The organism is Campylobacter sp. 2018MI10 (assembly GCF_018501175.1).
Taxonomy (GTDB): Bacteria; Campylobacterota; Campylobacteria; order Campylobacterales; family Campylobacteraceae; genus Campylobacter_E.
The window spans coordinates 1-50,393 of sequence record NZ_JAHCZD010000015.1; the positions used below are offsets into that span (position 1 = coordinate 1).

Consider the following 50,393-nt stretch of genomic DNA (forward strand, 5'->3'; position numbering starts at 1 on the left):
TTATTATCAATGCAAAAGCGTGTGTTATCATATGAAGTGCATCACTAATTAATGCTAAAGAATTAGCTAAATACCCATAAATTAATTCAGCAAACATTACTACAAAAGTTACTATAAAGCTTAATAACAATGCTTTTTTATTCTTAGTAAAATCATAAGAATGAGTATGAGAATGGTTGTGATGTTCGCGGGAATGATTAGAATTATGGTGTGAATGATTATGGTGTGAGTGATTACAAGAATGATTGTTTGAATGTTGTTTTATTGGTTTATGAATTAAGTCTTGATAGGTGCAAGTCATTGTTTTTCCTTTAAATTTAGTTTAAACAAATAAATAACAAATGTAACATTTATTTCTTAATTTAAAATAAACTTAAAAAATATATTTGAATTAAAATTAAAATATTTTATAATTTTAGGAGCTAAAAAGCTCCTATTTTTAGCCGTTGAATTTGGTATTGTAATCAAGATAAACAACATGAGTTGCAAGGTATTCATAAAGTCCGTGCTTACCATCAGCTCCACCTATGCCACTCTTTCTAAATCCTGCGTGAAAGCCTTGCATAGCTTCAAAATTCTCACGATTGATATAAGTTTCGCCAAACTTAATCTCACGGCAAGCTCTCATCGCTGTGTTTAGATTTTCTGTATAAATACTACTTGTAAGCCCGTATTCACAATCATTTGCCATATCAATAGCTTCATCTAGTGTATCAAAACTTGTAACTGGTAAAATTGGTGCAAAGATTTCTTTTTGCATAATATCACTCTTATGGTCTGCATTGCTAAGTAGTGTAGCTGGGTAGAAATATCCACTAGTATCAGTTATCTTGCCACCAACTTCTAATTTTGCACCTTGCTCAAGTGCGCGTTTTAGCATTGCATCAGCATTTTTAACACCTGCTTCATTTACAAGTGGCCCCATATCAAAATTACCTTTTGCAGTATTTCCGAATGTAATTTTGCTAAATTCATCAGCCATTTTATTAATAAACTCATCATATCTTGATTTATGCACATAAACACGCTCAGCACAATTGCAAACTTGTCCGTTATTACAAATTCTACTTGCTTTAATTGCAGGAATTACTAAATCCATATTTGCATCTTTGCATACTATTGCAGGTGCTTTTCCACCAAGTTCAAGATTTACTTTTATAACATTTTTTGCAGCTGCTTGCATAACTCTAACTCCAGCTTCAACGCTACCTGTTACACTTACCATTCCAATTAGTGGGTTTGAGCTTAGCTCATCTCCAACCTCACTTCCTTTTCCGCTAACAAGTGAGAAAACTCCTTTAGGAACTCCAGCTTCGTGAGCTAATTTTGCAAATTCAAATGCGTTGTTTGGAGTTTCGCTACTTGGCTTAATTACTATTGTATTTCCTGTTACAAATGCAGGTGCAAGTTTTCTAACTATTAAGAAAAACGGGAAATTCCAAGGTAAAATTCCTGTCGTAACACCAATTGCAGTTCTAAATAAAAAGATATTTTCATTTGCTCTATCACTTTGAATGATTTCGCCTTCATAAGTTCTTGCAAATCCTGCCATATAATCTAAATAATCAGCCGCAAAATCAATCTCAACTTCAGCTAAACCTCTAACCTTGCCTTGCTCTTCTTGTAAAATATCAGCTAGTTTTACTCTATCTCTACGAATTAATTGTGCGATTTTTTTAAGGTAATTTGCGCGTTCAATAGCTGGAAGTGCTTCCCAATTTTTACCCGCTCTTTTTGCAGCTTCAAGCGCTCTTTTAGCATCATCTCTTGTGCCTAGTGGATACTCACTAACTTGCTCTTTTGTAGCAGGATTATAAACAGGTGCCATTTCCCTTTTTTCAGTAACAAACTCACCATCAATATACATTTGATAACTCTTCATAACTTCTCCTTTTTTAAATGATTTTGAAATATCTTATCAAGGAATATTAATTATTTTTGTATATTCAAAAAAAATTCTAATTTTTTTACGAGAATGTGAAAAAAAGTAACACTTTAGTATTTTTAAAAAAAGAATTTGAAATAAGTATTTCAAATTCTGTAAAAGTTATTTTCTATAACCCATTGTAAATATTTCATTTGAGCTATCATCTAAAAGGTTTAAATACCTTTCGTAATGCTTTAAAATATCTACTATTATTTCTTTTTCATTTAAATATTTTATATCATAACCTAGTCTATCATCGCCAAAAAATGTTATAGGTCTATATTCAAATTCTTTTGATAAATTAGGCAAATTCTCATCATCTAATAAGGTTTTATTTACTTCGTGTTTTTCTATTTTTACCCCGTAAATAAAATCTTTTGATAAGTCTTTTTTAATCACTAAACTAATTTTATTTTTTTCTTCTTTGATTAATGCTTTTAATCCACGCTCGCTTAATTTATCGCAAATCTTTTGCATAGCAGGTTTTACAAGCTCGTTTAAAAACTCTTGCATATCTTTTATTTGAGATTGTTTTAAGATTAAATCAAGCCTTTGTTCCCAAAAATCCCCACTCCAATAAACACTAGCCTTACTAACTCTTGTATTAAAATATCTACTATCAACTATTAAGCCTTTAAGTAGTGATGCACACATAATTACAAGCATTAAAGCAAACGGAAGTGCAACTATCATAGTAACGCTTAAAATAGTATCAAGCCCACCAGAATATGATAAAGATATTGCAATAGCAATTAAACTAATGCCCCATAAAATACTTTGCCATTTATAAGGTTTTTCTTTGCCACCACTTGCTAAAGAATTTAAAACAAATATCCCACTATCAGCAGAAGTGATAAAAAATAAAACTAAAACTACTAGAGCTAAAATAGTACTAATTTGTGAAAATGGTAAAAGATTTAAAAACTCAAATAATAATTTTTCAGAACTTTGAGAAAAATTACTTAAAATTTCATTATATTTTAAAGCAGAATTTCCAAATACACTAAACCATAAAACATTAAAAGAAGTAGGAACAATCAAAACTCCAAATATAAATTCTCTAATAGTTCTACCACGAGAAATCTTTGCTATAAAAAAGCCAACAAAAGGCGCCCAACTAAGCCACCAAGCCCAATAAAAAATAGTCCAAGAATTAAACCAGCTAATATAATCTTTATTATATGTATAGGTTTTAAAACTAAGCTCAACTATATTTGAAAAATATAACCCTAAATTAGAACTAAAATCAGATAATAGCTCAACCAAATCACCACTAACTAATACGAAAATCATTAGTAAAAATGCTAAAAGTAAATTAATCTCGCTTAATATTTTAAGCCCTTTATTAACTCCACTAATAGCTGAAATAGTAGATAAACTAACAACTATTAATATAATAATAGCTTGTTCGCTAAATGAAATATCACTAAGCCAAGCAATATTAACAAGTCCTGCATTTAAAGAACTTGCAGAATAACCAAGTGTTGTGCTAATTCCAAAAACGGTTACAATTAATGCCAAAATATCAATAACATTGCCCCAAAATCCATAAATTTTATCTTTTAAAAAAGGATAAAAAGCACTTCTTAAAGTTAAAGGCATTTTATAACGAAAACCAAAATAAGCCATAGCTAAAGCACAAACCCCATAAATAGCCCAAGGATGAATTCCCCAGTGAAATAGAGTATGAATTAAAGCTTCTTTATCATCTATATTTAATGATTTTTTATGAATTATAGGCTCAGCCACACCAAAATACATAAGCCCAACACCCATTCCAGTAGCAAACAACATAGAAAGCCACGAAAAAAAACTAAAACTAGGCTCATCATCATCTTTACCTAATTTTATATCTCCAAATTTAGATAAAGCTAATAAGACCATAAATCCTACAAAAAAACTAACACTAAGTATAAAAAACCAAGAAAAATTAGTAAAAACTGAAGTTTTAATATTATTCAAAATACTACTTGTAAATTCTGGTAAAAATATACTTAGTAAAACTAAAATTACAATAAATACTATGCTTGGAACAAACACAGCGGGTAAAAAACTCGTTTTTATCTTCATATTTTCTCCTTGCGTTTTCAGTCTAACAAGGCTTAGTTAATGAGATTTGCAAGATTTAGATGATAATTACATAATTTGTCTATATAAAAGAAAAATTAGCCATTAACCTAAAAAATTTTTTATATCAATTTCTTCAAAAAAAATTTATATAGTTTTTAATAAATTTTTTATAAATATATATGTAATAATCATAAAAGATAATAATAAAAAATAAAAATTATAATATGCAAATACACTTAAAAAATCTAAAATTAAAATATTATAAGATTTTAAAAAAGATTGATATATCAGCATATTAAGAATTAAAATAGCTAATATAAATAACTTAATAAGTAAAGATTTTTGACTTGTATTAGTGTTTATATTAGTATTAAGATTTGCAAAAATCATTATAAATAAAAACAACAATAAAAATACAAAATTAAACCCTAAAAATAAAACTTCACTTTTTGATAAATAATAATTTATAAAAGGATAAGATAAAAATAAAATCAATAAAATATTTTTATATACTTTCTTAACCCTATAAACCAAGCTAATGCCTAGAATATAAAGAAAAATAAATACAAAAGAAATATTTAAAATTTGAAAAACATATTCAAATAATATATAAAAAAACAAAAAATATACCTATTAAAGCTAGGAATTTAAAATAAAGTTTTTTAGATAAATCTATATGAAAATTCAATAAAAATATATTTAGCAAAATCTCTTTAATTTCTTTCATTTTTCCTACCTTAATCATATTTTTAAATCATATCTAAAACCTATTAATTATTTCTATTTCGCTTTGTTTAAAGTCTAGAGTTTGGGCTTTATTATTTAAATTAAGCTCTATATAAACAACATCACTTAAGCTAGATAAAATCAATACATCTTTTAATACATAATTTCCATCGCTTAATTTACAGATATTTTTCTCTCCTTTTTTAATATCACAATCATTAATATCTAGCTTTTTATAATTTATAAAATAACTCATATATAAACTATTTTTACTAACCACAATATCAGTTCTAAACCCACCAATATTGGCTAATTTAACAACTTTAATATCAAGACTAAAAAAATACCAAATAGAGCAAATTATCCAAATAATTTTTATAATCAAACTAAATCTTTTAAAAAAATATGCAAAAAAACATAAAGTAATAAATATAGCCATCATAACATTTAAGCAATGATTTATCGTTGGAAAAGTTACATTTTCGTTTTGATATATTTGAACTAAACTTAAAAATACTAATTCAATTATGATAATTACTATAATTACAAATAATAAAAATACTCTTTCATACAAAAAATTAAGAATTTTAAAGCCAAATTTATTTGACTTTTTTCTTTTACAAGCTAAAAGCACAACAAATTCAATCATAACATAAGGAATAATCCCAATAAAAATAGAATAAACAAAACACACATATCCAAATGTAAGTAATAAATTAAAATCAAATCTAGGCAAATACCCAACTTCAAATAAATAATATTTTGTATAAGCTATTACAGAAACAAAAGTTATTAAAACTAAAGAAAATCTCATAGTTTTTACAAATATATTGGCAAGTTTTAATAATTTAAAATAATTAAAATAAAGCCTTTTAAACTCTCTTTTGTAATTTAACATTAATCTTTTAGTATTCCTAGCAAAACAAATTCTAAATTTCTTTAAAAATTTATCAGACATTTTTACTCCTTTTTTTAAATTTAGCAAAAATATCTTTTACTTTTTAAAAAATTCAATAAATTTTTTAATATTTTTATATAATAAAAAAAATTATAAGGACAAAATATGAACTCAAGCTTATTTTTAATGGGAAGAATAAAAGAACTATCAAATGAATTGATTTTAAAAGAACTTAGCAAAAGAGTAGAATTTGATTTATCCTTTTCTCACGCTGATATTTTAAATATATTATTTGATGAAAAAGAATATTGTATGGTTCAAATAGCACAAAAAATACATAGAAGCAAGGCTACAATTAGCTCTTTAATAGACAAATTAGAACAAAATGGATATATCACAAAAAGCCAAAGTAGTAACGATAGTAGAATGTATTTAATAAAAGCAACTCAAAAAACTTTAGATTTAAAACCAATATTTGAAGAAGTATCAAATATAGTTTTTGAAAAATTACTTAAAAACTTTTCAAAAGCAGAAGAGTTGTTTTTAGAAGAATTATTAGAAAAAATGCTAAATAACATAAAAAATTAAAATATATTTAACTTTTTATGCAAAAATAGTTCGTTATCAAACTAAAAAGGAGTCAAAATGAGTAATGGATTTAGTGTAAAAAGTCTAGGAGAATTTAAAAATATTCAAAGAATTGATTTAAAAGAAGCTTTAGGATTTACATCTTGTGAAATAAGTATTAACACAATGGAAGCAAATACTAATGTGCCTTTTGTTCATTATCATAAAGAAAATGAAGAAGTTTATATTATCTTAGATGGTAATGGGGAAATAAAGTTAGATAATGAACTAATTTTAATTAAAACAGGAGATATAATTAGAGTTGCACCTAGTGTAAAAAGACAGATTTTTGCAAAAACTAAACTAAATTATATCTGTATTCAAGCAAAAGAAAATTCTCTAACCCAATACACTTTTAGCGATGGCGTAGTAGAGTAATTTAACTTAGGAGCAATCCTAAGTTAAGCAAATATATTAATCAAATGAGTATTTAAACATTTAAAAACTCTGTTATGAATACTTTCTTCGCCATCATTTCTTCCAATCCACATAAAACTCTCCTTAAATATCTTATACTTTAAATTGTTTTAATTAAATAAACAAGAAATACTTAAAAATTGAGTTTAATATGTGTAATTTGGTAATAAAATTAGGAAATAAATTCCTAATTTTGTAAAGATTTATAAATCACATCTAAAACGCTGCCATCACGATATTCTACAACGCCTACTACCTCATCGCCAAATTTAATACTAGCTGGTTTGCCTGTGATTTTTTCTGCCATTTCTTTTAGTTCTTCAATCGTATATAATTTAATACCTGCTTTTGTGAAATTCTCTATTAAATCAGTTCTTTTAGGATTTACTGCAATTCCGTAATCAGTGCAAACCACATCAACATTTGCTCCTGGGGTGCAAATCGTGCTTACATTATCAACTACAATTGGAATTCTAGCACGAATTAATGGTGCTAAAATCATTGCAATTTTTGCACCTTCAGCAGTATCTTGGTGTCCGCCTATTGCTTGATTAATAACACCTGTTGAAGTAGTAATTACATTTACATTGAAATTCGTATCAATCTCAAGTGCTCCTAACATTACAAAATCTAATTGATTTACCGCTGGAGTAACTAGATTTGGATTTGCATAAAAAGATGCTGATATTTCATAATGTTTTGGATTTTTTGCAAGTGAGCTAACAGCATCTAAATCAAAACTTTGAGTATCAAAAAGCGCATCCATCAAACCATTTTCATGTAAATCAACTAAAGCAGCAGTGATACCACCAACACCTAAACTAGCAGTGATATTATGCTTAATCATCTCTTCTTTTAAAAGCTTAGTTACTGCTAAAGAAGCGCCCGCAGCTCCTGTTTGGAAACTAAAGCCATTTTTAAATAAACCTGATGCTAAGATACATTTTAAAGCATTTTCAGCTATTAAAATATCTCTTGGATTATCATTAAAACGAATTGCACCTGATACTATACCTTTTGGATCGCCAATACTCTCAATCTCACAAACAAAATCCACCATAGTTTGGTCAATACTAGCAGGAAGATTTATTCCATCTACTAAATTATCAGTAATTGCAATAACTTTATTAGCATACATAGCATCAACCTTAGCATAACCTAAACTACCACACGCAGATTTGCCTGTATAACCATTAAGATTACCAAATTTATCACAACTTGGAGCACCAATAAATGCTACATCAATTTTAAGTGAGCCATCTTCAATAGCTCTAGCACGACCACCATGACTTCTAATAATTACAGGAGTTTTTAATCCACCATTACTAATAAAAGAACCCAATGGCTCTCTTAGACCACTTGTTTGAAGACTTGTTACAACACCATTTTTAATATGCTCAATTAAAGGTTTATGGCAAGTTGAAAGAGAACTTGCTGCTACGCAAAGATTTTTAATACCTAGCTTGCTTATTTCTTCTAAAACTAGATTTAAAATATAATCTCCACTTCTAAAATGGTGATGAAAACTTATTGTCATACCATCTTTTAAGCCTGATTTTATAATAGCGTCTTTTATACTTGAGACTAATTTATCTTCTTTTTTGCCAACTCTAATAGCTGCACCGATTTTACGCTCTTTTGGTTGTTTTAATTCTCCACTATATACAACTACATCTTTATAATTAGCAATTTTATTAGGTATTTTTCTATTAACTGCATTTACTTTATACATAATCATTCTCCTTTATAAAGACCACTAGCTTTAGCTAATTCAAGCACTCTTAAAGCTCTAATAATAATTGGACCATCTACCATTTTGCCATCAACTGCAATTACACCTATGCTATTTTTTTCAGCTTCTTTAGCTGCATTTACTACTTTTAAAGCGTCTATTATTTCTTTTTCTTTTGGAGTATAAATATCATGAACTATTTTGATTTGACTTGGATGAACTACTGATTTGCCATCAAAACCTAAGTCTTTTATAAATTGCACTTCTTCAGCAAATGCAACTTTATCTTTTATATTTGAAAAAACGGTGTCAAAACAATATAAATTATTACTTCTTGCTGCGTGAATTATCTGCTCTCTTGCATAATAAAGCTCCATTGCGTGTTTGCTTCTAGTTGTTTTTAAATTCGTTACATAATCTTCAGCTCCAAGAGCAATCCCCATTAATCTATCACTTGCCTTTGCAATCTCACAAGCATTAATAACCCCAGTAGCACTCTCAATTGCTGCTAGAATTAAAGTTTTTTTAGGACGATTTAATTTATGCTCAACTTCGCTTATTAATTCATCTACTTCTTTAACTTCGTTTGCATTATCAGTCTTTGGAAGTCTTATAACATCAACTCCAGCACTAACCATAGCTATTACATCATCTCTTCCGTAAGGAGAATTTAAAGCATTTATTCTTACAACAACTTCAGTTGAACCATAATTAATCTTTTTAAGAGTTTCATAAGTTAGCATTCTAGCCGCATCTTTTGCTGAAATACTTACTGCATCTTCTAAGTCAATCATAATAGAATCACTTCCATAAATATGTGCGTCTATTAATTTTGCAGGTGCATTTCCGGGCAAGAACATCATACTTCTTCTAAGTCTATCTTTATTTAGCATAATTCACTCTCCCAATCATAATCTTTTAAACTAGCTCTAAAAATAGCAGTTTTAAGTCTTGCACGAATTACTAAATCAAGCGCTCCTTTATCTTCTATTTTTATTGTTACATTTTTAATATCATATTCATCTAATACTTCATTAACGCTAGCTAATATTTGTTCTCCAAATTGTTTATAAACACTAGAATTTAATTCAATTTTCCTTCCTACATTAGCAGGACTTACACTAATTAAAACATCGCCTGATTCTAATGAACCAGCACTTGCAATAGTTGTAATCATCAAATCTCCTAATTAATTAAATTTTTTAAGTTTTCTTTTATTATTACAAAGATAACTTAATTTTTAGTTATTAAATTGTTTTTTAAATACTCATAAGTTGAATTAGCACAAAGGGATTTTAACTCCTTATTATTTAAATAATCCTTATCATTTAAAATAATTTTTCTAATCCTACTTGCACTTATTACTTTTTTATTTATTCTAGCTCTACTGATTTCATAGAATTTGATTTTAAATTCTTTTAAAATTTCTTTTGCTTTTTGGTTGTAATCTTTTGTTATTTTATCTTTTGGTTCTGTCCCAAAAAATCTCATATTTATCCCTAAAATAGGTGCTATTTTTGTAGCAAATAATGTAATATCAAGCCTTGAATAAATCTCATTAACATTAGCATTATCCTTTAAAAAATATGTAGGAAAAGTAGCTTTTGAAATAATATAATTTTTACTTTCGTGAATTATTATGTTTTTATAATCTTTTAATTCATTTCTTACAATCTCAAGCCTTGCTTTTGTATTAAACATACTTAAATCTTCGCTTAAAATAAATATATGCAAGATTTCGCAGTGCTTTAAGGCTTTTTGAATTAAATATAAATGCCCTTTACTCATAGGATTTAAATTCATTACAATTGAGCCAATTTTTTTTGCTTTTTTATAATGTTTAACTAGTTCAAATTTATAATTTTCATAATTTAACTTTGTGTTTTCAAATAACGCAACATCTTTTGTAAGACATAATAAATAAAGCCCTAAACTCTCAAATACTTTTACATTACAAGGCTTTGTAAATATAAAATATTCATTTATATTTAATTCTCTTAATTTATCTGCAATTTGAGTTAGTAAAGTAGCACTAAAATTATTACCTTGTAAAGATTTATCAATTGCTATACATTTTACAATATTACCGCTTATACAAGCACTTGCTTTAATCTCTTCATTTTCTTCATAAACTAAAGCATATTCTATATCTTCATCGCATCTTAAATCAAATCTTTTTAAAAATAATTCTAATTTTTCTCTTTCATAAGCTAATAATAAATATCTAAACATTAAAACCTAGCTTCGTGTTCTAATTGATTTTTGCAAATATCTTCTATTGAATACTCTAATTCATATTTTAATAAATTACAAGACTTAATTTTATCGCAATGGTCATTTTTTAAAGCTATTGTTATATCTATTTCTTTTTTGCTTAACTTTTCTACTAATTTGATTAAATTTTCTACACTTATACTTTCTTTGCTAGCTATTGTAGTGCATATATTTTCTTTGGTTGTATAAAGCTCGCTAGCTACTTTTAAATTAATATTAACAATATCATCAATATGTGCGAAATGATAATTCTCATCATAGTTAAAATCACGACCTAATTCAGACTTACCGCAAGCAATTCTTGTGATATTTTTAATAATTGAATAATGTTCAAATTCTCCTAAAAATATCTTAGAATAATACCCTGCAATATTGCAATATCTTAAAATTGCATAAGAAAAATCAGAATTGCTTCTAGCATAATCTTGTATCATATTTTCAGCTAAGATTTTTGTCTTAACATAAGCATCACAGGTATTTTCCAATCCTACATTAGCAAATATACTTGATGGATATATTAAAGTCTTAACTTTAAATTTTTTCATAGCTTTTAATAATTTAAAAAGATTTATGATATTGTTTTCATAAAAAGTTAGATTATCTTTTTTACTAAAATTCTCATTGCTAGTTGCTGCAAAATGAAATACCATATCAATTTTAAATCTTGACATTACATCTTCTAAAGCTTCGCTATTTGAAATATCAACTTCATAAAAATCAACTTCATAATATTTTTTTATATTTTTTATAGCTTTTTTGTTTTTACCGCTTAAATTATCAATTCCAATTACCTTATGCCCAGCTTCTAAAAATCCAGATGCAGTGGCTGAGCCAATATATCCTGCAACACCTGTTATTAAAACTACCACTTTACTTCCTTAACTTAATTTTTGTTTTAAAATCTCATAAGCTTCATTAATCTCATGAAATTTCTCTATCCCTGCTCTTAGCTCGCTTTCACTAAGATTTTTTGTGTTTAACACATCAGGATGATATTTTTTAGCAAGTCTTCTATATGCTGCTTTTACTTCAACTAAACTAGCATTAGGACTTAATTCTAAAACCTCATAAGGGTCTTTTTTAATTTTATTATTATTTTGTTTGTTATTGTTACCAAAATTTATAAATTGTGCAAATTCTTGTGTAACGCCAAAAATCTCTGCAATTTCTTTTAACGCAAAAATCTTTTTTTCACTAAAGCCATCAATACTCGCACAATAAAGCAAACTTTGCATAATATTAAGCTTTTCATTTTTGCTTAAAATAAAATTATTTTTAAGCTCTTGTGCCACTATCCTATAATTTTCTGGATTTTCTTTAGCTTCTTTAAAAACCTTTTTTAATCTCTCACGCTCAACTAAATTATAAGAATTATTATCTAGTATTAATTTTATAAATTCGGCTTCTTTAGGCGAAATTACTCCATCAAGTTTAGCTATTTTTGCAATAAGTGCGACTAGGTATTCAGCATATCCGCCTTTCATTTTAGTAAATTGATTATTTAAAATATTTCCTTTAAAAAATAAAGGTAATAAAATTGCTCCAATAAGCCCTAAAATCGCCGTTAAAATAGTCCCTAATATTATCGCAAAAAACGATATTATGGTTCTAATAATACCCTTACCTGTAATAAATCCTATAATTGCTAAAATTATTATTAATAATAAAAATATATTCAATTTTCTTCCTTTATAACACTTAAAATCTTTTGGAAATTATCGTTTTTCCTTTGTAATAATCAAATTTTTATTTTTTATCATAGCCTTCAATGTAAGCTAAAACTTTTTTGTAATTTTCCTTGCGAATACCATTTGCTATAGCAAATAATTCTATAACATATATAATGGTTAATAAAAATCCCAAAAATAAAAAACAAAGAAAAGCAATAAGTCCGTCACTACGATGGAAAAATAAACTATAAATTTTTTCTACAACTTTAATCTCAGTCATCGCCATTAATAAAATAATTGTAAAAGAAAAAAATAATAAAAACTTTATAAATGCTAAAATAAAATCACCCTTATAAATCCTATCAATACCACAAATTCCTATCGTAGCCGCTAGCATAAAACCTAAATTTGGATCTTTTAAACAAATATTCTTAGACAAATTCTTATCTTTTATAGTTTCTAAATCCTGCGTTCTTAGTCTATCTTGAAGATAAGATATTTGTTCTTCAGTCATTTTTTGCCTTTAAAAATTTACTATTAATCATTATCCTTAAGTGCAATTAATACACCTTCTATCATTTTTTTAATATCGCCATCAAGTATCGCATCAACTTGGCTAAATGCCTCATTACTTCTAGCGTCTTTTACTTGCTGATAAGGAGCTAAAACATACGAGCGAATTTGATGCCCGAAACTATTTTCGCCAACCCCTCCCGTATCTTTTCCATCGTTTAATTTCTCCATTTCAAGTTCATATAATCTTGAACGAAGCATTTTATAAGCTGTGGCTTTGTTTTTATGCTGACTTCTATCGTTTTGGCATTGCACTACAATTCCTGTTGGAATATGAGTAATTCTTACTGCACTTTCTGTCTTATTTACATGCTGACCACCTGCACCACTTGCTCTATAATAATCAATTCTTATATCTTTTTCTTCAATTTCAATTTCTATATCATCATCAATTTCAGGTGCAACAATTACACTACAAAAACTAGTATGGCGTCTAGCATTACTATCAAATGGGCTAATTCTTACAAGTCTATGAACTCCGTGTTCAGCCTTAAAATACCCATAAGCATTAAGCCCACGAGCAACAAAGCTAACATCTTTTATCCCTGCTTCATCGCCTTCTTGATAATCTAGTGTTTCAACTTTAAAGCCTTCTCTTTCACAAAATCTCAAATACATTCTATAAACAATACTCGCCCAATCATTACTCTCCGTTCCACCTGCTCCTGGGTGAATATTAATAATTGCGTTTTTAGTATCATTTTCCCCACTTAAAAGCATTGATATTTCAAGACTTTTAATAGTTTCTTCTAAATTAGGACTATCTATAAATAAAGCTTCTAAAGTCTCATAATCATTTTCTTTCACCGCAAGTTCAAACAACTCGCTAGTGCCTACTAATTCACTATTTGCAATTTCATATTTTGATACTAATTGATTTAATTTAGTTTTTTCTTTACCAAGCTCGGCCGCTCTTTTTGCATCAGCCCATAATGCTGGGTCTTCTTGCTCTTTTTCTATTTCTTTTATTCTTTCTTTTGCCTCGTTTGGTTTGATTATTTTTTCTATATTGTCAAGTTTTATTTGTAATTCTTTTAATAATTCACTAAATTCATAATTATCCAAATTTTGCTCCGTAGTTGTATTTTAAAGGCAAATCTTAGCTAAAATTTATTAAGATAATAGCTTTTTTAAAAGGAATTTAAATGAAATTATTTTTACAAAGTTTAGGCTGTAATAAAAACTTAGTTGATAGTGAAATTATGCTAGGTCGCTTAAAAGAATACGAAATTACTAATGAAGCAAGTGAAGCTGATGTATTGATAGTAAATACTTGTGGCTTTATAAAAAGTGCAAAAATTGAAAGTATTAATGCTATTTTAGAACTACACGAAATTAGAAAAAAAGGCTCAATTTTAGTAGTAACTGGCTGCTTAATGCAAAGATACAAAGATGAATTGGTTAAAGAATTGCCCGAAGTTGATTTATTTGCAGGAGTTAGCGAGTATGCAAAAATTGATGAATTAATAGCAAGTCGTGAAAGTAGATTTAGAGATTTTGTATATTTACAAGACGCAAATACTCAAAGAGTAATAACAGGCTCAAATACTCACGCTTATATAAAAATCGCTGAAGGCTGCAATCAAACCTGTAGCTTTTGTGCTATTCCTACATTTAAAGGCAAGTTAAAATCTCGCCCAATAGATGATGTAGTAGCTGAAGTTAAAGGCTTAGTTGCTAGGGGATTTTATGATTTTTCATTCATTGCTCAAGATACAAGCTCTTATTTAAAAGACTTAAAAATTAGCGATGGTTTAGAGAATTTAATTTCAGAAATTGAAAAAATTGAAGGAATAAAGGCTGCTAGAATTTTATACCTATATCCAAGCTCAATTAAGCCTAGTTTAATTACTAAAATAATTAATTCAAAAGTATTTGTGAATTATTTTGATATGCCACTTCAACACTCAAGCGATAAATTATTAAAAATTATGAAGCGTGGCTATGATAAGGCTAAGGCTATTAGCTTTTTAGAGCAAATGAGAGCAGCTCCTAATAGCTTTTTAAGAACTGGTTTTATCGTAGGACACCCAGGAGAAAGTGAAGAAGATTTTGAAGATTTATGCGAGTTTATTAAAGAATTTGATTTTGATAGAATTAGTGTGTTTGCATATTCAAAAGAAGAAGATACCGCCGCTTACTCAATGCAACAAATCAATGCAAATACTATTAAAAGTAGGCTAAAAAAGATTGAAAAAATCGTAGATGCTAAAATCAATGCAAGTTTTGAAAAAATGCTAAATCAAGAAATAATAGCAAGTTGTTTAGGAGAATCTAGCGAAGGCGAGTTTTTTATAGGTGCTAAGCCGCTTTTATTTGATAGAGATATAGATGGAGAAATCTTAATAAATGAAAGTGAAATAGGAGAGCTAAAAGTGGGTGATTTAATAGTTTGTAAAATCACTCAAGTGCATGAAAAAACACTAATAGCAACTGCAATTAGACGCTATGAGAATTGAATATTTAGAAGAGCTAAAAGGTAAAAAAAACCTTTTAGCATTTTCACACGGGACTGATAGCACGGCACTTTTTTATGCACTTTTAGAGCTTTGTGAGTTTGATTTATGCCTTGTAAATTATCAGACTAGAATTAATTCAAATAACGAAGAGCAAAGCGCTATAAAATTAGCAAAAGCTCATAATAAAAAAATCTTTACTAAAAAAGTAAATCTTGATAATAATAATTTTGAAAGTAATGCTAGAAAATATAGATATGACTTTTTTGATGAATTAATGCAAGATTATGATAATTTAATAGTAGCTCATAATTTAAATGATAGGTTTGAGTGGTTTTTAATGCAAATTACAAAAGGTGCGGGATTATGCAATCTATTGGGTTTTAACGGGATTGATACAAGGAAAAATTATAAAATAATTCGCCCATTAATTAATACTAGCAAAGATGAAATTATGCTGTATTTAAATGAGAATAGTTATGAATATTTTCAAGATGAAAGTAATTTTAATACCAAATATAAAAGAAACGAAATTAGATTAAATTATGCAAATGATTTTGTAAAACACTACGCAAATGGCATAAGAAATACTTTAAAATATTTAGAATTTGATAAGAGTAAAATATGTAAAGATAGCTTGGTTTATAAAGGAATTTATTTTTGTAAAGATGAAAATTCTTTAGATAAAGCTATTAAAAAACTAGGTTTTGTAAGCTCATCAAAGCAAAAATTAGAGCTAAAAAACCAGCTAAATAAAAACAACGAAGCCGAGCTTTATTTTAGGACTGATTGTGTTTGTGTTTGCTTTTATAAAGGATTTTTTATGGTTTTTTTAAAGGCTATTACAAAGCTTAGTAAGGAGCAAAAAGACGCTTATAGACTAGCAAAAGTGCCAAAAAATCTTAGATTTTTCCTAGCGTTAAATAATATAAAGCTAAATGAATTAATAAATCTTACAAAAAACCTAAAATCAACTCATAATAATTATTGATATTTGATTTTAGGAATTTTTTTATGTAAAGATTAAATATTTAAGATAATGATTTAATACTTAATTTGCTTATTTTATAGTAATTTTTAATAAAACCAATAACTACAATTTTAATCATTTTTAAAATATAAATAAAAAATATTTAATTTACTTCAAGCGAATTTGTTGTTTTATAGTAACTCTTCTTTATTTTTAAATTATATTTTTTCATAAAATCTTTTTAAGTTTTGCTAAAGCTATATCAAATATATTAGCTCTTTCATAACAAACACTATAATTTAGGGCATTTAGATGGTGGTAAATCATTTGCACTTAGGCAATCGCTTTTATGAATTATCACCACTGAATACCCACAATCTTTACAAATAAACTTACTTGGCTTTGGTGCTATTGGCATTTTGCTATTTTAAAAAATGTAAAAATTCTGTTTCAATTTCTACTTGTTGTGCTATACCTATACTACTGTATTCTTTATTATTATTTCTCTTACAATATTCTGTGTAAAATGTAGGTAATTGTTCTAATTTTTTACAACCATCAAAAATATTAATCATAGAATCAACTTTGTAGATAGTAAATTTTAAAATTTGATTAAAGTTTTTACAATTATAAAACATAGAACTCATATTTTTAACTTTTAAAGTTTTAAAATTTAAAGCTTGATTAAAATCTTCGCAATCATAGAACATACAAGCCATATCAGTTACATTTGAAGTATTGAAATTTAAAGGCTGATTAAATTTCTTGCAAGCTCTAAACATATTACGCATACTAAGAGTATTTGAAGTATCAAAGTCTAATGGTTGATTAAAATTCTTACAATCAGAAAACATATAGCCCATATCTATAACTTTTTCGGTGTTGAAATTTAAAGGCTGATTAAACTGAAAACATCTGTTAAATAAACTATTCATATTAGTTACATTTGAAGTATCAAAATTTAGTAGTTGATTAAAGTTTTCACATCCTGCTAACATAGAAAACATATTAGTTACATTTGAAGTATCAAAATTTAGTGGTTGATTAAATTTTTTGCAATTATTAAACATAAAACTCATATCTTTCACATTTGTAGTATTAAAATTCACAACTTGATTAAATTTAGTACAACCACTAAATAAACTACTCATATTTGCTATATTTGAAGTATCAAAGTTTAAAGTTTTATTAAAGTTTTCACAATCAAAAAACATATAACTAATATCTGTAACTTTTGAAGTATCAAAGTATAAAGCCTGATTAAATTTCTTGCAACCGCCAAACATACCACTCATATTTGTAACTTTTGAAGTATCGAAGTCTAATGGTTGATTAAAGTTTTTGCACCCTACTAGCATACAACTCATATCAATTACATTTGAAGTATAAAAGTCTAATGGTTGATTAAAATTTTTACAATTATTAAACATAAAACTCATATCAATTACATTTGAAGTATAAAAGTTTATAACTTGATTAAATTTAATACAACCACTAAATAAACTACGCATATTTACTATATTTGAAGTATCAAAATTTAATTGTTGATTAAAATTCTTACAAGCAAAAAACATATAACTGATATTTTGAGCTTTTGAGGTATCAAAATCTAGTGGTTGATTAAAATTTTTACAATTAGCAAACATATAGCTCATATTTGTAACTTTTGAAGTATTAAAGTTTAAAGCTTGATTAAAATTAATACAATCTATAAACATCCCATACATTGTAATTACATTTGAAGTATTAAAGTTTAAAGCTTGATTAAATTGCTTACAACCATAAAACATATAGCTCATATCAACTACATTTGAAGTGTCAAAAATTAAATATTGGTCAAAATCTTTACAATTAAAAAACATAGCACTCATATTAGTTACATTACTTGTATCCCATTCATTTATCCCACTAAAGTCTTTTCTATTACTTTTATAAAATAATTCACTCATATCAGTAATTAAACTCGTATCAATATCGCCTAGATAAATATCATTATCTCTTACTAAGTTTTGTAATTCTTCTTTTGTGGTAGGCTTATATTTTTTCATAAAATCTCCTTTAATTTTGCTAAAGCTATATCAAATGTATTAGCTCTTTTTCTGTCATAACAAACACTATTTTTACATTTAGGGCATTTAGTTGGTGGTAAATCATTTACACTTAGGCAATCGCTTTTATGAATTATCACCACTGAATACCCACAATCTTTACAAATAAACTTACTTGGCTTCGGTGCTATTGGCATTTATACTCCTTCATCCTTTAAACCCATTATTTATTCTTCATATCTTTTTTGCTTTTCATCCATATAATCAGTATAAAATTTAGGCTCTTGCTCTAAACTATCACAAAACAAAAACATATCATCTAAATTTAAAGCACTTGAAGTATCAAACTCTAGCATTTGATTAAAATTACTGCATTCTAAAAACATAAATTCCATATCTTTTACATTTCTTGTATCAAACTCTAGCATTTGATTAAAGCTATAACATCTTTTAAACATATAGCTCATATCTTTAACCCTTAAAGTATTAAAATTTAAAGCCTGATTAAAGTTTTTACAACCATCAAACATATTCCCCATATCTTCTACATTGCAAGTATTAAAATCAAGTGTTTTATTAAAACGCTCACAAAAAGCAAACATATAGCTCATATTAACAACACTTGAAGTATCAAAACTCAAAGCTTCATTAAAATATTTGCAGTTAAAAAACATAGCACTCATATTAGTAACATTACTAGTGTTCCATTCATTTATCCCACTAAAGTCTTTTCTAATGCTATTTTCAAACAATTCGCTCATATCAGTGATTAAGCTAGTATCAATATCGCCTAAATTAACACTCTCATCTCTTACTAAAACTTGTAATTCTTCTTTATTATTTGGCTTATATTTTTTCATAAAATCTCCTTTAGTTTTTAATCTTAAGTCTTATATTTGTAGGCTTAAGTCTTTTGCAAGCGTAAAAGATACCATTGCTAACAAGCACATTTGAAATATCAAACTCAATTAATTTATTTAAGCGTTCGCAACCTAAAAACATACTTTCCATATCTACAACCTTGCTAGTATCCCAATTAAGCTTTTTATTAAAATATTTACAACCTGCAAACATACTCTTCATATTAATAACATTGCTAGTGTCCCAATTCTCTATACCATCAAAATCAATTCTTTCACTACCTTCAAATAGACTACTCATATCAGTTATTAAGCTAGTATCAATATTAGCTAACGATATTCTGTCATCATTGATTAGTTTTCTTAATTCATCTTTGGTTTTTGGTTTAAAGCGCTTTTTAGATATAACTTCGTTTAGGAGTTTTTGTTGTCTATCTAGTATTTCATAATAAAAAATATTATCCCTTGCGATATTTTTTTGCTGTTCTAAAGCATTGATTAAAAGATCTACATCAAAATCAAAATCTTTATCTTTAAAATCTTTCAAAGTTTCTTCAAGTCTAGCAATACCTTCTTTTGTAGAATTTAATAAATATTCAAGCTCTAATCTTTGTAATGTTTGTATTTTAAGCTCAGTATCAAGCCCAGAAATATAATTAGAAATTTTTATTAATTGATTTTTATCTTCTAAAACTAATAGCTTATAAATACTATCATTTAGCCAAGTATCATCATCTAACATACGATTTATAAGGCTTAAATCTGTTATTATGTAATCATAATTTATATTTTTGATTTCTTTAAAGCGGTTTTGTAATTTATATTTTATGCTTTCTTTAAGCTTGTTTTCTTTGTTTTCTAGATTTTGTTCAATGATTTTTAGATATTGCTCACAATCATTACATTTAATAATAATTTCATCATTTAAACTGCCATCATTATTAAATAAAGAAAAATCACAAATATTAAAATATTCTAAAAATACTTTAATTAATTCATCTTTAGAGCCTTGATTATCATAATATTTATCTAATTCTTTCCTTAATTCATATAATTTAATTCTGTTTTGATTATTTTTATCTTCTAAATACTCATAAATAGCAAGACTAAGACAAAAAATATCATTATAATCTTTCATATAAAAGTCAGTTTTAAACCACAGATTATGATATTTAGCTGCTAAAGTGTCTTGTTTAAGCACTTCTTTTACATCTTTACCTTGATTAATACTAAAATAAAAATATCCAGCCGAATTGTCTAAATCATTTTTAATCTTTTGAAGTGTTTCATTGTCTTTAAAATTTTCTAGCATTTCGTTTATTAAATACTCTAATAAATATTTTTTCATTCTTAAATAGTCTTTACTGTCTTGATGTTTTGCATAGATTTTATTAATTATTTCATCATTATCTTTCATAATATCTCCTTTAAAAATTTGCCCTATCATAGCAAAAGCATAGTCTCAAATATGTCCATATAAAAGAATTTGAAATTCCTATTTCAAATTCTTTTTGTTTTTTATTATTTTTTAAAAATTTTATTTGCAACACTTAATAAAAATCCACCTACTGCCATAATCTTCTCTTTATGTTTATCAACAAAATCAAATGCTTTTCCAACATTATCACAAATAGTATCAAACCAACTTTTTTCTATCTTTTCATCAGCTAAAGCTTTGTAATCTTTTGTAGTGTTATCTGTTTGATTATAATTATGATTATTTGTTTGATTTCTTGATGAATTAAAATTATTTGTATTAGGCTTTACTTTTTCATTACTTTTCCAGTTGTTTTTATTTTCGTTTATCTTGCCTTTAAATACTGCTCTTTTTTTACTGGGAGTATAATCAACGATGAAGTTAAGTAATTTTCCTAAATTATATGGGTTTTCTTGAATGCCATTTCTGCTCTTGCCTGATGAATAATATATAGGCTCAATCCTTACGCTAGTTGTCTCATATATCCTATCACTAATTATTTTTACACTTTCATCAAGATATTTTATAAGCTCTTCTTCTGGATAAGGACTATCACCCTTCACCCAAAAATCTCCTTCTAAAGCTTGATCACACTTATTAAGTGCTATTAATATTCTATCTTTTGCGTTTTCTCCTAAGGCAGGGATTATTACATTAGTAATTAGATGATAAGTAGTGCCTAAATCACGAGTTTTTGCATCTACGATAACTAAAACTAAATCTATTAAAGCATTTCCTTTGCTATCTTTTTCGTGAAGCTTTTTATTAATTTTTGCAATATGCTCACTATCTTTTATCCCATCCCCTAAACCTGGACTATCCCATAAAACAAGGTTTCTTCCTATTTCGTATTTTTTAATCTCCATTGTTTGTGGTTTGCTAGTAGTACCGATTTCGCTAAATTCTTGTTTGTACTCATCACCCATATTAAAAAGCGAATTAATAGTAGAGCTTTTGCCAACTCCTGTTCCGCCTGTAATTAATATATTTAGCTTTGTGTTTGCTAGTTTTTTGATATTTAGCTTTAGCTTATTTTTATCTTCTTCATCTAAATCTGATTTGTTTAACAACTCATCTAATTCTGTATACTCTTCTTTAGATTCTTCTTGTTCTTTATAGTATTTCATAACTTCTGTTATGTTAGATATATCAGGTATTAATGCTGTTGAAGTTGGTTTTTGATAGTTTAAAATATCTTTTGATTTAAAGCTGATATGATATGCTTCTTCAATCAAAGCAGCTAATTTCATTCTGTTTTCTAAATCAAAATCTAAATCTTTTAATAAAATATCTAAATATTCCTTAGGGCATGTAGAATACATGAAATTAGCAAAAATTGTTGGTTTGCTTTTTTCTTTAACAAAATTTAAAATATTTTCTTTTAATATTTCTTTTTTACTATCTTCTAGTTCTGTGAATTCTTTTAATATTCTTTTGATTTCCATTTTTTATCCTTTTTATTTTTATTTCACATTAATAGGCTTTGCTTTTTCTACATCGCCTTTGATGTCATCCCAGTTTGTATTTTTTATCTGTTCGTTAATTATGTGAAATAAATTCTCACTTATTTTCGTATCAACTTCTTTGCCGTTAAGCTTATCTTCATAAAGACTACTGCAGTATTTATAAAACGCAAAGCCCATTCCATAAGTAATCACACCAGCAACCCCAACACTAATCGCACCACCTATAAATGAACCTGCTATAGGAACTAATTTTATAAGATTTGTTACTAGCATTTTTCCAATATTTGCGGCTAAAACATTTGTAGCAAGACCAACCAAAGCTGTGTTTTCAAAATTTAAATCATATTTTTTGCCTATTGCATAAAGCATAGCAACTTGAGCTGGTGTAATAATAGCTGTATCACTTACAAAAGGTAGTGGATTTGCTCCTGCTAGAGCACAACCTGCGGTATATCCTAAAACTAAACTATGAGCTTCATCATCTAGTTTTTTAACTTTTTCTTTAATTTCTTTTTCGCTTAATTTTATAATTTCCATTTTTTATCCTTTTTATTTTTTGTTTTAAATATTTATGATTAGATAAAAAATGCTTTCTAAGTTCCTTTGAATATAAATGAGAAGTTTTGAATAAAATAAATGAAATTAAGTGATTTTATCTCTTGTAAAATCCCCCCCCCATAAAAGAAAAAATAACTTTCATTTATTCTCCTTTCTTGTAATTTTTCGCATTATAGCATACGAGTTATCAAAATTCTGTCCATATAATTAAAATTTACAATTTTTATAAATATTAATATCACTTACATTATTAGCTAACAATAAATCAGGTTTTATTGTTAGTCTTTTGCATCCTGAAAACATCTCGCTAATATTTGTAGCACTGCTTAAATCAAGTTTTATTAAAGTGTTTAAATGAGTGCAGTTTTTAAAAAATTTACTCACATCTTTTACTTTTTCAAGATTTATTTTAATATCATTATTAAGCCTTGTGCAACCATAAAACATCCCCCTAGCAGTCTTTAGATTAGGAGTTTTAAAATCTATTATTTGATTAAAATTCTTACAACTAGCAAACATATAATTCATTTTTTTAACTTTTCTAGTATCAAAATATAAAGGCTCATTAAAATTGATACAATTAGCAAACATCCTACTCATACTAACAACATTGCTAGTATCCCACTCGCCTACCCCTTCATAATCAGCCCTATTACCAAATAAATCACTCATATCGGTAATTAATCCTGTATCTATCTCATTAAGCTTGATAGCTGGATTTGCAATTAAAGTTTGTAGTTCTTTTTTGTTTTGTGGAAAGTATTTAAAAGTTTGCTGTGATATATCTACAAAAGCTTTTGGCTCTATTTTGTCGCTATAAAAATTACTTTTATAAAACATTGATTTAAAAGCTTTATTTTTAAACTCCCATAATCCATCATAATTTTGTCTAGTTGAATACGCAAAAAGATTTCTAAAATCATAAATATTTGCAGTATTAATCATAGCCAAAGGCAAACTTTCATCACATACAAGTAGCATTAATTCGGCTTTATTTTTAGGACTTACTATGGCGTTTTTGATATTTAATTTTAAATTACTAAACAAAAACTTACTCTTATTAGCACATCCATCTATCATAGAATAGCATTCAAAAACTTTTAAAATATCAAAGTTAATTAAGCTAATGTTCTTTAAATCAAGATTATTACAAGCATAAAACATCTTATTTGCATATCTTAAAGAGCTTACATCAATTTCAAGTTTTTCGTTTAGATTTACGCAGTTTTCAAACATAGAGCTCATATCATTTACATTGCTAGTATCCCAAGTATTTATAAAGCTAAAATCACTCCTTAAGCTATCCTTAAAAAGCTCACTCATATCAGTAATTAAGCTAGTATCAATATCATGTAAATTAGCATTCAAATCATCGCAAAGTGCTTTTAGTTCTGCTTTTGTTTTTACTTTTATCATTCTAATTCCTGTTTTAAATTCTTTTTAATTTTATTAAATATATTAATTTTCCGAAACAATTTGTAAAATTCTTGCAGAAGTATTTACAAAAGTATAATAAGCCCCATTAACACGCTTAGATAAATCTCTAACACTATTGCAATTAAATTCATAAGTTTGTGTGCAACTACTACAATTATCAAACATACTAGAAAAATATTTCACTTTTTTAGTATCAAAATTAAGTTTGTGATTAAACTTAGCGCATCCACAAAACATAGTGCTCATATCTCTTACATTACTCGTATCAAAACTAAGGCTTTCGTTAAAATAAATACAACCATAAAACATACCAGCCATATTTATAACACTGCTTGTATTCCATTCATTTATTCCAGAAAAATCTTTACGATTAGTTTTATAAAACAAATAACTCATATCAGTTATTAAACTTGTATCAATATCTCCTAGATAAATATTTTCATATTTTACAAGTTCTTTTAATTCTTCTTTTGTTGCGGGTATGTATTTAAAATTTTTTTTACAAACTTCAATATTTAAAGTTTTTAAAAGTTCGTCACTTGCCTTAGAATTATTAAAAGTATAAGAATTTATATTATTCCAGCTCTCAATCCCATTAAAATCTGTCCTATCACTATATTTAAAGGCTGAATTAGTATTAGTTATCTTGCTCGTATCAATAAGATTTAGCGGGATGGTGTTATCGTTTAGGATGAATTCTAGTTCATATCTATTTTTTGGCATTATTTTATAATTTTGATAATCAAGCTTAAGATACCTTGTAATAAACTCAGCCCTACCAATACATCCAACTAGCATTCCGCTTGATACGAAAAGATTTGCAATATCAAAATTTTTAAAACTTATATTGTTTAAATCCAAATTAGTGCAGTTATAAAACATCTTATCTGTATATCTTAAAGAACTCACATCAATTTCAAGCTTTTCGTTTAGATTTACGCAGTTTTCAAACATAGAGTTCATATTAACAACATTGCTAGTATCCCAATGGTTTATAAAGCTAAAATCACTCCTAAGGCTATCCTTAAAAAGCTCACTCATATCTGTAATTAAACTCGTATCAATATCTTGCAAATTAGCATTCAAATCATCACAAAGTGCTTTTAGCTCAGCTTTTGTTTTTACTTTTATCATTCTAATTCCTGTTTTAAATTCCTCTTTTTTTTAGTTTTATTAAATACATTAATTTTCTGAAACAATTTGTAAAATTCTTGCAGAAGTATTTTCAAAAGTAAAATAAACCCCATTAACACACCTAGATAAATCTATAATACTATTACAATTAAATTCATAAGTTTGTGTGCAACTACTACAATTATCAAACATACTAGAAAAATATTTCACTTTTTTAGTATCAAAATCAAGTTTTTGATTAAACTTACTACATCCACAAAACATAGTTTTCATACTCTCTACATTAGAAGTATTAAAATAAAGTTTTTGATTAAAACTTTCGCAACCATAAAACATACCCACCATATTAGTAACATTTCTCGTATCAAGACTAAGACTTTCATTAAAATAAATACAACCATAAAACATACCTGCCATATTTGTAACATTGCTTGTATTCCATTTATTAATTCCTGAAAAATTCCTACGATTAATTCTGTAAAACAAATAACTCATATCGGTAATTAAACTTGTATCAATATCTCCTAGATAAATATTTTCATCTTTTACAAGTTCTTTTAATTCTACTTTTGTTGCGGGTATGTATTTAAAATTTTTTTTACAAACTTCAATATTTAAAGTTTTTAAAAGTTCGTCACTTGCCTTAGAATTAGCAAAAGTATAAGAATTTATATTACCCCAACTATCAATCCCACTAAAATCTATCCTATCGCTATGTGTAAAAGCAAAATTAGTATTAGCTAATTTGCTTGTATTAATAAGATTTAGCGGTATGGTGTTATCGTTTAGGATAAACTCTAATTCAGAAGTATTACTAGGAAGCAAAAGACCATTTAGAAAATTAAGCTTAAGATATCTTGTAATAAACTCAGCTCTATTAATACAACCAACTAACATTCCAGCTAATGAACTAAGATTTGAAACATCAAAATTATTAAAACTTATATTTTTTAAATCCAAACTTGTGCAATTATAAAACATCTTATCTGTATATCTTAAAGAACTCACATCAATTTCAAGCTTTTCGTTTAGATTTACGCAGTTTTCAAACATAGAGTTCATATCATTTACATTGCTAGTATCCCAAGTATTTATAAAGCTAAAATCACTCCTAAGGCTATCCTTAAAAAGCTCACTCATATCGGTTATATCACTCGTATCAATATCATGCAAATTAGTATTCAAATCATCACAAAGTGCTTTTAATTCAATTGCTGTTTTTACTTTTTTCATCTTATTTTCCTTTTTAGCTTTTCTTCTCTATCTTTACGCTCTAAAACATTTATAGTATGATTATAATTATCATATAAAAAATACTTATGAAAGCCCACTACATCAAACCTATTCCCACCAAAAAACGATATAAAAAGTGCATAGCTTTTCACAGCATTTAACTCATCTTGAATATCTCTTAAAAATACATCTCCTATACAAAAATCACTTATAGCTAATAGGTTTGCTTTATTGTTGTATTCTCTTGCCTTTTTTAAACTTGCCTTTAAAACCCAATCTATGTTATACCCACCACTAGCTTTGTATTTTGATAGGGTATAAAGCAATTCATCATATCCGTGTTTTTTAGATGTTTTTATATCCTCTCCACTTCCAGCTAGAATTAAAATACACTCTTTTTTGTGTTGTTTGCATTCATTTATTAGATAATACCCTACCGTTTTAGCCACCATTTCAGGAGCTCCACTCATACTGCCACTATTATCAATAGCTATTATTAGTGGGCTGATTTTGCCTTTATCACTTGATTTATTTAGCCAAGTGCTAAGGGATTTTTCACAAAACTTAGCAAAAAATAGATTTTGGGCTAGCTCGTCATTTAGCAAGGCAAACTCACTTGGCAAGGCGTTTTTAAGTATATCAGAGCTTGTAATTCCATCTAATTCATAACCTAAATTATGCTTATCGTTTTTGCTTACTCCTATGCCAAAACCTTCGCAAATCATCTTGCAAAGCCTTTTTATTTCACTTTTTTTGATATTGTCATTTCTATATGAATGTGAGGCTTTTACTATGTCTTTTTCGCCACCTACGCCTCTATCGCTAAAAAAATCCTGCATTCGTTTTTTAAAATTTTTTAAATCTCGTTTTTTAGGATTTATTTGTGGTGTTTGAGTGCTTGAACTTTGCTGATTTTTAGTATTTTCTTGATTACTATTATTATCTACATCGCTTTCATCATTTAAAAACTCTAAAACTTTTAAAATCTCATTTAGTTCTTGCTCTAACTCATCTAATTCATCATCACTTAAAATCTCTTCTTGATTTTGCTCTTCGTTTTGTTCTTTAGAAATTTCTTGATTTTTGCTTTTATTTTTTCTTGGATTTTTATTTTTACTTTTATTATTTAATTCTTCGCTATTTTTAGTGCTTTGATTTTCTTCATTTTGCTCTTGTAAATCATCTTTTACTTCTTCAAGGTTTTCTTCTTTATTTTCTTGATTTAGACAATCATCTTCTTTAGATAAATTATTTTCTTCATTTTTAATTTCATCCAAACTTTCATTTTCTTGATTTTGTTTGTCTTTTTGATTTTTGTTTTTAGTTTTTCTTGGTTTTTTCTTTTTATTATTTATAGTTTCATTATCTTCTTTGTTTTCGGCATATTGATTTTCTTCTTCATTTTGCTCTTGTAAATCATTTTTTACTTCTTCAAGGTTTTCTTCGTTGTCTATTTGCTCATCTTCATTTAGAAAAGCATTATTTTCTTTAATATTATCTTGCAAGTGCTTTTTATAATTTTGATAAGCATTTTTAGCAAAATGCACTAATTCTAATAGATTTTGCCTTTTTAATTCACTATCAAAAAGGCATTCTATATCGCTTAAAATCTGCTTAATATTTTCAGTATCGCCGTATTTTATAAAACCAAAATCCTTGCTAAATTTTGCAAAAACATCCAAACAAGCATTAAAATACTCATCATTTATATTTTTAGCCAATATATTTTCACTACTAAAAATAGCGGTTCTATAATTTCTAATATCTTCTATCATAGATTATCTCTCATAGTTTTTGCAATACTTAAAAGCTCTTCTTTATTATCCATACCAAGCTTTATGCTAAACCCTAAGAAAATATTTTCATAAGTTCCGCTGTTTAATTCTACACTTTCAAGCTTGTCGCATACAGCATTAAAGCCCATTTTTATAAAGCTAATATCGTTTGATTTAAGTGGGATTTTTTCTATGATTTTATTATCTTTAGCCAAAAAAACACTATTCATATCTAATTTAAAACTAATATCACCTAACTCATTTACGCTAAAAGCATTACTAGGATTAAAGATTAAATCAAGCTTTTTATTAAGCACATCTGAATGCACTGCTAGATAAAAAGTGCTTAAACCACTATCATTTGGGATACTTTTAATATCAGGAAATTTACTAACTAGCATTGAGTTTATGTATTTATAAAATTCACTATTTAGCTCTATGCTCTTATTTGCGTTTTTCAAAAACTCACTTTTAGTGTATTTATCAATAATATCACTGACTGATTTTATATCATCTAAATTAGTCCAAAAACAATGCTTCAAAAGCTCTAAATCCTCGCAAATCACCTCATCTCTACCGCTTAAATAAACGCTAGTTTTTATTATCTTAATAGCCTTTAAAAGCCTTCTTTCGCTTACATCTATTTCAATCTTTGATAGCTCTTTTTTGATATCAATTATCGCGTCTATTACTTCTTTACCAAGCCTTACCTTAAGAGAATTTTCTTTTATCATTTTTAATTCATCTAGGCTAAAAGCATTTGCAATATCTACATTTGCACCTTGCTCATTACCATTTAAAAGCTTTGTTAAATCTCTTTTTTGAGTAAGTCTTGGCACTACAAGTCTCATTAAAAACCTATCATATAATGCTTCTAATCCTTCTCCTTCATCAGGAAATTCATTACTTGCAGCAATAAGTCCAAGTAGTGGCACATCTATTATATCTTTGCCATTTTTATAGATTTTTTCGTTAATTATCGTTAAAAGCGTGTTGAGTATTGCAGGTGAGCTTTTCCAAATCTCATCTAAAAACACCACATTAGAAGTTGGCAAAAAACCTTCAATTTGGCGTTTTAACTCATCGTTTTTAAGTGAAGTTAAAGATAGCGGTCCAAAAACTTCTTCAGGAGTGCTAAATCTATTCATAAGATATTCAAAATAATTTGCGTCTTTAAAAATATTACTAATTCTTCTAGCTACAAGGCTTTTTGCAGTTCCTGGAGGTCCATAGTAAAATACACTCTCACCTGCTAAAAAGCACAAAATACTAAGATTTATAATCTCATCTTTACCAACAAGCCCAAAGCTTAAATCCTTTTTCATTTTCAAAATGCGTTCTTTCATTTTTTATCCTTTTTTATAAAATGTAAAAGGATTGTAGCAAATGGGTAGTCCTGATTATGTCCATATAGAATTTTTTAAAAAAAATTTTAGGAATTTTATAAATTAAAATTCCTAAATGAAATTATTTTAAATATTTTAAACATACTCCTGAATAAAATGCAGCGGCATTAACTAAAGTATCATCATCATAAATATATCTAGGGTCGTGTAGATAATAATCATTCTTATTTAAAATAAAGGCATAAGCACCTTTGCAATGCTCTAGCATAAAAGAAAAATCTTCGCTACCCATTAATGGCTCGTGAAATTCATCACAATTTTGCTCTCCAAATAATTCACACGCTACACCAAAAGCTAATTTTTGCGCTTCATCATCATTAATTGTAGCTGCCCCTATTTGAATAAATTCAAGTTCAACTTTTACCTTAAAAAGCAACTCGCAAGATTTAGCAATATTGTTTAATTGCTCTATTATCGTATTTCTATCATCATTATTAAAGGTTCTAATATTAGCAAGTAATAATGCCTTATCTTGTAAGATATTAAAGCTAGTTTCATTTCCACTTAAAGCTGCTCCAAATGTTATAACAGCTTGATTTTTAGCTGCTATATTTCTAGCAGTTATAAATCCCGCTTGGGTTATAAAATGAGCCATCGCACCCATTACATCACTAGCCTTCTCAGGTGCACTACCATGCCCACCAACTCCACTAATATTTACCCTAAGTGCGTCAGCTCCTGCCATCATAGCCCCACGCTTAAGACAAAATAATTTATTAGTTTTACTCGGGATATTGTGATAGCCAAATATAAAATCACTTTTAAATCTAGCAAATAAATTATCATCAATCATAGCTTTAGCACCGCCTCTACCTTCTTCAGCAGGTTGAAAGACAAAATTAATAGTGCCATCAAATTCACTCTTACTTAAATATTTAGCCGCTAATAATAAACTCGCCGTATGTCCATCATGCCCACAAGCGTGCATTAAACCTTCATTCTTAGAAGCATAGCTTACTCCACTAGCTTCGTTTATTACAAGTGCATCCATATCAGCTCTTAAAGCTATGCTTTTATTTGAATTACCTTTCTTTAAAACCCCAACAACTCCTGTTACACCTACATTTTCATAAACTTCTATGCCAAATTCTCTTAATTTGTTCGCAACTAACTTTGCTGTTTTAAATTCTTTTAATCCTAGTTCAGGATTTTCGTGAATACATTTTCTAATCTCTATAAACTCGCTTGAGAGTTTTTTAATCTCTTCTATCATTTTAACTCCTTTTTCATTTCTTTAAATTCTTGTGCCAAAAACTTCGCTGTATAGCTTTTATCAGTGTATTTTTTAGCAAGTTCTAATGGATTACCTGTCGCAATTATCTTACCACCCCTAAAACCACCTTCAGGACCCATATCTATAATATAATCAGCGTTTTTGATTAAGTCTAAATTATGCTCAATTACAAAAACACTATTTCCAGCATCTACTAAATGCTGCAACACTTTTACTAATTTTTGCGTATCTGCAAAATGAAGCCCCGTAGTTGGTTCATCAAGTAAATAAAGTGTATTTCCTGTATCACTTCTACTTAATTCTTTAGAGATTTTTATCCTTTGAGCTTCCCCACCACTTAAGGTTGTAGCGTTTTGACCTAAGGTTATATAATCAAGCCCTACATCCATTAAGGTCTTTAATTTTTGCTTAATCTTAGGGTGTTTTGCAAAAAACTCATAAGCTTCTGCTACACTCATTTCTAAAACATCAGCTATATTTTTGTCTTTATATTTAATTTCTAATGTTTGATGGTTATATCTTTTACCCCCACAAGCATCACAAGTAATATTTACATCGGGTAAAAAGTGCATAGAGATTTTAAGCTCACCTTCTCCGCTACATTTTTCACACCTTCCACCTGCAACATTGAAGCTAAAGCGACCGATTTTATATCCTCTAATCTGTGCTTCAGGAACATTTGCAAATAAATTCCTAATCTCATCCATAAGCCCTGTATATGTTGCTGGATTACTTCTTGGAGTTTTTCCTATTGGACTTTGATCTAGAAAAATTACTTTGTCTAATTTATCAAGACCTTTGTATGTAATATCATTAATTACTGCTTTTGCTCTATTTAGATTTGCTCTTGCAATTGGTAGAAGTGAATGCAGCATTAATGAGCTTTTACCACTACCGCTTACTCCTGTTACACAAACTAAATTCCTAAGTGGGAATTTCACACTTAAATCCTTTATATTGTTTTGATTAATTCCGCTTAATTCTAAATATTCATCACTCTTCCTAGCCTTATAAAGGTCTATGTCTTTTTTACGATTTATATACAATGCAGTTTCGCATTTGCTTTTAAGTAATTCTTTATAAGTGCCATTAAAGATAATCTCCCCACCACTAGTTCCAGCCCTAGGTCCAATCTCAACGATTACATCAGCACTCTCAATTGTCTTTCTATCGTGTTCTACTACTATTAGAGTATTTCCTTTAGCCTGCAAGCTTTTTAGGGTATTTATTAGTTTTTGTGTATCTCTTTCGTGAAGACCTATACTAGGCTCATCTAATACATATAAAACCCCGCTTAATCCACTTCCAATTTGAGAAGCAATCCTAATTCTTTGAGCTTCTCCACCACTAATTGTCCTTGCATCTCTACCTAGTGTTAAATACCCCAAGCCAACATCGTTTAAGAAAAATAATCTTTCATTAATTTCTTTAATAATAGGATAAGATATTTCATAATCTTGCTTATTTAAATTATTAAAATTCTCTATTTTAAAAAATTCGCAAATCTCTTCAATAGGTGTGCTAATAACTTCTGCTATGCTTTTGCCATTTACTAACACAGCTAAGCTTTGTTCGTTTAATCTAAAGCCTTTACAAGATGGGCAGGTTTTTTCTGTTATGTATTCGTTAAAATCTTTATCATCTTTTAAGATTTCATAACTTATCTTAATAGCTCCATCAAAAGTTTTTTTGATATTATGTTTATTCCATAAAAAGCTAAATTCCGTAGCACTTCCGTATAAAATAAGCTTTTTTTGATATTCACTTAATTCTTCATAAGGCTTATTTGTAGGGATTTTTTCTGCTTCACAAAATGCTAAAAGTAACTTTGAATAATAACTTTTATTAAAGCCCATCATAGTGCGAACTGCACCATCTTCTATGCTTCTTTCATAATTTATGATTTTTTCTTGGTCAATACTCATTCTAATGCCTAAACCATCACATAAAGAACAAGCTCCTTTAGGACTATTAAATGAAAAGCTTAAAGGCTCAAGTTTATTAAATGAAATTTTACATTTAAAACAAGCATTATGAAGCGAATAATGAATATTTTTATTACTTTCTAATAATTCTAACTCACACTCACCATAACTTAAACTTAAAGCTTTTTCAACAGCTTGAGCTAAACGACTTTTATTATCATCACTAATTCTTAGCCTATCAACTACTAATTTAATAGTATGCTTTTTAGTTTTAGCTAATTCTATTGGCTCATCTAGGCGTGTTAGTGTGCCATTTATTAAAATATTTATAAAACCTTGAGCTTTTAGGCTTTCAAGAAGTGGTGCGAATGTGCCTTTTTTTTCTTTAACTAAAGGAGCTAAAATCATTGCCTTTTCGCTAAATTTTGCCATTTCGTTTATTATATCTTCTGTATCCATTTTATTGATTTTTTCTCCGCATTTATGACAATGCTGAACTCCGATTTTTGAATACAAAAGTCTTAAATAATCATATATTTCAGTAATTGTTCCAACGGTTGAGCGTGGGTTTTTGCTAGTTGATTTTTGATCAATTGCAATAGCAGGGGTTAAGCCTTCTATTTTTTCTACATTTGGTTTTCTAAATTTATCTAAAAATTGCCTAGCATAAGCACTAAGGCTTTCTATATAACGGCGTTGTCCTTCTGCATAAAGCGTATCAAAAGCTAAAGTTGATTTTCCACTACCGCTAAGCCCTGTAAAAACTATTAATTTATTTTTAGGTAGTGTTAGGCTTATATTTTTTAAGTTATTTTCACTTGCGTTTATAACTTGAATTTCATTATTCATTAAATACTCCGTGTTGTTTTAGAACTTCTATTATTGATAAGGTCAATACAAACAATAAAAATCCTATGAAAAGTTTTTTTTGCGTATTATTGCTAATTTTATGAAACAACCAATTACCAACCCAAACTCCAGGCAAACTTGAAATAGCAATTATTGCACCAGCAGTATAATCAACATGATTTGTAATTGCCATAGAAACAAAAGCAGCACTTCCAGCAAAAGCTACAAAAAGACCGCTAAATGAAGCAGCTTTTTTAATATTAAAATTACAAATTGCAACTAAAGCAGGCGTGAGTAATGCTCCACCACCTATCCCACCACTTGTAGCAATTGCACCTATTATTAAACCTACGAAAAATTGTAATAATTTTGAATTCTTTTCAGGTTCAATTGGATTTGCAGGAGTAAAATAAAGTTTAACAATAGCCCAAATAATTAAAAAACAAATAATATAAGCAATCATTAAATTACTTGCAAATTTCATAATAAAACCAACGCTAAAACCACCAACTAAACCACCTAAAGCAGGATATAAAGCATTTTTTACTTGCAATGTGCCTTTTTTATAATTTAAATACGAATTATAAAAAGATGAAAAAACCATTTGCATAACGCTAATTCCAACAGCAATCTTAGGTGAATACCCAACAAAAGTTGTCATAATAGGCACAACAGCAGTCCCACCACCTATTGCAAAAAGCCCTGCAGTAAAACCAACTAAAAGCCCATCTAAAATAAAAATAATATAAGTAAGTAATGTATATTCTTCTATCATAAAAAACTCCTAAGGCGTAATCTTAATTAACTTAGCTTACACTTTTCTTTCTTATAATAATTAAAACTTATTTAAGGAAAGATTAATGCTTGATACAATTGATTATTCAGTTAAACATTTTTTTAAACATATTTTAAGAAGTAAATTAGAAACCACAAATTCTTTAGATGAAGCTGAATATTATGGTGCTAGTATTTGTTTAGGAGATAATGTAAAAGAATTATTTTGTTATTTAATATTTAAAAAAGAAAGCTTACAAGCTCTTGCTTCAAGATTATTAGGCGATGATGATAAGATGAGTGAAGATGATTATTGTGATTTATGCAAAGAAGTAGCAAATCAAATCATAGGTTATGCAAAAAGATTATTAGCTGATGCTTATGATGATTATTCAATTAGTGTGCCTGAATATTTAGGAAGGGTAAGTGATTTTAAATTAGGCTTTACTCATGAGTTTTTTTATAAATTAGAAAATAATACCTTTTGCGTTGGTATAGTAGAGAAGAAAAAATAATGCAAACACAAGAGCAACCTACTAGAATTCTAAATGCAACTTATGAAGAATTGCTAGATGTTAGCGTAGATTTTATAAGTGAGTTAGGAACTACACAACTTAGCGTTAGAGAATTTTTAGAACTTGGAATTGGCTCTGTTATTGATTTAGAAAAACCAGCAGGTGAGAGTGTAGAACTTTATGTAAATAATAGAATTTTTGGTAAAGGCGAAGTAATGGTTTATGAAAGAAATTTAGCAATTCGTATAAATGAAATACTAAGCTCAAAAACCGTTATTCAATATTTTAAAAAAGAGTTGTGATGAAAAAAATAATCTTACTACTAATTAGTTTAAATCTTTTTGCGAACAATATCATAAATTATAATATTTATAAAAGAGATGATAGGATTGATGTTATGCTAAGCTTTGATTCTCCATATAACGCAAAAGATGGAGATATTAGAATATTAAGTGGAAGCGATTATGTAGGCGTAGTATTAAATAATGTTAAAATTTCTGAAAGAAATTCTCAAATATTAAATATGCCTTACGCAGAACAATTATTAATGTATCCATTAGGCGAAAGCACGGTTTTAGAATTTAAAACAAAAGAAAAAATAAATGTCATTCCTGCACTTACAAAAGATGATGGTTTTGGGCTTAGAATTAGAGTTATGCCAAAAACCACAAACCAAGTGCAAAATAATGAAATAAAATATGCAGAAGATAATAATATAGATAGTAAATTGTATTCAATGATAGGTGTTTTAGCAATATTGGTTTTAGTATTAATATTTGTAAAAAGACAACTTGCAAAAAAAGGTAAAATATCTAATTTAAATTCTAAGCAAAAAGTTGCTAGTTTTTTAAATATTAATGAAAATCAAGCCGTAGTAATTTGCGAAAAACAACTTGATAAAGATAATAAATTCATAGTTATTGATTATGAAAATTCAAGATACAAATTAATAATAGGAAATACAAATATTTGGCTTGATGCACCTAATCAAACTGAAGAGAATTTTGAAAGTTATTTTGAAGAAAACAAACAAAAATTACAAAATATGATAAAGCAAAATGCTCTTAATTCATATAAAGAAAAAATAAGTAAAATATAAGGAGTTAAAATGAGAAATAGAAATAAAAAAACAAAAATAACAATATTTTTTTCAATAATTATAGTTGTTGTATTGGCAAGTTTTATTGCTTTTTCAAATACTTTTGAAAGAATTGCTCCTAATATTTCTTTAGACAACAACCAAGAAGATACAATTTATTGGAATGCTAGAGATAAAATAAATTTAAAAGTTGAAGATAATTTAGGACTAAAAAATTTAAAAGTTGAATTTAGTAAAGATAACGAAGAAACAAAAAATATATTAATAAATAAAACTTTAAATGGTAAAGAATTTAATGTTGAATTAGACCTTCCAAAACCAAAATTTAATGAAAAATTAGATAAATACACAATATATATTAAAGCTAATGATAAAAGTTTGTGGAATTGGTTTGGTGGAAATGTAAGCGAAAAAATAATTAATGTTATAGTAGATAATAAAAAACCTCAAGTAAGCGTAATAGCTAATTCATATAATATAACTCAAGGCGGTGCTGCTAGCGTTGTATTTTACGCACAAGATGATAATCTAACTGATTTATATATAGAAGTTAATAATAGAATTTTCAAAGTTGCTCCTTTTATGAAAGATGATTATTACATAGCTTTAATTGCTTGGGACTTAAGAGATGGAGATGAATTTGAAGCTAGAATTGTTGCAAAAGATAAAGCGAATAATATCATTAAAGAAAGAATTCCATATTATTACTCAAATAAAAAATATAGAGTTTCACATATTGAAGTAGGAGACGCTTTCATTGATGGTAAAATTAGAGATTTGTATGAAGCAAATTCTGATAATTCTTTAAGCGATAGAGCTTTAATATTTGACTTTGTGAATGCGAAATTAAGACAAGAAAATGAAAAATTAATTCATAAAGTTACACAAGTAGTAAGCAATGAATTAGTAACTGATTTTAAGCTAAATGCGTTTTTACCACTAAAAAATGGTATGAAAGTTGCAGATTTTGGTGACCATAGATATTACAAATATAATGGAAATCAAATTAGTGAGAGCTATCATATGGGACTTGATTTAGCAAGTACAAAAATGGCACCTATTGTGTTAGGAAATGATGGTAAAATAGTTTTCGCACAAGATAATGGAATTTATGGATTAAATTTAATAATTGATCATGGTTTAGGTCTTTATACTTTATATGGACACTGCACTAAAAAAAATGTAGAAATTGGCGATATAGTTAATGCTAAAAGCACTATAGCTAATACAGGAACAAGTGGTTTAGCATTAGGGGATCATTTACATTTTGGTGTTTTGGTTCAAGGTGTTGAGGTAAGACCAGAAGAGTGGATGGATACTAAGTGGCTTAATGATAATATATTTGGAATTATCAAAAAAGCAAAAGAAGTTATAAACAAAAAATAAGGGAAAAAAATGTTACAAACTACAATAGCTAAAGAAGTAACAAATGTTGGAATTGGACTACATAAAGGTAGTGCTATTAAGATAAAATTTAGCCCACTAGGCGCTAATAGTGGAGTGGTATTTCATAGAACAGATATTAATAAATTTTACGAAGCAAATTATAAAAGCGTAATCAATACTCAAATGGCTACGGTAATTGGAGATAAAGATGGTTATATATCTACAATTGAGCATTTAATGAGTGCTGTTAGCTCTTATGGAATTGATAATTTATTAATAAGTATTGATGCAAATGAAGCACCTGTTTTAGATGGTTCAGCGGCTGGTTTTTGTGCTATGCTTGATAAAGCAGGTATTAAACAACTTGACGCTAAAAAACAAATATTTGTTGTTAAAAAAGAAATAAAAGTTCAAGAAGGAGATAAATTTGCAAGTCTTAGTCCTACAAATGCTCCTACTTATGATTTTACTATAAACTTTAAGCACCCATCAATTAATACTCAAAACTATATTTACAAGGCTAATAAACAAAATTTCATAAATGAAATTGCAAGTGCTAGGACTTTTGGGTTTTTAAAAGATGTTGAGTATTTAAAATCAAAAGGATTAGCATTAGGTGGTAGTTTAGAAAACGCTGTTGTTTTAGATGATAATGGCATATTAAATCCTGAAGGATTAAGATTTAGCAATGAATTTGTAAGACATAAAATCCTTGATGCGATTGGTGATTTATATATGTTAGGTAAAGCAACTTTTGCTAACTATAAAGCTTACGCAAGTAGCCATGATTTAAATCATAAACTAACTCTTGAATTGCTAAACAATCCAAATTCTTATGAATTAGTAACTCTTAATGATGATACAAACAAAGATTTATTAAAGGCATTCACATTAAACTTTTAGTAGTGCCTATGGCAAATCTCATTGGAATATATGATGATAATAATTTGTTAAAAGAAAAAATCAAAATCATAAATAAAACCAGTGAAGATTTGCCAAAAATTATGCAAGAACTATTAAATAAATATAATTTTAGCGAATTAGCCTATGCTAATGGACCAGGCTCATATATGTCTTTAAAAATTGTTTATGTATTTTTAAGCACAATTGCCCTTGTTAAAAACATACCATTAAAAGCAATTAGTGGTTTTACATTTACAAAGAATAATTTAATAAAAGCTAATAACAACTTATATTTTACCCTTGCTGATGATAAAATCAAATTAATTAAAAATGATAATTTTAAAGATGAGTTTTTTATACCAAATGAGTATAATTTCAAATTCTTAGAAAGTAATTTGCCAAATTATTTTTTACCTGCTATTTAGGAATATAAATGAGAAACGAAATATGTTTAAAATCACCCGCTACTAGTGCGAATTTAGGTGCTGGATTTGATTGTCTAGGACTTGCTTTAGACTTTTATAATGAAACAATAATTAAAAGAAATAATTTTTTTAAAATATCTATTAAGGGTGAAGGTGAAGATAATCCTTATCTTAAAAAACATAATTTATTTATTACCATTTTTAATGAAACTTACATAAAGCTAACTGGTAAAAAAGACTTATTTAGCTTTAATTTCATAAACAATATTCCTTTAAGTCGTGGGTTAGGTAGTTCTAGCTCTATAATTGTAGGAGCAATTGCTAGTGCTTATTATCTAGCAGGACTTGAAGTTAATAAAGATACCATATTAAACAACGCCTTAATATACGAAAATCATCCTGATAATATTAGCCCTGCGGCACTTGGTGGATTTGTTTGTTCGGTAGTTGATAAGGATAATGTAAAATATATAAAAACTGATATTTCTAGTGATGTTAAAGCAGTAGTTTGTATCCCAAATAAACAAATCTCAACAAATGTTAGTCGTTCGGCTTTACCTAAGCATTTAAGCCTTACTGATACTAGCTTTAATATAAGCAGAAGCTCACTTACAACTGCAGCTTTTATGAGTAAAAATTATGAAATGTTAAAGGTTGCAAGTTTTGACAAGCTTCACGAAAATCGTAGAATGAAAGCTGTTCCTGAATTATTTAAAGTGCGTGAATTGGCTCGTAAAAATGGTGCATTAATGAGTAATTTAAGCGGTTCTGGTTCAACTTTTTTTAATCTATGTTATAAAGATGATGCAAACAAACTAAAAACCATACTAGAAAATAATTTTCCTAATATGAAAGTATTAGAGCTTAATTTCAATAATCAAGGAATAATAATAAGCTAATTTTGTTTATTTAAATATTCCTTAGCTTTATATAAAATATCCTTATCTAAAACCTCATCAAAATACTTAAAGCTAATTCCGTGCTGAACATCTCCATCTATTAAATCCCCGCTTTTGCGGTTTTCTAAGTCAATTTCGGCTATTTTAAATCCATCTAAGGTATTAGCAAATTTAATCAATCTATCACTAAATTCAAACTTACTAAGCAAATAACAATAGCTCTTAACTCCATTTCTTCCTACTCTTCCACGAAGTTGATGAAGTGTAGATAAGCCGTATCGCTCGGGTGCAACGATTACAATTATGCTTAATCTTGGCAGTGAAATTCCAACTTCTACGATAGTAGTGCTTAGTAATACATTTCCATTTTCAGCAAATTGCAATAATATATTATCCTTTTCTTTATCCTTGCCGTGCGTATAATAAACTTTATCAAAATTCTTCTCATAAAAGCTAATAACACTCTCAAGTGGTTTATAAGATGAGCTTTTACTCTCTTCTATTAAAGGATAAACTATTATTGCTTGATGGTTTTGTTTATTTTCGCTTTTTATGTGATTAAACAATTCATTGCTATTTGCTATTGTGATTAGTTTTGTTTCTATTTCTTTTTTAAATGGTAGTTCTTTTATAAAAGAATAGCTGTAAATATCACTATGAATTAATGCAGTTGTCCTTGGTATTGGCGTAGCTGAAAACTCTATATAATGCGGATTTTCTTTATTGTTTGTAGCTAAATCTTTAAGCTTCATTCTTTGCTTAGCCCCAAATCGTTGTTGCTCATCAACCATAACTAAAGTAGCATCATCTAAACTAGCCCACAAAAGTGCGTGAGTGCCTATTACAAAATTTGCTTCTTTTAATTCATCTTGCATTAATTTAGTCTTGCTAGATACAAAATGCAATATCTTTAAAAACCCTGGCAAAAGTCTTTTAGCTTCATTATAAAGTTGTTGGGCTAAAACGCTTGTTGGTGCCATTAAAACCACTTTTTTAGGATAGCACATAAGCGCTGCTGCAAAAATCACTAAGCTTTTTCCACAACCAACATCTCCCATTACTATTCTAATTTTATGATGAATACTTTCAAGGTCATTTTTAATATCATTTATCGCATTTATCTGGTCGCTTGTCGGCTTAAAAGGTAGAGATTTTAGCCATTTGTTTATATCAAAAGTTTTAATTTTTTTGTATAAAGTATCGTTTTTATAAGTTTCATTAAGTCTTTTTATGTGATGATAAATTTCAACAAATTTTAAGCATTCGTTTAATTCTTTTGAATTAAGCAATTTCATTGCTTCTTGGCTATTTTCTTTCATAATTAATAGCAATTTTATATGCTCATCTAATAAATTAAATTCTTTTAAAGCTTCGTAAGTTAAATATTTATTTTTTATCTTACAAATCTCTTTATCACTTACACCTTTTATCAAATAATTAGCAGTGATTTCTCCACTATCTTTAATGATTTTTGGATTAATAAATTGCAAAAGTCCTGCAAAATCACCTAACTTCCCATAAATAATCAGCTCTTTATTTATAGCAAAAAGTGCATTATGAAAAGGTCTTAGATTAAATATAGTAATAGTGCATTCACACTCCCAATTATATGAATACGCAATTATACTAAGCCTTTTGCCTGGTAGTTGTTTTTTAGATTTTATTATAACTTTTGTGCAATTTAGCTCATTTAATATAGGCTCATTATTTAATCTTAAATCATCAAATTTTTTAGGCATTAAAAGAGCTAATTCAACTATATCTTTACAAGATAATTTTTCTAAATCCTTATTCATTATTACCTATTACATAAAAACTAAGCTCGGTAATACTTTTTTGATTTTTTAAAAAATCATTACAAGTTTTAAGCTCTAAATCTTTAATTATCTTTGTAATTTCTCTTAATTCGCCTTGTTTTAAATCACTAAAACACTCGCTACTTGCAATGCTATGACGATTTTGAGTGGTTGAGTATTTTAAAATCTCACTACCTACTAAAAAATCTTTAGCCTTTTTAAACTCATCTTCACTTATTCCGAATTCTACTAATTTTTTAAACTCTTCTTGAACTATTTTTATAGCTTCTTTTTTGCTTTCATTTTTTGTTTGTAAATAGCCTGAAATAAGATAATTTTTCTTAAACGCTACTAAAAACGCAAAAGCCGAATAAGCTAAGCCCCTTTTTACTCTGATTTCTTCGGTAATTCTTGAGCCAAATCCACCGCCTAAAACATAAATAGCAAGACTTATAATAGCTCTTTCATAAATGCTTTTAATCTCTATGCTACTTATAAATCTAACAAAAGCTTGTGATATTTCTTTGCTTTCTTCTTTATAAAAACTCTCATTTATTTTTAATTTTTCATAAGAACTTTGCTTATTGTTTAAAAGTTTTTTAACCTTACTAATATCATCTAAATTTGCACTAATTACTATCTTATTTGCTTGATTTTTAAGGTTTAAAATATAGTTTTTAAATTCTTTTTCATCTAAAGCTTCAAAATCGCCAAATTTATCATTTTTAAAATCATTTTTAAAATAATTCTCATATAATTTCATCTTTGCTAAATTATCGTAATCTTGAATATGGATTAAAAAATAATTTTTTATTTTGTTTTTGATTAATTCAAAATTAGTAATTTTGGTATTTAAAAGCATATTATTAAAAGCATTTAAGCAATTATCAAGCTCTTTTTTAAGACAAACTATATCAAATGTAAAATCAAAATAATTAGCACTAGCACTAATATTAATTGCACTTTGCTCTAGTTTTATATAAAACTCATCATCTAAACTCTCATTGTAAAAAAACTCAGCTGCCATAGCATTAGCATTATGAAAAATCCTTCCGTAATTAGGATAGCTAATACTAATATATACTAAATCATCATTGGTTTTTAAATGCACGAAATTATTCATTGTAGTATTCCAAAATATTATATGCTGTATCTCTTTTAGCTGGATTTTCGCCTAAATCACGGATTAATTCTATCATTTGCTGTTCATTCATTCTATATTTTGCACCTGCAGCTGCAACAACATTTTCTTCCATCATAGTTGAACCTAAGTCATTTGCTCCAAATTTTAATGCGAGTTGCCCTACTGCACTTCCTTGAGTAACCCAAGAGCTTTGAATGTTTGCAAAATTATCTAAATATATTCTAGAAATTGCTAATAATCTTAAATATCTATTAGAACTTGCATTCATTAAATGTGGATTTTCAGCCTTTAATCTAGTGTTTTTACCTTGAAAACTCCATAAAATAAAAGCTCTAAAGCCACCTGTTATATCTTGAAGATTTCTTAAATAGTCTAAATGTTCAATTATTTCTTCATCGCTTTCAACATGACCAAACATCATAGTTGCGCTACTAAGTAAGCCTAATTCATGAGCTTCTTTATGAATTCTTAGCCAAGTAGCAGTATCGCATTTACTAGGTGCTACCATATCTCTTACTCTATCGCTTAAAATCTCCGCACCTGCTCCAGGGATAGAAAACAACCCACAATCGCTCATTCTTTTTAAAACTTCTTTAGTGCTAATTTTGCTAATTTTTGCAATATATTCAATCTCAACCGCACTAAAGCCGTGAATTGTAATACTAGGATAATTTGTGCTTATATATCTTAATAAATCTTCATACCAAGTAATATCAAGCTTTGGATGAACCCCACCTTGAAATAATATTTGAGTGCCACCAATTGCTAATAATTCTTCAATCTTTTGTCCAATTTGTTCGTATGTTAAAATATAACTATCACTATCCTTTGCGTGGCGATAAAAAGCACAGAATTTACAATCAACTAAACAAATATTTGTGTAATTAATATTTCTATCTACTACAAAAGTAGTAAGTTTGCTTGGATGAAGCTTATTTTTTACTGCATAAGCAATCTGACCTAAAGTAGCTAAATCAGAATTTCTTAATAAATTAAGTGCTTGTTCTTTAGTAATTCTTGGGACTATTCCTTTTGGTGCATAAGGATTTTCCCAATCTTTATGGATATTAAATGCTGAAGTTTTATAATTTGTATTTATTTTTTTACTTAATAATGCTGCGTTCATATTGTCCTTACTTTATATAATTTATTAATGAGCCAAGACGCTCTATTCTACATTCAATCTTATCGCCACTTTTTAAAAATTTAGGTGGATTAAAGCCCATTCCAACGCCACTTGGAGTGCCTGTGCTAATGATAGTTCCAGCCTTTAAACAAGTGTAATTTGATAATTCTTTTAAGATATAAGGAATATCAAAAATTAATAAATTAGTATTAGAACTTTGTCTTAATTCATCATTTACAAAACATTCTATTTTTAAATTACTTGCTTCTTTTATACTAAGACTTGTATTTATAAAACTACCAAACGGGCAAGAATTAGCTAAACTTTTTCCCATATACCATTGCTTATGTTTGTTTTGAATTGCTCTATCGCTAATATCATTTAAAATGGTATATCCTAAAATATAATCATCAAAATCACTTGTATCATCTAATTTATAAGCGTCTTTTCTAAGTATAAATGCAAGTTCGCATTCATAGTCTAATTTTTCGCCACTAATATCTAAAATATCAAATGGATTAGAAAACTCATTTACTCTTTTTGCAAAATAAACAGCTTCTTCTCTTTTGCCATCAAACTCAATTCCTTTAAATTTATAGCTTTCTTTTGCGTGTTCTAAATAATTTATCCCTAAGCATATAATATCTTGATAAGGAGATTTGATTGGAGATAATAACTTAACTTCGCTAAGCATAAAAGCATCTTCAATCAATTCTAATCTATCAAAATAAGAAGAATAATTTTTAAAATAACCCACCTTATTATTATCGCCTAAATTCCCATGATAAACTACATTATCTTTCATAAATCTAATCAATTTCATACTAACCCCTTTTTACTAGATTTTCTAAAATATATTGCTCTAATTTAGTCTTAGGTATGCTAAGTTCATTTGCTTTATTATAAATTTCAACAACAATTGCGTTGTATTTTTCATATTCAAAATGCGATAAATGTATTTGCCACGCTGCTTTTATTTGTCTAAGACTTGCTATTTTTCTTGTATAAATCTTAAAAATATCAAAACATATAAAAATAGCAGAAGTTACAAATACAGCACTAATTAAACTAAAATGAAAGTCAATTTTTTCAAATAAAAAATGAGTAGCAATAGTTAATGGAGTAAGCACGATTAAACACAATATAAAATATATAAAATAAGTATTAAAATAATTAAACTTAAAATGTAATTTCGCTGGGTCAATTAACATTCCTTCATTATAAAGGCTATTTGCTTCTATTAAATCTAAAAATTTTACAGGCTCATTTGAGAATTTAAAAAGCTTATTAATTAGTAATTCTTTCATTTCAATCCTTAAAAATTTCATTATATTTTAACGCTGCTAAATCAAAAAATTCTTTAGCTTTTTCATCTCCTAAAGATTTTTGAACGCACTCTTCAAATTCTGGTAAAAGTTTTAATAATTTATCTTTTAATTCATCGCTAGGTAAAGTCTTTATGGTATTTAAAACAGATACTAAAGCTAAGGCTTTTTCTTTATCATTTTCAGGCATTAAACTTGCGTATTTATTAAATATTTCTTCTAAATTATCGCACAATAATGCACATTTTTCGTTTTCATTATGAATTAGGCTTAAAACTTCTTCTTGAGTAAAATTAGCTGTATTTTTTTCTTCTTTTCTTACAAAATCTCCGTGTTTATCAAGCTCTTTAAAAACCTTTTTTAAAATAGTTACGAAAAACAATACTATAAAAATTATACCTATTACATAAATTCCAACTTCATTCATAGTCTATTTCCTTTTTTAAACACATTATCATAAACACTTAAAGCTACTGCTATAAAAATTATAATAAATGATATTAATTTATGTTGATTTATTGGCTCATTGTATAAAAAAATAGCAACTAAAAAAGAAATTATCGGGCAAATATATTGCATATATGAAAGTAATGTTAAGCTTAATTTTTGCGTAGCATAATTGTATCCTAACATAGGTAGCAAGGTTACAAGCCCACTAAGCGCAAGTAATACTCCTAAATAATCAATATCAAAATGAGCTAAATTCGTTGGGATAGAAAATAAAAATATTAAAGCAAAAGGAGTGATTAATAATGTCTCTAAGAAAAACCCATAAACGCTACTTACATAAACTTTTTTACGAATAATCGTATAAAAATTAACTAAGAGTGCTAAAGTAATTGATAATATAGGTAAAGCTCCTAAAGTAATTACTTCAAATAAACACGCAAAAATCACTAAACTAACACTAATAATTCCTAATTTACTCATATTTTCTTTTAAAAATACTTTTGCAAAAATTATCCCAAATAAAGGGCTTAAAAAATATCCTAAAGAAGTTTCTAAAATCAAATTCTTTTGAATCATATAAATATAAAGCCCCCAATCTCCACTAATTAAAGCACCACAAATAAAAAGATTAAAAGCCATTTTTAAAGATTTTAATTCTTGTAAAGCTTTTTTAAATTGCCCTATAATTATTAAAAATATTGCTAAAAATATAACCGACCAAACTATCCTATGCGACATTACTACAAAGGCATCTAATGTATCAAGTTGTTTATAAAAAATAGGCACTAAACCCCAAAATACAAAAACAACAAAAGCTACAAAAAATCCATAATTCATAAAAATTTTTCCTTAAAATGTAAAACTTATCTCATATAATCATAATTTACTAAATTAAAAAAAGGAGAAACGATGAATTGGTCGCTAGATTCATATAAAAATTATAAAGCTCTTCAGCAACCAAACTATGAAAACAAGGAAGAATTAGAAAATGTAGTAAATGAATTAAAATCGTATCCGCCTTTAATATTTGCTATGGAAGCAAATGAATTAAAAAACGAATTAGCAGCAGTTTGTAAAGGAGATGCGTTTTTATTGCAAGGTGGTGATTGTGCTGAAAGTTTTAATGATTTTAGTGCAAATAATATCCGTGATATGTTTAAATTATTTTTGCAAATGGCATTAGTTTTGCAATTTGGTGGGTCAAAAAAAGTAGTAAAAATTGCTCGTATGGCAGGACAATTTGCAAAGCCTAGAAGCTCTGATTTTGAAAATAAAGATGGTATAAGCTTACCAAGTTATCGTGGAGATATTATAAATGATTGTGAGTTTTGCGAAAGTGCAAGAGTGCCAAAAGCTAAAAAAATGCTAAAAGCTTATATGCAAAGCTCTGCTACGCTTAATTTGCTTCGTGCATTTAGCGTAGGTGGACTTGCTGATTTAGCCCAAGTGCATAAATGGAATTTAGGTTTCGTAAGACGCGCTGATATTGATGATAAATACGCACTTTTAACTCAAAGATTAACAGAAGCACTTGATTTTTTTAAGGCTTGTGGAATAACTAGCTTAAATGATGCTAGATTGCACGAAACAAAAATCTACACAAGCCACGAAGCCTTGCTTTTACCTTACGAAGAAGCACTTACTAGAATAGATAGCTTAAGTGGAGCTTATTACGATTGTTCAGCTCATATGCTATGGATTGGCGAGAGAACTCGTGGGCTTGATGATGCTCATGTGCATTTTTTAAGCGGAGTTAAAAATCCAATAGGTGTTAAAATAGGACCTAGTGCTAGTGCTAGTGATATATTAGCCTTAGCTGATAAGCTAAATCCACAAGATGAAGCAGGAAGATTAAATATAATCATTAGAATGGGTGCTAGTAAGATTAAAAATCTTGAAAATATCTTTAAAGAATTAAGCAAAGAACAAAGAAATATAATCTATAGCATAGACCCAATGCACGGCAATACTCAAAGCATAAATGGCTATAAGACTAGAAAATTTGATGATATTTTAGATGAAGTTAAAAATTTCTGGCATATTGCAAGAGCTAATAATATAATTCCTGGTGGGGTTCATTTTGAAATGACAGGACAAAATGTAACCGAATGTTTAGGCGGAAGCGTAGGAGTTAGCGAAAGCGATTTAGCAAGACGCTATGAGACCCAATGCGATCCTAGATTAAATGCAGACCAAGCATTAGAACTTGCATTTTTAATAGCTGAATTAATGAAGCAAAAATGAAAAACATTGTTTTAATCGGTTTTATGGGCTGCGGTAAAAGCACAACTGCAAGAAGGCTTAGTAAGATTATTAAAAAAGAAGTAGTAGATACTGATAGCATAATAAAACAAAGAACTGGGCTTGAGATTAAAGAGATTTTTGAGCGTTATGGAGAAGAATATTTTAGGAATTTAGAAAAAGAATTAAGAGATGAATTAGCCACAAAAAGTGATTTAATCATCTCTTGTGGCGGTGGTTTTGCTAATTTACAAGATTTAAGAAAATTAGGTTTTGTAGTGTTTTTAGACCTTAGTTTTTACAAAATCGCAACAAGACTTAAAAACGATACTAAACGCCCATTATTTGATGAAAAGGCGAAATTGCTTTATGATAAAAGAATGCCACTTTATAATAACGCTTGTGATATAAAAGTAAATATTTTAAATCTAAAAGCAAGAGAACTTGCTAAGATTTTAGAATTTTTCTTAGGCACTAATATCACAAATGATGTTAGAAAAGCCTTTATAAAACCTAGCCTAAATAGAAAAATAAATCGCAAAATTAAACCTATAAAAACTGATAAGTTTAAATTAAACCCAATAAGAGCTAATTAACTTAGCTCTTATTATCGCTTCCCCATTTACACATCATATTAAGAATTGGTATTAATGATTTTCCTTTATTGCTTAGGCTATATTCAACCTTAGGTGGGATTTGCGGATATTCGGTGCGTATTATTAAATCATCTTGCTCTAATTCTTTTAATGCCTTTGTTAAACTCTTAAAAGAAATTCCAATAAGCATTCTTTTAAGCTCATTATATCTTATAATCTCATTGATTGATAAAAGATACAAAATACTCATTTTATATTTTCCTGAAATTAGGTTTAGCGTATAATAAATTCCACATTTATTATAATCATTTTTTCTTTTCATTACTCTCCTTTTGGTTAGTATCTAACAATTTTGTTCGTATTGACTTAAAATAAAGTAAAAATTATAATCTAATTTTATTTTTAAACAAGGAGAAATTATGAAAAATGTTTTATTAGTTAATGGTGCTAAAGCTTTTGCTAATGCAGGTGCAAGACTGAATGCAAGTTTGCAACAAGTTGCGTATGATACTTTAGTAGAAAATGGTTTTAATGTAGAACAAACCATAATTGATGATGGATATGATGTATTAGAAGAAGTAGAAAAATATGTAAGAGCTGATATTATAATTTATCAAATTCCAGGATTTTGGATGAATGCACCTTGGATAGTATGGGAATATTTTTCAAAAGTTTTTGGAGCTGCTTTTGGTAAATTATGTGCTAGTGATGGAAGAAGTAGAAGTGATGCTAGTAAAAAATACGGCTCTGGTGGGCTTAGTCAAAATAAAAAATATATGCTATCTTGGACTTGGAATGCACCTGAAGAAGCATTTACTGATAAAGAGCAATTTTTTGGTGGTGTCGGTATTGATGGAGTTAGCTTAAATCTTCATAAAACTCACGAGTTTTTAGGTATGAGTGCACTTAAAACTTTTGCTTGTTATGATGTAGTAAAAGACCCGCAAGCAGAAAAATATTTTAAAGACTATAAAGAACATATCTTAAATGAAATAGTAAAAAAATAATATTTTGGATTTAGTTTTTCTAAATCCAAAATTAAAAAATTTAAATTTATTTTAAATATTTTTAATAATTTTTTAATTTAAATTACAAGCAAATAATTTATATTGTTTTAAGTTCATATAACCTATAATCAAAATCTTAATCTAAATCAACAAACAAGGAAAAACTATGAAACTATCAACCAAAATTGCATTGTTTTCATTCATTGGAATTTTAATTAATTCTATAGTTTTAGTATCACTTCATAAATACTATGATAACTACTCTGTAAATTACACAAAACATACGGTAGAAGATGAAATTTTAACAGCTAAAAAGCAGCAAGTTAAAGCTCTGGTAGAAAGTGTTATGAAGTATTCTGGTGCTATTTATGAAGAGTATAAAAATGATAATAACTTAAGTGAGTTTAAAAATAAACTACAAGATTATTTATCTAAAGTAAGATTTGGTAGAGCAAATAGTTATTACACCGTGTTTGATAAAGATGGAAACATATACTATCACCCATCTGCTTCTTGGATAAACAATAATAAATTTAATGAAAAAGACGCAAAAGGAATGTATTTCATACAAGAAATGATTAAGAGTGCTGATAATAATGATGGTTATATAAGATATTTTTATGAAGATTCAAATTCTAATAAAGTTACTGAAAAACTAGCATATACAGGTAAGGATAAAGCAAGTGGGCTTTATTTTATGACTTGGTTATCTTGGGAGACAATTAGCAAAACTTCAATAGAAAAAGTATCAAAAGATACAGAAGAACAAAGCTATAATAATATGATTACTTTTATAATTACTACTGCACTTATAATAATTGCGATTGTAAGCTTATCAATTATCTTCGTAAAATTCCAAATCACTCGCCCACTAAACAATCTAACAGCTAAATCAAACGAACTTAGCAGTGGAGATGGAGATTTAACTAAAAAGCTAGATGATAAAGGTAATGATGAAATAGCTC

50 protein-coding genes are annotated in these 50,393 nt (G+C 27.7%); 15 read left to right on the top strand and 35 right to left on the bottom strand.

The features are described from left to right. From KJR01_RS07245 to KJR01_RS07260, 4 genes are all read right to left on the bottom strand, one after another. On the bottom strand, positions 1–301 hold a 301-nt coding region (locus KJR01_RS07245; protein WP_214118056.1), incomplete at its 3' end, for a cation efflux transmembrane domain-containing protein. A 138-nt stretch (positions 302–439) separates the two neighbouring features. Beyond that, the gene (gene aldA, locus KJR01_RS07250; protein ID WP_214118058.1) at positions 440–1,882 is read right to left on the bottom strand and encodes an aldehyde dehydrogenase; all 1,443 of its coding nucleotides are present in this window, start codon (positions 1,880–1,882) and stop codon (positions 440–442) included. A gap of 165 nt (positions 1,883–2,047) precedes the next feature. Further along, positions 2,048–3,997: a BCCT family transporter gene (locus tag KJR01_RS07255; RefSeq protein WP_214118060.1), complete on the bottom strand. Its 1,950-nt coding sequence runs from the start codon at positions 3,995–3,997 to the stop codon at positions 2,048–2,050. 760 nt (positions 3,998–4,757) lie between these two features. Then, positions 4,758–5,681 carry a hypothetical protein gene (locus KJR01_RS07260; RefSeq protein ID WP_214118062.1) on the bottom strand — a complete coding sequence of 308 codons (924 nt, stop codon included), beginning with the start codon at positions 5,679–5,681 and terminating at the stop codon, positions 4,758–4,760. A 105-nt stretch (positions 5,682–5,786) separates the two neighbouring features. Between KJR01_RS07260 and KJR01_RS07265 the strand changes: the two genes are divergently transcribed. Continuing rightward, positions 5,787–6,209, top strand: a complete 423-nt coding sequence (locus KJR01_RS07265) for a MarR family transcriptional regulator (RefSeq protein ID WP_214118064.1) — start codon at positions 5,787–5,789, stop codon at positions 6,207–6,209. 57 nt (positions 6,210–6,266) lie between these two features. Next, entirely contained in the window at positions 6,267–6,626 is a 360-nt protein-coding gene (locus tag KJR01_RS07270; protein ID WP_214118074.1) for a cupin domain-containing protein, read from the top strand. A gap of 226 nt (positions 6,627–6,852) precedes the next feature. Here the strand turns inward: KJR01_RS07270 and citF are convergent, their stop codons facing one another. The 8 genes from citF to prfB all read right to left on the bottom strand — a co-directional run bounded on the left by citF (position 6,853) and on the right by prfB (position 13,979). Continuing rightward, positions 6,853–8,397, bottom strand: coding sequence for a citrate lyase subunit alpha (gene citF / locus KJR01_RS07275; protein WP_214118076.1), 1,545 nt, complete (start codon positions 8,395–8,397; stop codon positions 6,853–6,855). A gap of 2 nt (positions 8,398–8,399) precedes the next feature. Continuing rightward, positions 8,400–9,290 (bottom strand): aldolase/citrate lyase family protein, encoded by an 891-nt coding sequence (locus tag KJR01_RS07280; protein WP_214118078.1) that lies wholly within the window; start codon positions 9,288–9,290, stop codon positions 8,400–8,402. After that, a complete protein-coding gene (gene citD / locus KJR01_RS07285) occupies positions 9,284–9,574 on the bottom strand; it encodes a citrate lyase acyl carrier protein (RefSeq protein WP_239802947.1) in 291 nt (96 codons plus the stop codon). Before citD ends, KJR01_RS07280 begins: the two co-directional genes overlap by 7 nt. Before the next feature lie 56 nt (positions 9,575–9,630). Further along, entirely contained in the window at positions 9,631–10,629 is a 999-nt protein-coding gene (citC, locus tag KJR01_RS07290) for a [citrate (pro-3S)-lyase] ligase (protein ID WP_214118081.1), read from the bottom strand. Next, complete coding sequence (locus KJR01_RS07295) at positions 10,629–11,540, bottom strand: SDR family NAD(P)-dependent oxidoreductase (RefSeq protein WP_214118083.1); 912 nt, start codon at positions 11,538–11,540, stop codon at positions 10,629–10,631. Before KJR01_RS07295 ends, citC begins: the two co-directional genes overlap by 1 nt. A gap of 9 nt (positions 11,541–11,549) precedes the next feature. Then, complete coding sequence (locus KJR01_RS10400; RefSeq protein ID WP_275591982.1) at positions 11,550–12,350, bottom strand: DnaJ domain-containing protein; 801 nt, start codon at positions 12,348–12,350, stop codon at positions 11,550–11,552. 67 nt (positions 12,351–12,417) lie between these two features. Beyond that, positions 12,418–12,855, bottom strand: coding sequence for a TM2 domain-containing protein (locus KJR01_RS07305; RefSeq protein ID WP_214118085.1), 438 nt, complete (start codon positions 12,853–12,855; stop codon positions 12,418–12,420). Positions 12,856–12,878: 23 nt separating this feature from the next. Further along, a complete protein-coding gene (prfB, locus tag KJR01_RS07310; RefSeq protein ID WP_214118087.1) occupies positions 12,879–13,979 on the bottom strand; it encodes a peptide chain release factor 2 in 1,101 nt (366 codons plus the stop codon). 80 nt (positions 13,980–14,059) lie between these two features. Between prfB and rimO the strand changes: the two genes are divergently transcribed. Both rimO and tilS read left to right on the top strand, forming a co-directional pair. Further along, positions 14,060–15,373, top strand: a complete 1,314-nt coding sequence (rimO, locus tag KJR01_RS07315; RefSeq protein ID WP_214118089.1) for a 30S ribosomal protein S12 methylthiotransferase RimO — start codon at positions 14,060–14,062, stop codon at positions 15,371–15,373. Then, positions 15,363–16,361: a tRNA lysidine(34) synthetase TilS gene (tilS, locus tag KJR01_RS07320; RefSeq protein WP_214118091.1), complete on the top strand. Its 999-nt coding sequence runs from the start codon at positions 15,363–15,365 to the stop codon at positions 16,359–16,361. Before rimO ends, tilS begins: the two co-directional genes overlap by 11 nt. Positions 16,362–16,632: 271 nt before the next feature. Here tilS and KJR01_RS10405 read toward each other — a convergent pair whose 3' ends face one another. The 15 genes from KJR01_RS10405 to KJR01_RS07395 all read right to left on the bottom strand — a co-directional run bounded on the left by KJR01_RS10405 (position 16,633) and on the right by KJR01_RS07395 (position 34,517). Then, positions 16,633–16,758 carry a hypothetical protein gene (locus KJR01_RS10405; RefSeq protein WP_284444074.1) on the bottom strand — a complete coding sequence of 42 codons (126 nt, stop codon included), beginning with the start codon at positions 16,756–16,758 and terminating at the stop codon, positions 16,633–16,635. 4 nt (positions 16,759–16,762) lie between these two features. Then, positions 16,763–18,388, bottom strand: coding sequence for a BspA family leucine-rich repeat surface protein (locus tag KJR01_RS07325; RefSeq protein ID WP_214118093.1), 1,626 nt, complete (start codon positions 18,386–18,388; stop codon positions 16,763–16,765). Beyond that, positions 18,385–18,585, bottom strand: a complete 201-nt coding sequence (locus KJR01_RS07330; RefSeq protein WP_214118095.1) for a hypothetical protein — start codon at positions 18,583–18,585, stop codon at positions 18,385–18,387. Before KJR01_RS07330 ends, KJR01_RS07325 begins: the two co-directional genes overlap by 4 nt. 30 nt (positions 18,586–18,615) lie before the next feature. Further along, complete coding sequence (locus tag KJR01_RS07335; protein ID WP_214118097.1) at positions 18,616–19,248, bottom strand: BspA family leucine-rich repeat surface protein; 633 nt, start codon at positions 19,246–19,248, stop codon at positions 18,616–18,618. 10 nt (positions 19,249–19,258) lie between these two features. Then, positions 19,259–20,665, bottom strand: coding sequence for a BspA family leucine-rich repeat surface protein (locus tag KJR01_RS07340; protein ID WP_214118098.1), 1,407 nt, complete (start codon positions 20,663–20,665; stop codon positions 19,259–19,261). Positions 20,666–20,769: 104 nt separating this feature from the next. Beyond that, positions 20,770–22,170 carry a GTPase family protein gene (locus KJR01_RS07345; RefSeq protein ID WP_214118100.1) on the bottom strand — a complete coding sequence of 467 codons (1,401 nt, stop codon included), beginning with the start codon at positions 22,168–22,170 and terminating at the stop codon, positions 20,770–20,772. An 18-nt stretch (positions 22,171–22,188) separates the two neighbouring features. Continuing rightward, entirely contained in the window at positions 22,189–22,728 is a 540-nt protein-coding gene (locus tag KJR01_RS07350; protein ID WP_214118102.1) for a YcjF family protein, read from the bottom strand. Between the two features lie 228 nt (positions 22,729–22,956). Then, the gene (locus KJR01_RS07355; protein WP_214118104.1) at positions 22,957–24,165 is read right to left on the bottom strand and encodes a BspA family leucine-rich repeat surface protein; all 1,209 of its coding nucleotides are present in this window, start codon (positions 24,163–24,165) and stop codon (positions 22,957–22,959) included. A gap of 42 nt (positions 24,166–24,207) precedes the next feature. Next, positions 24,208–25,320 carry a BspA family leucine-rich repeat surface protein gene (locus tag KJR01_RS07360; RefSeq protein ID WP_250325167.1) on the bottom strand — a complete coding sequence of 371 codons (1,113 nt, stop codon included), beginning with the start codon at positions 25,318–25,320 and terminating at the stop codon, positions 24,208–24,210. A 48-nt stretch (positions 25,321–25,368) separates the two neighbouring features. Further along, on the bottom strand, positions 25,369–26,553 hold the full coding sequence (locus KJR01_RS07370) for a BspA family leucine-rich repeat surface protein (RefSeq protein WP_214118111.1): 1,185 nt from the start codon (positions 26,551–26,553) through the stop codon (positions 25,369–25,371). Further along, a complete protein-coding gene (locus KJR01_RS07375; RefSeq protein WP_214118113.1) occupies positions 26,550–28,328 on the bottom strand; it encodes a hypothetical protein in 1,779 nt (592 codons plus the stop codon). Before KJR01_RS07375 ends, KJR01_RS07370 begins: the two co-directional genes overlap by 4 nt. Beyond that, entirely contained in the window at positions 28,325–29,674 is a 1,350-nt protein-coding gene (locus tag KJR01_RS07380; RefSeq protein ID WP_214118115.1) for an AAA family ATPase, read from the bottom strand. The genes KJR01_RS07375 and KJR01_RS07380 overlap by 4 nt, the downstream gene beginning before the upstream one ends. A gap of 121 nt (positions 29,675–29,795) precedes the next feature. Continuing rightward, positions 29,796–30,947, bottom strand: a complete 1,152-nt coding sequence (locus tag KJR01_RS07385) for a M20 metallopeptidase family protein (protein ID WP_214118117.1) — start codon at positions 30,945–30,947, stop codon at positions 29,796–29,798. Next, the gene (gene uvrA / locus KJR01_RS07390) at positions 30,944–33,742 is read right to left on the bottom strand and encodes an excinuclease ABC subunit UvrA (protein WP_214118120.1); all 2,799 of its coding nucleotides are present in this window, start codon (positions 33,740–33,742) and stop codon (positions 30,944–30,946) included. Before uvrA ends, KJR01_RS07385 begins: the two co-directional genes overlap by 4 nt. Further along, entirely contained in the window at positions 33,735–34,517 is a 783-nt protein-coding gene (locus tag KJR01_RS07395) for a sulfite exporter TauE/SafE family protein (protein WP_214118121.1), read from the bottom strand. The genes uvrA and KJR01_RS07395 overlap by 8 nt, the downstream gene beginning before the upstream one ends. Positions 34,518–34,602: 85 nt before the next feature. On the opposite strand from KJR01_RS07395, the gene KJR01_RS07400 reads away from it, so the two are divergent. From KJR01_RS07400 to thrB, 7 genes are read left to right on the top strand one after another with little or no spacing between them, the layout of a single operon-like run. Beyond that, positions 34,603–35,031 carry a chemotaxis protein CheX gene (locus KJR01_RS07400; protein ID WP_214118123.1) on the top strand — a complete coding sequence of 143 codons (429 nt, stop codon included), beginning with the start codon at positions 34,603–34,605 and terminating at the stop codon, positions 35,029–35,031. After that, positions 35,031–35,333, top strand: coding sequence for a flagellar motor switch protein FliN (fliN, locus tag KJR01_RS07405; RefSeq protein WP_214118125.1), 303 nt, complete (start codon positions 35,031–35,033; stop codon positions 35,331–35,333). Before KJR01_RS07400 ends, fliN begins: the two co-directional genes overlap by 1 nt. Beyond that, the gene (locus tag KJR01_RS07410) at positions 35,333–36,130 is read left to right on the top strand and encodes a hypothetical protein (protein ID WP_214118128.1); all 798 of its coding nucleotides are present in this window, start codon (positions 35,333–35,335) and stop codon (positions 36,128–36,130) included. Before fliN ends, KJR01_RS07410 begins: the two co-directional genes overlap by 1 nt. A gap of 9 nt (positions 36,131–36,139) precedes the next feature. Beyond that, on the top strand, positions 36,140–37,516 hold the full coding sequence (locus KJR01_RS07415; RefSeq protein WP_214118130.1) for a M23 family metallopeptidase: 1,377 nt from the start codon (positions 36,140–36,142) through the stop codon (positions 37,514–37,516). Positions 37,517–37,525: 9 nt separating this feature from the next. Then, positions 37,526–38,419, top strand: coding sequence for a UDP-3-O-acyl-N-acetylglucosamine deacetylase (gene lpxC / locus KJR01_RS07420; RefSeq protein ID WP_214118132.1), 894 nt, complete (start codon positions 37,526–37,528; stop codon positions 38,417–38,419). An 8-nt stretch (positions 38,420–38,427) separates the two neighbouring features. Beyond that, positions 38,428–38,844 carry a tRNA threonylcarbamoyladenosine biosynthesis protein TsaB gene (locus KJR01_RS07425; RefSeq protein WP_214118134.1) on the top strand — a complete coding sequence of 139 codons (417 nt, stop codon included), beginning with the start codon at positions 38,428–38,430 and terminating at the stop codon, positions 38,842–38,844. An 8-nt stretch (positions 38,845–38,852) separates the two neighbouring features. Further along, positions 38,853–39,743 carry a homoserine kinase gene (gene thrB, locus KJR01_RS07430; protein ID WP_250325168.1) on the top strand — a complete coding sequence of 297 codons (891 nt, stop codon included), beginning with the start codon at positions 38,853–38,855 and terminating at the stop codon, positions 39,741–39,743. Here the strand turns inward: thrB and recG are convergent. Genes recG through rarD form a run of 7 tightly spaced genes read right to left on the bottom strand, consistent with a single transcriptional unit; the run spans position 39,740 to position 46,421 of the window. Beyond that, positions 39,740–41,539: an ATP-dependent DNA helicase RecG gene (gene recG / locus KJR01_RS07435; RefSeq protein ID WP_214118136.1), complete on the bottom strand. Its 1,800-nt coding sequence runs from the start codon at positions 41,537–41,539 to the stop codon at positions 39,740–39,742. The two genes, thrB and recG, sit on opposite strands and share 4 nt — an antisense overlap. Then, positions 41,532–42,662 carry a M16 family metallopeptidase gene (locus tag KJR01_RS07440; protein ID WP_214118138.1) on the bottom strand — a complete coding sequence of 377 codons (1,131 nt, stop codon included), beginning with the start codon at positions 42,660–42,662 and terminating at the stop codon, positions 41,532–41,534. Before KJR01_RS07440 ends, recG begins: the two co-directional genes overlap by 8 nt. Further along, entirely contained in the window at positions 42,655–43,809 is a 1,155-nt protein-coding gene (locus KJR01_RS07445; protein WP_214118140.1) for a dehypoxanthine futalosine cyclase, read from the bottom strand. Before KJR01_RS07445 ends, KJR01_RS07440 begins: the two co-directional genes overlap by 8 nt. 7 nt (positions 43,810–43,816) lie before the next feature. Then, a complete protein-coding gene (locus KJR01_RS07450; RefSeq protein ID WP_214118142.1) occupies positions 43,817–44,632 on the bottom strand; it encodes a fumarylacetoacetate hydrolase family protein in 816 nt (271 codons plus the stop codon). Position 44,633: 1 nt separating this feature from the next. Further along, entirely contained in the window at positions 44,634–45,116 is a 483-nt protein-coding gene (locus KJR01_RS07455; RefSeq protein ID WP_214118144.1) for a hypothetical protein, read from the bottom strand. Position 45,117: 1 nt separating this feature from the next. Beyond that, positions 45,118–45,561, bottom strand: coding sequence for a hypothetical protein (locus KJR01_RS07460; protein WP_214118147.1), 444 nt, complete (start codon positions 45,559–45,561; stop codon positions 45,118–45,120). Continuing rightward, positions 45,558–46,421 carry an EamA family transporter RarD gene (gene rarD / locus KJR01_RS07465; protein ID WP_214118148.1) on the bottom strand — a complete coding sequence of 288 codons (864 nt, stop codon included), beginning with the start codon at positions 46,419–46,421 and terminating at the stop codon, positions 45,558–45,560. The genes KJR01_RS07460 and rarD overlap by 4 nt, the downstream gene beginning before the upstream one ends. Before the next feature lie 72 nt (positions 46,422–46,493). On the opposite strand from rarD, the gene KJR01_RS07470 reads away from it, so the two are divergent. Then, positions 46,494–47,828 (top strand): class II 3-deoxy-7-phosphoheptulonate synthase, encoded by a 1,335-nt coding sequence (locus tag KJR01_RS07470; RefSeq protein WP_214118150.1) that lies wholly within the window; start codon positions 46,494–46,496, stop codon positions 47,826–47,828. Then, positions 47,825–48,421, top strand: coding sequence for a shikimate kinase (locus KJR01_RS07475; protein WP_214118152.1), 597 nt, complete (start codon positions 47,825–47,827; stop codon positions 48,419–48,421). The genes KJR01_RS07470 and KJR01_RS07475 overlap by 4 nt, the downstream gene beginning before the upstream one ends. A gap of 1 nt (position 48,422) precedes the next feature. Here the strand turns inward: KJR01_RS07475 and KJR01_RS07480 are convergent, their stop codons facing one another. Beyond that, positions 48,423–48,743: a winged helix-turn-helix transcriptional regulator gene (locus KJR01_RS07480; protein ID WP_214118154.1), complete on the bottom strand. Its 321-nt coding sequence runs from the start codon at positions 48,741–48,743 to the stop codon at positions 48,423–48,425. Between the two features lie 97 nt (positions 48,744–48,840). Here KJR01_RS07480 and KJR01_RS07485 point away from each other — a divergent pair, with 97 nt between their 5' ends. Then, entirely contained in the window at positions 48,841–49,428 is a 588-nt protein-coding gene (locus KJR01_RS07485) for an NAD(P)H-dependent oxidoreductase (protein ID WP_214118156.1), read from the top strand. Positions 49,429–49,594: 166 nt separating this feature from the next. Then, positions 49,595–50,393: cache domain-containing protein (locus KJR01_RS07490; protein ID WP_214118164.1), on the top strand; the 799-nt coding region annotated here is incomplete at its 3' end.

Coding starts and splice junctions, on each gene's coding strand:
- aldA (WP_214118058.1), bottom strand. CDS start 1,882: ATGAAGAGTTATCAAATGTATATTGATGGTGAGTTTGTTACTGAAAAA.
- KJR01_RS07255 (WP_214118060.1), bottom strand. CDS start 3,997: ATGAAGATAAAAACGAGTTTTTTACCCGCTGTGTTTGTTCCAAGCATA.
- KJR01_RS07260 (WP_214118062.1), bottom strand. CDS start 5,681: ATGTCTGATAAATTTTTAAAGAAATTTAGAATTTGTTTTGCTAGGAAT.
- KJR01_RS07265 (WP_214118064.1), top strand. CDS start 5,787: ATGAACTCAAGCTTATTTTTAATGGGAAGAATAAAAGAACTATCAAAT.
- KJR01_RS07270 (WP_214118074.1), top strand. CDS start 6,267: ATGAGTAATGGATTTAGTGTAAAAAGTCTAGGAGAATTTAAAAATATT.
- citF (WP_214118076.1), bottom strand. CDS start 8,397: ATGTATAAAGTAAATGCAGTTAATAGAAAAATACCTAATAAAATTGCT.
- KJR01_RS07280 (WP_214118078.1), bottom strand. CDS start 9,290: ATGCTAAATAAAGATAGACTTAGAAGAAGTATGATGTTCTTGCCCGGA.
- citD (WP_239802947.1), bottom strand. CDS start 9,574: ATGATTACAACTATTGCAAGTGCTGGTTCATTAGAATCAGGCGATGTT.
- citC (WP_214118081.1), bottom strand. CDS start 10,629: ATGTTTAGATATTTATTATTAGCTTATGAAAGAGAAAAATTAGAATTA.
- KJR01_RS07305 (WP_214118085.1), bottom strand. CDS start 12,855: ATGACTGAAGAACAAATATCTTATCTTCAAGATAGACTAAGAACGCAG.
- rimO (WP_214118089.1), top strand. CDS start 14,060: ATGAAATTATTTTTACAAAGTTTAGGCTGTAATAAAAACTTAGTTGAT.
- tilS (WP_214118091.1), top strand. CDS start 15,363: ATGAGAATTGAATATTTAGAAGAGCTAAAAGGTAAAAAAAACCTTTTA.
- KJR01_RS10405 (WP_284444074.1), bottom strand. CDS start 16,758: ATGCCAATAGCACCAAAGCCAAGTAAGTTTATTTGTAAAGATTGTGGG.
- KJR01_RS07325 (WP_214118093.1), bottom strand. CDS start 18,388: ATGAAAAAATATAAGCCTACCACAAAAGAAGAATTACAAAACTTAGTA.
- KJR01_RS07330 (WP_214118095.1), bottom strand. CDS start 18,585: ATGCCAATAGCACCGAAGCCAAGTAAGTTTATTTGTAAAGATTGTGGG.
- KJR01_RS07335 (WP_214118097.1), bottom strand. CDS start 19,248: ATGAAAAAATATAAGCCAAATAATAAAGAAGAATTACAAGTTTTAGTA.
- KJR01_RS07340 (WP_214118098.1), bottom strand. CDS start 20,665: ATGAAAGATAATGATGAAATAATTAATAAAATCTATGCAAAACATCAA.
- KJR01_RS07345 (WP_214118100.1), bottom strand. CDS start 22,170: ATGGAAATCAAAAGAATATTAAAAGAATTCACAGAACTAGAAGATAGT.
- KJR01_RS07350 (WP_214118102.1), bottom strand. CDS start 22,728: ATGGAAATTATAAAATTAAGCGAAAAAGAAATTAAAGAAAAAGTTAAA.
- KJR01_RS07355 (WP_214118104.1), bottom strand. CDS start 24,165: ATGATAAAAGTAAAAACAAAAGCAGAACTAAAAGCACTTTGCGATGAT.
- KJR01_RS07360 (WP_250325167.1), bottom strand. CDS start 25,320: ATGATAAAAGTAAAAACAAAAGCTGAGCTAAAAGCACTTTGTGATGAT.
- KJR01_RS07370 (WP_214118111.1), bottom strand. CDS start 26,553: ATGAAAAAAGTAAAAACAGCAATTGAATTAAAAGCACTTTGTGATGAT.
- KJR01_RS07375 (WP_214118113.1), bottom strand. CDS start 28,328: ATGATAGAAGATATTAGAAATTATAGAACCGCTATTTTTAGTAGTGAA.
- KJR01_RS07380 (WP_214118115.1), bottom strand. CDS start 29,674: ATGAAAGAACGCATTTTGAAAATGAAAAAGGATTTAAGCTTTGGGCTT.
- KJR01_RS07385 (WP_214118117.1), bottom strand. CDS start 30,947: ATGATAGAAGAGATTAAAAAACTCTCAAGCGAGTTTATAGAGATTAGA.
- uvrA (WP_214118120.1), bottom strand. CDS start 33,742: ATGAATAATGAAATTCAAGTTATAAACGCAAGTGAAAATAACTTAAAA.
- KJR01_RS07395 (WP_214118121.1), bottom strand. CDS start 34,517: ATGATAGAAGAATATACATTACTTACTTATATTATTTTTATTTTAGAT.
- KJR01_RS07400 (WP_214118123.1), top strand. CDS start 34,603: ATGCTTGATACAATTGATTATTCAGTTAAACATTTTTTTAAACATATT.
- fliN (WP_214118125.1), top strand. CDS start 35,031: ATGCAAACACAAGAGCAACCTACTAGAATTCTAAATGCAACTTATGAA.
- KJR01_RS07410 (WP_214118128.1), top strand. CDS start 35,333: ATGAAAAAAATAATCTTACTACTAATTAGTTTAAATCTTTTTGCGAAC.
- KJR01_RS07415 (WP_214118130.1), top strand. CDS start 36,140: ATGAGAAATAGAAATAAAAAAACAAAAATAACAATATTTTTTTCAATA.
- lpxC (WP_214118132.1), top strand. CDS start 37,526: ATGTTACAAACTACAATAGCTAAAGAAGTAACAAATGTTGGAATTGGA.
- KJR01_RS07425 (WP_214118134.1), top strand. CDS start 38,428: ATGGCAAATCTCATTGGAATATATGATGATAATAATTTGTTAAAAGAA.
- thrB (WP_250325168.1), top strand. CDS start 38,853: ATGAGAAACGAAATATGTTTAAAATCACCCGCTACTAGTGCGAATTTA.
- recG (WP_214118136.1), bottom strand. CDS start 41,539: ATGAATAAGGATTTAGAAAAATTATCTTGTAAAGATATAGTTGAATTA.
- KJR01_RS07440 (WP_214118138.1), bottom strand. CDS start 42,662: ATGAATAATTTCGTGCATTTAAAAACCAATGATGATTTAGTATATATT.
- KJR01_RS07445 (WP_214118140.1), bottom strand. CDS start 43,809: ATGAACGCAGCATTATTAAGTAAAAAAATAAATACAAATTATAAAACT.
- KJR01_RS07450 (WP_214118142.1), bottom strand. CDS start 44,632: ATGAAATTGATTAGATTTATGAAAGATAATGTAGTTTATCATGGGAAT.
- KJR01_RS07455 (WP_214118144.1), bottom strand. CDS start 45,116: ATGAAAGAATTACTAATTAATAAGCTTTTTAAATTCTCAAATGAGCCT.
- KJR01_RS07460 (WP_214118147.1), bottom strand. CDS start 45,561: ATGAATGAAGTTGGAATTTATGTAATAGGTATAATTTTTATAGTATTG.
- rarD (WP_214118148.1), bottom strand. CDS start 46,421: ATGAATTATGGATTTTTTGTAGCTTTTGTTGTTTTTGTATTTTGGGGT.
- KJR01_RS07470 (WP_214118150.1), top strand. CDS start 46,494: ATGAATTGGTCGCTAGATTCATATAAAAATTATAAAGCTCTTCAGCAA.
- KJR01_RS07475 (WP_214118152.1), top strand. CDS start 47,825: ATGAAAAACATTGTTTTAATCGGTTTTATGGGCTGCGGTAAAAGCACA.
- KJR01_RS07480 (WP_214118154.1), bottom strand. CDS start 48,743: ATGAAAAGAAAAAATGATTATAATAAATGTGGAATTTATTATACGCTA.
- KJR01_RS07485 (WP_214118156.1), top strand. CDS start 48,841: ATGAAAAATGTTTTATTAGTTAATGGTGCTAAAGCTTTTGCTAATGCA.